The organism is Buchnera aphidicola (Macrosiphum gaurae), assembly GCF_005080965.1.
Lineage (GTDB): Bacteria > Pseudomonadota > Gammaproteobacteria > Enterobacterales > Enterobacteriaceae > Buchnera > Buchnera aphidicola_S.
The window spans coordinates 230,685-288,355 of record NZ_CP034867.1 but is presented as its reverse complement, the minus strand read 5'-3'; the positions used below and the strand labels follow the sequence as shown (position 1 = coordinate 288,355).

Here is a 57,671-nt window from a genome sequence, read left to right as displayed (position 1 = left end):
TGCATAATATATCAGGATTTGGTGTTTTTCCTTTTTTATGTTCAATTAAAAAATCTTTAAAAACATATTCCCAATATTCTGAAGAAAAATTTATTTTATGAAGATATATGTTTAATTTTTTACATACCTGTTCGGCATCAAACAAATCTTGAGTAGAATTACAATATCCTGATTTATCGTCTTCTTCCCAATTCTTCATAAACAAACCTTCTACTTGATATTGTCTTTTTTTTAAAATCCATGCCGAAACTGATGAATCAACACCTCCAGACATAGCAATAATTACTTTTTTATTTTTTTTTATTTTCATGTTAAATCATATTAGTTTTAATATTTTATTTATATATTTTGTAACATATTTAATATTACATTATATATTATAAAAAAGAATAATAAATAAATTATGTTCTTATATTCATAAAACATGTTATGTCTAACTGGTTTTTATTTTAAATAAATTAATTTTATTGAAAAATTTACAAAAACAATAAAAAATATTTTTACTGCATGTTAAAATATATAAAAAATAAACATGGTATTAAAAATGTGAAAAATATAAGAAATTTTTCTATCATAGCTCATATCGATCATGGAAAATCAACCTTGTCTGATCGATTAATACAAATATGTGGTGGGTTATCTGAACGAGAAATGTTTAATCAAGTATTAGATTCAATGGATTTAGAAAGAGAACGTGGAATTACTATTAAAGCTCAAAGTGTGATGATTGATTACAAAAACAAATCAGGTGAAATTTTTAATTTGAATTTTATTGATACTCCAGGTCATGTAGATTTTTCTTATGAGGTATCTCGATCATTAGCTGCATGTGAAGGTGCGTTATTAGTTGTAGATTCTACACAAGGAGTTGAGGCACAAACTTTAGCTAATTGTTACACTGCATTAGACATGAATTTAGAAATTGTTCCAGTATTAAATAAAATAGACCTCCCGAATTCAAACGTAGATAAAGTAGCTAAAGAAATTGAAGATATTATAGGAATATCTGCATTAGATGCAATTAGATGCTCATCTAAAACAGGGGAAGGTATTGAAGATCTTATAGAACGTATCATTTCTGATATTCCTTCTCCTAATGGTTCAATAAATTCTCCACTTCAAGCTTTAATTATAGATTCATGGTTTGATAATTATCTAGGGGTAGTATCCTTAATCAGAATTAAAAATGGAATTGTATGTGAAAAAGATAAAATTCAAGTAATGAGTACAGGAAAAAATTATATTGTTGATCAATTAGGAGTTTTTACTCCAAAAAAAATGAATAAAAAAAAATTAAAATGTGGTGAAGTCGGTTGGATTATTTGTGGTATAAAAAATATTATTGCAGCCCCTGTTGGAGACACATTAACACACGCGAACAATCCAGCAAAAAATACGGTAACAGGATTCAAAAAAATTAAACCTCAAATATATGCTGGTCTATTTCCTCTTACATCAGATCAATACGAAACGTTTAGAGATGCATTAGGTAAACTGAGTTTAAATGATGCTTCTTTGTTTTATGAACCAGAAAATTCTACAGCTCTTGGGTTTGGATTTAGATGTGGATTTTTAGGTTTATTACATATGGAAATTATTCAAGCTCGTTTAGAAAGAGAATATTCTCTTGATTTAATCTCAACAGCACCTACAGTAATTTATGAAATAGAATTAATTAATGGAAAAATAATTTATTTAGATACTCCTTCTAATTTTCCTAATATGAGTAATATAAAAACAATTAAGGAACCGATAGTAGAATGCAATATTCTATTGCCTCCTCAATTTCTGGGTCCAGTAATTAAGTTATGTGTAAAAAAAAGAGGTGTACAAATTAACATGGTTTATCATACACATCAAGTATTATTAAAATATAATATACCCATGAATGAGGTAGTATTAAATTTTTTTGATGAATTAAAGTCGGTTTCCAGTGGATATGCTTCATTGGAATATGATTTTAAATGTTTTCAATCTTCTAAAATGGTACGTATCGATATATTAATCAATTCAGAAAAAGTAGATGCGTTAACAATACTCGCTTATTATAAAAACGCGCAATATCGTTCTCGTGAAATAGTTGATAAAATGAGAATGTTAATACCACGACATCAATTTGATATTTCTATTCAAGCAACGATTAATAATTCCATTGTTGCACGTTCTACCATTAAACAATTAAGAAAAAATGTATTAGCAAAATGCTACGGTGGTGATATTAGCAGAAAAAAGAAATTATTACAGAAACAAAAAGATGGAAAAAAAAGAATGAAAAAGATAGGTAACGTTAATATGCCTAAAACAGTATTTCTTTCAATTTTAAATACCAAAAAAAATTAATAAAAGGAAATAAAAATGGCTAATATATTAACTATTTTTTTATTAATTAGTACGTTAGTGACTGGAATATTTTGGATTTTTTATCGTTTTAAAAATCTTAAGAATTATTTAATTAATAAAAAAATACTTAAAAATAATCACCTATATCAGAAAAATGTAATAAAATTAAAAGATAGAATATATTTTTTTGATTCTCTAGCATCATTTTTCCCAATCTTTTTAATAATATTTATTGTACGTTCATTTATTTATGAGCCTTTTCAAATCCCATCGGGTTCTATGATGCCTACTCTTTTAGTTGGTGATTTTATTTTGGTGGAAAAATTTTCATATGGTATTAAAGAACCAATTACACATAAAATATTAATAAAAACAAGTAAACCTAAACGTGGTGATATCGTGGTTTTTCAACATCCAAAAGATCATAATATAAATTATATTAAACGTATAATAGGATTGCCTGGAGATAAAATTAAATATAATTTTAATAGTAAACACATGCACATATGCGCTAATTATTCAAATAAAAAAAAATGTCAAGAAAAATTGTTAATTAATTATTCTAGACCTAAATCAAGTGATTTTATTCAGAAAATATATTTTTCAAATAAGGAAAATACAACAAAAGAAAAAAAAATATATAATTCATTATACTTTAATATCATCGAAGAAAATCTTAACAATTTTAAACACAATATATTATTGTTAGATGAGATGAAAAACTCAAAAAAAGATTATTTTCAACAAAAAAATATGCCTAAATTAACTTGGATTGTACCTAAAGATCAATATTTTATGATGGGAGATAATCGTGATAATAGTTTAGATAGTCGTTATTGGGGTTTTGTACCTGAAAAAAACTTAGTGGGAAAAGCTATTAAAATATGGATGAGTTTTGAAAAAAACGAAAATGAGTGGCCTACTGGTATACGTATAAATAGAATTGGAAATATATATTAGAAAGAATTAGTATAGTCAAAATATAATTAGTAATATATATTTATATTTGACTAGTGTGTAAATTCGATTTTATCAAATTTTCTGTTTTCTTTTTATATATACAATCAATTAAAATATTATTGAAAATCGGTATAAAATGAATCATATCGTGACAAAAAAAATACAAAAAGTACTAGGATATACTTTTACTCATAAAGATCTTCTAAAACAAGCATTAACACATCGTAGCGCAAGCAGTAAACATAATGAGAGACTGGAGTTTTTAGGTGATTCTATTTTAAGTTTTGTAATTGCTAATGCTTTATATCAGCATTTTCCATATATTGATGAAGGTGATATGAGTCGCATGAGAGCAACTTTAGTCAGAGGGAATACCCTAGCAGAAATTGCATATGAATTTGATTTAGGAGAATATTTGAAATTAGGCCAAGGAGAACTAAAAAGTGGAGGTTTTCGTCGTGAATCTATTTTAGCTAATACTGTAGAAGCTTTAATTGGTAGTATTTATTTAGATAGTAATATCAAAACAGTAGAAGAATTAATATTAAAATGGTATGAAAAACGATTAGAAAAAATTAGTCCAGGAGATACACAAAAAGATCCTAAAACACGATTACAAGAGTACTTACAATCAAGACATTTATCTTTACCTACATATTTTATAGTTGAAGTATATGGTGAAGCTCATAATCAAGTATTTACTATTCATTGTAAAATTAGTATGATTTCAGAATATTTAATTGGAACTGGTTCTAGTAGAAGAAAAGCCGAACAAGACGCAGCACAAAAAGCATTAATTCAATTAGGTGTAGAGTGAAAATACAACAAAAAAATTGTGGATACATTACTATTATCGGAAAAGCGAACGTTGGTAAATCAACATTACTCAATAAAATAGTTGGTAAAAAAATTTCTATTGTATCCAGAAAAAAAAATACCACACAAAATAATATTACTGGCATTAAAACTCAAAATAATCATCAATCTATTTATATAGACACACCTGGTATAATTTTTGATAAAAAAAGTAATCATATTCAACATTTAAAAAATAATTTTCATGAAAAAATAAATATTTCAACACTAATAATGTTGATTATCGATCAAATTTATTGGACTAATTATGATGAGATAATTTTAAATGAAATAAAAAAATATAAAATACCAATTATTATTGTCATTAATAAAATCGATAAAATTATTAATAAAATTGTTTTATTGCCTTTTATTAATTTTCTTAAAAAAAAATTTGATTTTGTAGATATTATCCCTATTTCTGCAAAAAAAACAAAAAATATAATTTTATTAAATAATATAATAAAATCTTATTTACCTCAGAAACCTCATATCTATCCTGAGTTTCATATTACAACAAACTCTCAATTTTTTACAATCTCTGAAATTATTCGAGAACAATTAATATTATTTTCAGGAGATGAATTACCTTCTATAATAAAAGTAGAAATTGAATCTTGTAAAAAAAAGGAGAAAAAGAATCTTTATATAAGAGCTATAATTTGGGTTGAGAATATAAGGCAAAAAGGTATTTTAATTGGTCATAATGGAGAAAGAATAAAGAAGGTCAGCATTATTTCAAGAAATAACATAGAAAAAGAATTTTGTATTAAAACACACCTAGTGTTATGGATCAAATATAAAAAGTTAAAAAATAAAATTACATAGCTAATTTTTTAAAATTAGTTAAAAGTTAAAATATTTAACTAATTTTAAAAAATAATTATCTTTACAAATTAAATAAATTATATTTATAAAAGGTTTACTTTCATAATGGCAATTGTAGGTATAGGAATAGATTTTATAGAAATATTGCGTATTAAAAACATTATTTTAAATCATGGGGATAATTTTGCTAAAAGAATTTTATCTGCAAAAGAGTGGAAAAAATATATTTTTAATCAAAATAATATTAGTTTTCTTGCAAAAAAATTTGCTGCTAAAGAAGCAGCTGCTAAAGCATTAGGAACAGGTATAAATTATGGTATAACATTTAATCAATTAGAATTTTTTCATAATAAATCAGGACAACCAAAATTATGTTTTTTAAAAAACGCTTTACAAAGATCTAAAGAAATAAAATGTAAATCCATACATGTAAGCATATCTGATCAAAAATTATACGCATATGCTTTAGTTGTTTTAGAAACTTAATTGTAAAGTTTTATAAAAATAAAATTTATTTTTTTCTCTTTTTTTGAAAAAAATCTATTAAAATATTAGAACATTCCTGTTGCATAACATTTTTTTTAACATCTAATTTATAATCTTTTTGTGCATTTAGAAAAATATTTTTCAAATAATATTTATTATCTAATTTTTCATAATTTGCACCAAATACTAAACGTTTAATACGACTATGTATGATTGCTCCAGAACACATAACACAAGGTTGCAAAGTGACATATAATGTAGTATTTGGAAATCGATAATTTTTTATTTTGTTTCCTGCATTACGTAAAGCTATAATTTCTGCGTGTGCAGTTGGATCATTTTTAGTAATAGAACTATTCCATCCTGTTCCGATTATACGCTCTTTAAATACTAGTATTGCACCTACAGGAACCTCACCTCTCTCTTTAGCGTAATATGCATATTTTAAGGCAATTTTCATCCAATTTTCATCTATTTTATAGTTCATAAAATATTTTAATATGTTTTTTTTGTTTTTTTGAGTATTTTAAATTTTTCTTTTACCCATTCTTGTTTCTTTGATTTTATTCTTTTATCGTGCATGCTTTTACCCTTTGCTAATCCGAATTCTAACTTACACCAAGATTTTTTCCAAAATAAAGACAATGAAATTATTGTATATCCTATATTTTTTCTCTTAAGAGATAAAAAATCAATTTCATTTCTATTTAATAATAATTTTCTTCTTCTTGTTGGATTGCAAATAATATGATTTGAAGACATATGTAAAGGCTGAATTAAAGAATTACAAAGATATATTTCGTTGTAATAACTTATTATATAACTTTCTGAAATATTTACTCTACCTGATCTAATAGATTTAACTTCCCAACCTTCTAAGACTAGACCAGATTGAAACACTTTTTCTATAAAGTAATTATGATATGCTTTTTTATTTATTACAATTTTAGATGATTGTTTATGAGATTTTTTCTTAGGTAACATAATTAAATTCATTCCAAAAGTAAAATAAGTTAAAATAAAAATAATCTTTGTATAATTTTAATGAAATCAACAATAAAAATTTTCAAAAAAATATGAACATCATTCAAGTAACAGTTGTTTATGCTTTACCAGAAATTCAATATATTAGAGAAGTTAAGATTAAATTAGGATCTACTGTAAAAGACGCTATCTTGGCATCAAATTTATTAAATTTAATAAATAACATATCGTTCTATCATAATAGAATAGGAATATATAATAAAATAGTACATTTAAAATCAAAAATAAAAGACGGCGATAGAATTGAAATTTATAGAAATTTGACGATTGATCCTAGAGAATGGAGAAGGAAAAATATTTTTAGATCGAATAAAAATTTAAAAATATATTAAAATATTAAAAAAATTATTTTTAGATTTAATAATAACAAGTTAAAAACATTATTAAATCTAAAATATATAAAATTTTATGTTTTTTTCTTCGAAACTATAACCATAGCAGGACGTAATAAACGAGATTCGTGCAAAATATAACCTGGTTGCATTACGTTAACTATTTGATTAGATTCTATTTCATCAGTATAATGTACTGACATAGCTTGATGGATAGAGGGATTAAATAATACATTAACATCATTTATTTTTTTAATACCAAATACATTAAAGAATTTTTCGAACATATTACAAATAAATTTTAACTTATTTGAAATTTCTATATAATTTTCTTTGGATTCGCTGATTTCTATTAAATTTAGTGCACGTTCAATACTATCTACGATAGGAAGAAAATCTATGATCAATTTTTCCAAGGAAAACTTTATGGATTTTTCAACTTCTTTGTTTAGTCTATTAAAAACCAACATTATTTCTTTTTCAGTAATATTTTCTAATTCTATTATTTTTTGTTCAGATTCTTTTAATTGAATTTCTAAAAATTGGGTTAAATTTTTTTTTATCAGATAATCATTGTTATTTTCTTCATCATTAATTTTTATATTGTTCTTGTTATCTATTTTTTTTTCTTCTGTATTTACCATAAAAACATCCTTTTTAGTATGTATTTATTTTGAAAATTTTTAATTTTATTTATTTAAAACTATCTAATTAAAAATTTCTTAGGAAAAATAATATTATTTTTTTAAGATGTTTTATTTGATTTTATAGTTCTGAATAATAGGAGGAATGTAAGAAATTGACATATCCCATGGTTGTTCGATCCATATATTTTGGGGGATGTCTATAATGTAATCATCAACTAATAAACGACCCATCGGCTTTGCAAATATAGTTACAAAATATGCTTTTGGATATAGACTTCGTATGATTTTTGCAGTACCACCAGTATCCACTAGATCGTCTATTACAATAATTTGTTCCCCATCACCTTCTGCTTTTTTAATTATTTTTCTATTTTTCTTTAAGCAATCATAATTATAACTCTCAATACACACAGTATCAACACATCGAACGCCTAGCTCTCTTGCTAATAAAGCTGATGGAACAAGACCACCTCGACTTACAGCAATAATACCATTCCAAGAATGTATGTTTTTAAGTAACCTATTAGCTAGTTTTCTAGTATGAATTTGAAGCATATCCCAGGTAACAATGTATTTCTCACTCATAAAAAAAATTCCGAAACTATAAAATAGTATTGATTAAAAAGTGGAAATATTCTGAAATTATTATAGGATTTTTAGTGTATTTAACAAAAATCATTTAAAAAATAGTTAGTGTTTTTGCATTTCTTTTTCAATAATTAATATTAATATATGAATAATTTTAATATGCATTTCCTGTATTCGATCTGAATACCCATAATAAGGAATACAAATCTCTATATCAGATAATTTTTTGATTTTACCTGCATTATTTCCTGTTAAAACAATTACTTTCATTTTTTTTTTCTTTGCTTCTACTATAGCTTTAATTATATTCGGAGAATTTCCAGAAGTAGAAATTGCTAATAATACATCACCTAGACATCCAACACTTTCAATGAAACGTGAAAATACTTGATCATAACCGAAATCATTACCTACCGCAGACATATAGCTGCTATCAGAAATAGAAATAGCGGGATAGCCGGATCTTTTTTTACGGTACACACTAGTTAGTTCTTCTGAAAAATGTACTGCATCACAATGTGATCCTCCATTTCCACATGATATTACTTTTTTGCCGTTTTTAAATGATTGAGCGATTAGGATAGCTGATTTTTGGATGTTTTCTATTTGAATGTCATCTTCTAAAAATTTTTTTAATATGTTTAATGCGACATCGAATTCAGAAAAAATTGTTTTTTTATACATAATTTTGAATATGAATTTTATATTAATAAAAATTAAATATTTTATTTTAAATAATAAATTTTAGATAATATTTTTAAATTTTTTCGGTGCGGACGGGATTCGAACCCGCGACCCCCGGCGTGACAGGCCGGTATTCTAACCAACTGAACTACCACACCTTTTAAGTATTCTTATATTGTACATATTTTAAAAAATCAGTCAATAATCTTTTTTATATTTATTTAAAAATTAACACCACAAACATAGACTGTTATCTTTCATATATTGCAAATATTCTTTATGTAGATCCATTTCTTGTGCTGTAGGATGTAATATCTTTAAAGAAAAATTTTTTTTTTTAATATTTTTTTTTGGTTTTTGAGAACTTTTTTTATGATTTTTAACGTCATAAAAAAACATAGACTCTTGACCACCAGTCATTAAAAGATATAATTTACCTAAAAGATAAGCATCTATTATTGCACTATGTAGAGTTCTGTGAGATTTATTTATTTTATAACGCGTACATAAAGAATCTAACGTGTTTTTTTTTCCAGGAAACAATGTCCGAGCTATTTTTAATGTATCTACAATAGAACAAAACGTATCAATATTTTTCATTTTTTTGTCTAGCATCATTAATTCTTGATTTATAAATCCTAAATCAAATGACGCATTATGAATAACTAATGTAGATTTATTGATGTAATTTAAGAACTGATCAGCAATATCTTTAAAAAAAGGCTTGTCTAATAAAAAATCATTAGTAATTCCATGAACTTTTAATGCGCTAGATTCTATTAATCTACCAGGTTGAATATAAACATGAAAATTATTTCCTGTAAAACGCCGTCCAATAATTTCAACAGCTCCAATTTCTATAATTCTATGATTTATATGAGGAAGACTAGTGTGATTTATACCTGTTGTTTCGGTATCTAATATAATTATTCTTTTTTTGTTCATAATACTTTTAAATTTAAATTATTCAAATATAATTAGATAATTTGGAATAGCTATCATTATGTTAAAAATAGTTAAAATGTTTACAGATGGTTCTTGTTTAGGAAATCCTGGTGCAGGAGGATACAGTACAATATTACGTTACAAAAAACATGAAAAAATCTTAACTTCAGGATTTCATCTAACCACTAATAATCGAATGGAATTAATGGCTGTAATATCAGGATTAGAATCTCTTAATCAATCGTGTTTCGTTGAAATTACAACAGATAGTTTATATGTAAAAAAAGGAATTATAGATTGGATGCCTATATGGAAAAAAAAAAATGGAAAACTGCTAAAAAAAAATCTGTAAAAAACTTAGATCTATGGTTGCGCATTAATACAGCTTTAAAAAAACATTTTGTAACCTGGTTTTGGATTAAAGCTCATATTGGTCATTTAGAAAATGAAAGATGTGATATTATAGCACGTCAATCTGCTAGAAATCCTTCAATAAAAGATATTTACTATGAAAATAGTAAATAGTAAATTATAATTATTTTATAAAAATAAATACAACAATAGAATAAGAAAATATTATGTTTTTAAAAAAAATACCTATATTGTCTGATAACTATGTTTGGATTCTTTACAATATTCAAAGTTTTTGCATAATCATAGATCCTGGTGTATCTGAACCTATAATAAAGGAGCTAGAGAAAAAAAAATGGGAACCTATAGCTATTTTATTAACTCATGATCATATTGATCATACCGGAGGGGTGAAAAAAATTGTTGAAAATTTTCCAAAAATAACTGTTTTTGGTCCTAACGAAACAAAAAGACACGGTGTCAATAAAATTATAAGCGAAGGTGATAAAATTTTTATTTTAAATAAAATTTTTTATGTTTTTTTTACCCCAGGTCACACACCAGGTCATGTTTCTTATTATAGTCATCCATATATTTTTTCTGGAGATAGTCTTTTTTCAGGTGGTTGTGGGCGTGTTTTTAAAAATAAACATTTAGAAATGTATAATTCTATAAAAATGATTGCTTCTCTCCCAAATAATACTATGTTGTGTTGTTCTCATGAATATACTTTATCTAATTTAAAGTTTTCTATGTTTTTTTTACCTGATGATAAATTCATTAAGGTGTACTTTAAAAAAATTAAAGAGCGATTAAATTTGGGTAAATCTAGTTTGCCTTCTTTTATTATTTTTGAAAAAAAAATTAACTTATTTTTAAGGACAGATGAAAGATGTGTAAAAAGATCTCTTGGACTAAAAAATAATTCAACTTCTTTTGAAGTGTTTGTAAAACTAAGATTAAAAAAAGATTTTTGGAGCTAAGCGGGATTGAACCGCTGACCTCCTGCGTGCAAGGCAGGCGCTCTCCCAGCTGAGCTATAGCCCCAGATGATTTTATATGGTAGGCCTGAGTGGAATTGAACCACCGACCTCACCCTTATCAGGGGTGCGCTCTAACCATCTGAGCTACAAGCCTTCTAGTTTTTTATTAGATAATTTGTGTGGGCACTTTCAAAAAAGTATATATTTTTAAGGAGGTGATCCAACCGCAGGTTCCCCTACGGTTACCTTGTTACGACTTCACCCCAGTCATGAATCACAAAGTGGTAGGCGCCTTCCCTTTAAGGGGGTTAGGATACCTGCTTCTTTTGCAACCCACTCCCATGGTGTGACGGGCGGTGTGTACAAGGCCCGGGAACGTATTCACCGTGGCATTCTGATCCACGATTACTAGCGATTCCGACTTCGTGGAGTCGAGTTGCAGACTCCAGTCCGGACTACGATTTACTTTATGAGGTTTGCTTGTCTTTACAGATTTGCTTCTCTTTGTATAAACCATTGTAGCACGTGTGTAGCCCTGGTCGTAAGGGCCATGATGACTTGACGTCGTCCCCACCTTCCTCCGGTTTATAACCGGCAGTCTCCTCTGAGTTCCCGGCCGAACCGCTGGCAACAGGGGATAAGGGTTGCGCTCGTTGCGGGACTTAACCCAACATTTCACAACACGAGCTGACGACAGCCATGCAGCACCTGTCTCATAATTCCCGAAGGCACTTTTTTATTTCTAAAAAATTTTATGGATGTCAAGACCAGGTAAGGTTTTTCGCGTTGCATCGAATTAAACCACATGCTCCACCGCTTGTGCGGGCCCCCGTCAATTCATTTGAGTTTTAGCCTTGCGGCCGTACTCCCCAGGCGGTCGACTTAATGCGTTAGCTTCGGAAGTCACTTCTCTTGGAAACAACCTCCAAGTCGACATCGTTTACGGCATGGACTACCAGGGTATCTAATCCTGTTTGCTCCCCACGCTTTCGCACCTCAGTGTCAGTATTCGTTTAGGAGGCCGCTTTCGCCACAGGTATTCCTCCAGATATCTACGCATTTCACCGCTACACCTAGAATTCTACCTCCCTCTACGAGACTCTAGCTTTTCAGTTTCAAATGCAGTTCCTAGGTTGAGCCTAGGGATTTCACACCTGACTTAAAAAACCACCTACGCGCTCTTTACGCCCAGTAATTCTGATTAACGCTTGCACCCTCCGTATTACCGCGGCTGCTGGCACGGAGTTAGCCGGTGCTTCTTCTGCGGGTAACGTCACAAAATAAAATTATTAGTTTTATTTTTTTCCTCCCCGCTGAAAGTACTTTACAACCCTAAGGCCTTCTTCATACACGCGGCATAGCTGCATCAGGCTTTCGCCCATTGTGCAATATTCCCCACTGCTGCCTCCCGTAGGAGTCTGGACCGTGTCTCAGTTCCAGTGTGGCTGGTTATCCTCTCAGACCAGCTAGAGATCGTCGCCTTGGTAGGCTATTACTCTACCAACAAGCTAATCTCGTCTGGGTTCATCCAAAAGCATGAGGCCAAAAGGTCCCCCACTTTGGTTTTTCAACATTATGCGGTATTAGCTACCATTTCTAGTAGTTATCCCCCTCTTTTGGGCAGATCCCCAGATATTACTCACCCGTTTGCCGCTCGCCGACAAGAGAGCAAGCTCTCTTTTCGCTGCCGCTCGACTTGCATGTGTTAGGCTTGCCGCCAGCGTTCAATCTGAGCCATGATCAAACTCTTCAATTGAAATAAATTTTCTTAAAGAAATAAATCTTTAAGATATTTTTAAATAAAAAAAAAATAAATTTTGTACTTAATTGTCTGTGCCCACACAGATTATCTAATATATTTTTAAAGAGCGTTTTTATATCTAAAACTTTAGATTAAGAGATTACATTTTTTTTATTCCATTGTCAACCTTTTTATAAAAAATTTTTGATTTTTATTTTTAATTTTTAATAAAATGTTTTTTGATGAAACAAATAACTAAAAATTATATTTAATAAATAAATAAAAAAATATAAAATATAATATATTCTGATAATACAATTATTATTTGCTTTTAGGTAAGATATCATAAAATATCGATTTACATTAGTTTTTTAAAAAAATAATTTAAAATTCAATGTAATATAAGAAAAGGTTTTTGTAATGAATCTAAAAAACATAATACAACAAGATATTAAAAATGCTTTAATTAAAATTGATCATAAAGAATACGAACCTATTATTATATTAAATAAAAAAGTACAATTAGGTCATTATCAACTTAATAATTTAATAAAATTATCTAATATGTTAAATCTCAATCCACATGCATTATCTGAGATAATAATATTAAATATTGAAAAAAAATCTAGATATAAAAAAATAACATTTTCTCAACCAGGTTTTATTAACATTTTTATCGATGAAAAATGGATCTCTAAACAATTAGAAAAAATTTTTATTTCGTCTCGTCTTGGTATAAATCGCTCTAAATCACAAAATATTGTGATAGATTATTCTTCTCCAAATATTGCAAAAGAAATGCATATTGGACATTTACGTTCAACAATAATTGGAGATGTTATGGCAAGAATATTAGATTTCTTAGGTCATAATGTGATTAGAGCAAACCACATTGGTGATTGGGGAACACAATTTGGCATGTTAATTGCATATTTAGAAGATAAAAAACTAAAACATGATAACTTATCTCTCGCACAACTAGAAAAATTTTATTGTAAAGCAAAAAAAAAATATGATATTGATAATTTTTTTGCAGAAAAATCTAGAGAATGCGTAGTGAAATTGCAAAATGGAGATAGAAATTGTTTTTCTATTTGGAAAAAAATAGTATCTATTACAATGTTAGAAAATTATAAAATATATAAAAAACTAAACGTGACTTTAAAAGAAAATCATACAATGGGAGAAAGTGTATATAATAAAATGCTTCCTGATATTGTTAACGATCTTAAAAATAAAAAAATAGCAATGGAAATAAACGGGTCCACAGTTGTTTTTTTAAAAGAATTTAAGAATAGATCAGGAGAATCTATGGGTGTAGTTATCCAAAAAAAAGATAAAGGATTTTTATATTCTACTACTGACATTGCTTGTTTTAAATACAGATATCAACAATTACATGCTAATCGTATTATATATTACACTGATTCCCGTCAACATCAACATCTAATGCAAGCATGGACTATAGCTAAAAAAGCCAATTATATATCTCCTAATTTATTATTAGAACATCATATGTTTGGAATGATGTTATCAAAAAATAAACGCCCATTTAAAACTCGTAATGGTGATACTATAAAACTTTCTGCACTTCTTGATGAAGCTGTAGAAAGAGCAATACGTTTAATTAAAAATAAAAAAACTAATTTATCTAAAAGAAAAGTAATTCAATTAGCGAATATAATAGGTATTAGCGCAGTAAAATATGCAGACTTATCTAAAAATAGAAATACTAATTATGTTTTTGATTGGGACAAAATGCTAAGTTTTGAAGGTAATACTGCCCCTTATATTCAGTATGCTTATACAAGAATTATTTCTATTTTAAAAAAATCTGCTATTTCTATAAATAAATTAAAAGAAGAAATTATATTAAAAAAGGAAAGTGAAATTAATTTAGCTATTAAAATATTAGAATTTGAAGAAATTATTCTATTAATTTCTCAGAAAGGAACACCACATATCTTATGCAAATATCTTTATCAACTCGCAACAAGTTTTTCTAATTTTTATGAAAATTGTTCTATACTTTTTTGTAAAAAAATACAAAATCGTAAAAGTAGACTCAAGTTATCTATCTTAACAGCTAAAACGTTAAAAAAAGGACTTAATATACTTGGCATTCAAGTAACAAAAAAAATGTAAAATCTCATTTATATTAATGAACTTTAAAAAATCAGTAAGGTGAGCAAATAATGTAGTACTAAAATGCACTACTTACCGCCACACCAATCTGTATTTAAAATATAGATAAAAAAACTTTCTAATTCTATTTTTATGAAATACCAATAATATTAGTCATTTTTATTTTTTTTGCATCTATAATCTCAAGATGAGATAGAACAGTTAATTCTGGGAAACTTTGTCGCAAAAATTTAGATAAAAAATATCGCAATGGATGACTGACTAATAATACAAGAGGAGCACTTATTAATAATTGTTTTTGAATAGCTTCTTTTGTTTTTACTAATAAACTTGCAGATAAAGTAGGTTCTATGACGTTAGTTCCCGCTTTCAAACTATTTAATAATAATTGCTCTAAGTTTGATTCTAATCCTATTATTTCAATAATACTATTTTGATTAAACAATTTTTGCATAAGAATTTTTCTTAATGCAATACGTACCGTACTAGTCAGTTCATTTGGATCTTTTTGAGTATCTGCACATTCTGATAATGATTCTAAAATAGTTCTCATATCACGTATTGGAACATGCTCTGACAATAAATTTTTAAGAACTTTGTGAAGAACTGTTAAATTAATTATATTCGGTACTAAATCCTCAGTTAATTTTGGCATTTCCACACTGACATGCTCTAATAATTGTTGAGCTTCTTGACGTCCAAATAATTCATCAATATGCTTGGTAATTAAAAAATTTAAATGTGTTGAAAGAACAACACTAGATTCTATAACAGAATAACCCTTTTTTTGAGCGGTATTTTTAAATTCTTCATCGATCCAATAGCCAGATAAACCAAAAGTAGGTTCATATATTTTTTCAAAAGGCAAAGGTTCTGTTTCTCTTCCTGAATTAATAGCCATGAAACGTCCATAAAAACATTTTCCTTGACCTACTTCTACGCCTTTGATAAAAATACGGTAAAGATTGCCTGATAAATTCATGTTATTTTTAATACGTACTAGTGGAGGTAAAAATCCAATTTCTTGAGCAATTTTTTTACGAACTACACGAATTCTATCTAATAAGTCACCTTTTTGATTAATATCTGTCATGGGTGTTAATTTATAACCTATTTCTATTCTAATTGGATCTTCTAGTTCAACATCTTTCCAAGATGCTTCAGAAATCGCATCATGTATTAATTTATATTTTTTATTAGAATTTAAAAAATTATTTTCTAAATCATATTTTTTTTCGTATAACCACCAAGAAAGAACAAATAATAAAACTGTAAATGTTAAAAATATAATATTTGGCATACCTGGAACCAAACCGAGAATTCCTAATACTATTGCGCTTAACAAAATGACTTGAGGATTACAAAACAATTGATCAACCATTTGTTCGCCAACATTTTGATTGCTACTAACGCGTGTCACGATCACACCTGCTGCAGTAGAAATGACTAAAGCTGGGATTTGAGCAACTAAACCGTCTCCAATAGTTAATAATGTATAAACTTCTACAGCTTTATTTAATAACATATGATGTTGCATTAAACCAATAATTAAACCTCCAAAAATATTGATGATCATAATTAAAATTCCAGCAATTGCATCTCCTCTCACAAATTTGCTAGCACCATCCATAGAACCATAAAAATCAGCTTCCTGTGTTATTTTTAAACGGCGTTTTTTAGCCTTTTCTTCACCGATTAAACCTGCATTTAGATCTGCGTCAATTGCCATTTGTTTTCCTGGCATAGCATCTAATATAAATCTTGCACCAACTTCTGCTATTCTACTAGCTCCTTTAGTGATAACGATAAAATTAATAATAACTAAAATTATAAATACAACTATTCCAATAGCAAAATTTCCACCTACTAAAAAATGACCAAATGATTCGATTACTCTTCCTGCCGAATCTGTTCCAGTATGGCCCTTTAAAAAAATAACACGAGTAGATGCTACATTTAACGCTAAACGCAATAATGTAGAAAATAGTAGAATTGTCGGAAAAGCAGTAAATTCTAAAGTATGACGAGTAAACATAGAAACAAGCAAAATTATTATTGATAAAGCAATATTAAAAGTAAAAAAAATATCTAAAACAAAAGGTGCTAATGGTAAGACCATCATTGACAAAATCATTAAAATCAGTATTGGACCTGAAAGTATTTGCCATTGAGTTGTTTTTAAATTTTTTACAATACGAAAAAAAGAAGACAAATTAATCATCAGTTTTATGTTCTCCTGTAAAATTTAATTCGGATGGAACTAATATATTTCTAGGTTTTTCAGGAAAAACGCCGCCTTCTTTTTTCCATTGTCGTACTTTCCAAACCCATGCCAAAACTTCTGCAACAGCTTTATAAAGAGGAGTAGGAATGTATTGTCCTATTTCGGAATAACGATATAATGAACGAGCTAGTGATGGTGCAGAAATAATAGAAATATTGTTTTTAAGAGCTAAACTCTGTATTTTTATAGCCACTTCACCTATGCCTTTAGCTATTACTTTAGGTGCGTTCATTTTAATTTCATCATATTTAAGTGCAACAGAATAATGCATAGGATTAGTTATAATTACATCAGCTTTAGGAATATCTGCAATCATTCTTCTACGCATAGCAGCTTTCATTTCTTGACGTATCCGAATTTTTATATTTGGATTTCCTTCTTTTTCTCTTAATTCATCTTTAACTTCTTGACGAGTCATTTTTAATTTTTTATAGTAATTAAATTGTTGCCAAATAACATCAAAAAAAACAATAGGAACCAACCCTAGTATTACTAAAAAACAACAAACAGAAATTATATTACATCCATCTAATAATGAAGATGTATAATTTTCGTTAATTAAAAATAAAATTTTAGAGAAAGAAATATACAAATAATAGAAAGATATACTACTAACTAAAAATAATTTTAATATAATCTTTAAAAACTCTATTATTATTTGCACAGAAAATATTCTTTTTAAACCCTGAAAAGGATTTAATTTCATAAAATTAAATTTTAATGACTTAAAATTTAATTTAATACCACCAAGCAGTATAGGAGGTATTGTAGTTACAATTAATAAAGATATTAAAAATGGAAAAAAAACATACAATATATCTTTTATAGATATAAATATTTCTAATAAAGTATTATTTTGATTTAAAAAATCATTCTTATCAAAACAAAAACTATTAGACATTATTTTACTAAAATTAAAAACAATTAAATCTCTAGACCACCACAAATTTATAAATCCTGCTAACAAAATTAATAAAGAATTTAATTCTCTAGAATACCTTGTTTTTCCTGTTTTACGAAATTTTCTGATACGATGTTCAGTAGGATTTTCTGTTTTTTCCTCATTTGTATTATGATTCATTATTAATATTTTTAACCATTTTTTTTATATATAAAAAACTCATTAAACCTCTGTATTAAAAAAAAAACAAGCTAATTTTATCAATGTTTTAAACAAACTAAAATCTATTCTATACATGTCGAAATAATATGTATTTATATTCAATTTTTTAAAAAATATATAATATTTATATTAATGCAAAAAAATTATATGTATTTATTTTGTTACATATATTATTTTGAAATAAATTATTTAAAATAAGATTTTATTATATAATAAAATTATGTTCACTATTAAAAAAATTTTATTTTTGAGACCTCAAAACAATGCTTACAAGTCAATATTTGTTATCCACTTTAAAAGATATACCTTATGACGCAAAAATTATCAGCCATCAATTAATGTTAAGAAGTGGCATGATCAGAAAAACATCTTCAGGTTTATATATTTGGCTTCCAACTGGAATAAGAGTACTAAAAAAAATAAAAAAAATTATTAGTAAAGAAATGAAAAAAATAAATGCATTAGAACTATCAATGCCTATTATCCAACCTGAATATTTATGGAAAGAAAGTGGTCGCTTTAGTGCATATGGAGAGGAATTATTAAGATTTTCTGACCGTCGTAATAACAAATTTGTTTTAGGACCTACAAATGAAGAAGTAGTTACTAATTTTATTAGTACTGAAATTCATTCATATAAAGAACTTCCATTAATTATATATCAAATACAAACAAAATTTCGAGATGAAATACGACCTCGTTCTGGAGTAATTAGAGCACGTGAATTCATTATGAAAGACGCTTACTCTTTTCATATTAACCAAACTTGTCTAAAAAATACATATAATAAATTTTATGATAGCTATATAAATATATTTAAAAAAATGCAGTTGAATTTTTGTGTAGTAAATGCTGATTCAGGTTCTATGGGAGGTAATATTTCACATGAATTTCAAGCTTTTTCTAAAAATGGAGAAGATGAAATAGTTTTTTCTACTGATAAATCATATTTATCAAATATTGATATGGCTCAATCTATAGAATCAATAACTTTTTTTACAAAAAAAGACCAATCTAAAATTATTCGAGATAAATTAAAAACTAATAAGTCTATAATAATCTCTGAGAAATTAAATACACCATTACACAATCAAATTAAAACTTTTTTAGTACGAACAAAAATAAAAAACACAACTTCAATAGCTGCATTATTAATAAGAGGAGATCACGAATTAAACTTATTTAAAATAGAAAAAATTGATATTTTAAAAAAACCTTTAATATTCCTTAATGAAAAAGAAACTATGTCATTAATAGGAGTAGAAAAAAAATTCTTAGGACCTTTGGGATTAAATATTCCCATTATTGCCGACGTTTCTATTTATGAAATGAAAAATTTTACTATTGGTTCAAATATTAATAAACATTTTTTTATTAATGTAAACTGGGATATCGATTTACCTATGCCAATCATTAAAGATATTAGAAAAGTAACAAAAAATGATTTCAGTCCCAATGGTGTAGGATTGTTAAATATTAAAAAAAGCATTGAAATTGGTCATATATTTCAACTCGGACAAAAATATTCCAGAAAAATGAAAAAGTCTATTAAGATGCAAAATGGTAGACAAGAAAATTTACATATGGGTTGTTATGGGATAGGAATAACACGAATTGTAGCAGCTGTTATTGAACAAAATCATGATAAAAATGGTATTATTTGGCCAAACTCTATTGCGCCTTTTGAATTAGTTATTTTACCTATAAATATGGAACAATCTAATCAAATTAAAAAAATGGCAAATATGCTATATCAAAATTTCAAAAAAATAGGAATAGATGTTATCTTAGACGATCGTAATAAACAACCAGGAGTTATGTTTAATGAAATGGATTTAATTGGTATTCCTCATCAAATTCTTCTTAGCACACGTTTACTCAAAAACAATAATGTTGAATATCGTGAAAGAAAAAACAAGAAAAATATTTTGATTAATATTAAAGATATAATAAATTTTATCGTAAAGCAACTTAGAAACTAAAATTATTTATATAATTTTATTTGTAAAAATACTTTTCTGAAAAATTATTATATTCATACTCAAAGACATAATTAATCAAATTTTTTTAAAATTTGATTAAATTCTCTATCCTAGAGAATCTATTTATTTTTTATATATATGTTTTTAAAATATTTTATTAAAAAATTCTAATTGTATTTTTTTTGATCCCACTAACAATTTTAATTCGTTTAAAAAATCATCAGTAATTAAAACAGACCATTCTTTGTTTAATTCTAATTTTAAGCATGATTTTTTTTTATAATAAGAAATAAAAACAGGAACGTTTCCTTTAGATTGTTTATCTAAACATTTATATAACTTATTTAAAAAAAATACATCAGTTTTTTCTTCATTTAATATAATAATTAATTTTTTTATATATTTTTTTCTCATCATGCTTAAATCTATGAGATCATAAGCTATCATTTTAATATTTTTACTAATAACACTAACATTTACAACTCCTCTTACGAATAAAAGTGTATTTGCCTTTAAAATAGATTCATGTAAATTTAATAACTCTGTAAAAATTACAACTTCTACACGAACAGTATTATCATCTAATATTAAAATAGCTATGCGATTTTTATTTTTAGTAATTTTTATTTTAATAGAAACAATAATTCCTGCAACTAAAACTTTCTTATTGTTTTTGAAAAATTTTAATTGTGATAATTTTAGACTATTTACATAATATTTCAATTCTTCTTCATATTGATCAATAGGATGTCCCGTAAGATAAAATCCTAATACTTGATATTCATTTTCCAATTTATTTTTTTCAGAATAAGTCAAATTAATAAAATTATGTTTTTTTACTTGTTTTAACTCATGTTTAAAAATGCCGAAAAGACTTTCCTGTTTAAAAAATTGTGTTCTAAGAGATTCTCTTGATGCGTTTATAGCATCATCAATTGATTTAAGTAGATAATTTCTATTTTCATTAAAACAATCACAACTTCCAGACATTATTAATTTTTCTAAAATTCTACGAGTTATTTTATTAGGATCAATTCTCATACAAAGATCAAATAAATCATGGAACAACCCGTTTTCTTCGCGTTCTTGAATAAGATTACGTACTGAGTTTTCTCCTATTCCTTTAATAGCACCTATACCATAAACTATATTACTTTGGTCATTTACATAAAATTCGTATCTACTTAAATTAATATTTGGAGGTATGATTTTTACTCCCATATTTAAAGATTCATTAACTAAAAGAATAATCTTTTCTGTATTATCTATATCAGATGTCATAGCTGAAGCCATAAATTCAGCAGGATAGTGAACTTTTAACCATAAAGTTTGATAAGAAACTAAAGCATAGGCTACAGAATGAGATTTATTAAATCCATATCCTGCAAATTTCTCTAACAAATCAAAAATTTTTATTGATAAATTTTTATCAATACCATTTTTCAAAGCTCCTGCTTCAAAGATTGCACGTTGTTTTGACATATCTTTTAAATTTTTTTTACTCATTGCACGTCTTAAAATATCTGCACTACCTAGTGTATAACCTGCTAAAACCTGTGCTATTTGCATTACCTGTTCCTGATATAATATGATACCGTATGTTGATTCTAATATAGGTTTTAACAATATGTGTTGCCATTTATTATCAGGATATGAAATTTTCTCACGTCCATGTTTTCGATTAATAAAGTTATCGACCATTCCGGATTGAAGAGGACCGGGTCTAAAAAGTGCTACTAAAGCAATTATGTCTTCAAAACAATCAGGTTGTAATCTTGTAATTAAATCTTTCATACCATAAGATTCTAATTGGAACACACCAGTAGTTTCAGATTTTTTTAATAAATCAAAACATTTTACATCATCAAGAGGAATAAAATTAATATTTATCAGATTTTTTTTATAAAGTTTTAATCTCGCATTAATCATTTCTACTGCATAATTAATGATAGTGAGTGTGCGTAAACCAAGAAAATCAAATTTCACTAATCCCACATATTCTACATCATTTTTATCAAATTGAGTTACCGGATTATTTCCTTGTTCATCACAATATAATGGACAAAAATCAGTAATTTTAGTAGGTGAAATAACTACGCCTCCTGCATGTTTACCAACATTTCTATTTGTTCCTTCTAATTTTTTAGCAATATCAATTAAATTCTTAACATCTTCGTTATTTTTATAAAAATTAGATAATTCAGATTCTTTTAAAAAAGCCTCACTCAAAGTTATACCAGGATCTAAAGGCACTAACTTAGATAATTTATTAACAAACCCATATGGATATCCTAAAACTCGACCTACATCTCTAATAACAGCTTTTGCTGTTAATGTTCCAAAAGTAATAATTTGTGCAACTGCATTTCTACCATATATTTCTGAAACATGATCAATGACTTTGTCACGTTTTTCCATACAAAAATCAATATCAAAATCAGGCATAGAAATACGTTCTGGATTTAAAAATCTTTCAAATAAAAGATCAAAAGATAACGGATCTATTTCTGTAATATTCAAAGCATATGCTACAAGAGAACCTGCACCAGAACCTCGTCCTGGACCGACTGGTATATTGTTATCTTTTGCCCATTGTATAAATTCCATAACAATCAAAAAATATCCAGGAAAACCCATTTTATTAATTACATGCAATTCCATATCTAAACGATTTTTATATTTTTGATAAATATGTTTATATTCTTTTTGATTAAAGTTCCAAAAACTTAAACGTTTTTTTATACCTTCATATGATTGTGTAATTAAATAATTTTCTACACTTATTTTTCCTGTCGAGAACTGGGGTAAAAAGTATCTTCCAGAATCTATAAAAACATTACAACGTTTCGCTATTTCCACACTATTTATAAGTGCTTCTGGAATATCGGAAAAAAGATTAGACATTTCTTTTTCACTTTTTAAAAATTGCTGATTACTGTAATTATTTTGAATTTTTGACTCTTGTAACGTTTTACCTTCATTAATAGCAATTCTAATTTTATGAATTTTAAAATCTTCTTCATTCAAAAAACAAACATCATTAGTAGCAACAACAGGAAAATTAGTAGATAAAGATAAATCTACAGCTAAATGTAGATATTCTTCTTCATTATCTCTATTTGTACGAAATAATTCAAAATAGTAAGAGTCAGGAAAATATTTCTGATAAAACGATAAGCAAGTAGATATTAAAGACGATTGCCCGTTAAGTAAAATTTTCCCAAGTTCACCTTGAGAACCTCCAGAAAGTAGTATTAATCCTTTGTTAATTTCTAATAACCATTTTTTTTCAATAGTAACGTCACCATTATTAATATATCCTTTTTGATAGGCATGAGAAATTAACAAAATTAAATTTTTATATCCTTCTTGAGTCGATGCTAATAAAGTCAACTTGGTTAATTCATTATTAATTAAATCAGAAAAAAAATTTACTGTAACACCAATAATAGGTTTTAGACCTAATTTATGGGCCATTTTATAAAATTTAATTGCACCGTATAAATTATTATAATCAGTTAGTGCAATAGCGGGCATGTTCAAATATGCTGCTTTTTTAACTAAGTCTTCAGGTTTTGATAATCCATCAATAATAGAATAATCACTATGAACATGAAGATGAATAAATTTTGGTTTATTCATATATTTTCCGAAATTTATACATAAATATATATTTTAAAATAAATATTTTTTAGCAAATCTAATGTCAGATTTGCAAATAATATTATTATTTACTAAAGCTATATTTTTAAAAACTAAAATATTTTTATTAGATTTCAAAATAGTAACCTCTATAAACATTTGGTCTCCAGGAATCACGATTTTCTTAAAACGAGTATTATCTATACCTACAAAATGATATAATTTATTTATATTTAATTTACCTAAACTTTTATGTATCAGAATACCTGCTGCTTGAGCCATAGCTTCAACAATTAATACTCCAGGAAAAATAGGTTCATTTGGAAAGTGGCCTTGAAAATAAGGTTCATTTACGGTACAGTTTTTTATTGCTTGTAAATATTTAAATTTTTCGAATTTGATAACTTGATCAATTAGCAAAAAAGGATAACGATGAGGTAAAATTTTTAAGATTTTTTTAATATTTAATGTATTGTTTACAATGTTCAAAATATTTACCTCATTTCATAAGTTTATTGACAATCAACATTATATTTTAAAAATATAAATTTAATTTAAACTATTTATTTGATATTAAGAAATTAAATATTTTTATAATGAAGATATACTAAATAATTTTTATCTTAACTTATATTATAATTACCAATTTTTACCAATATTAAATTGAAATGGTTCCAACTGATAATTTTTATTTTTTTGAATAGGAATTGCATAAGAAAAAACTAATGGACCAATCGGAGAAAACCATTGCAATGAAAAACCAACTGATGAATCAATATCGTTTAATATGTTTTGTTCTAAAAATGAAAAAAAATCAATATTTTTAGCATTATCATTTTGTGTATTCCAAATGTTACCAGCATCTAAAAACAAAGAAGCACGAAGAAATTTAGAATATTTTTTATTTATAAAAGGACAAGGCACAATAAGCTCTAAATTAGAAACTAAAGTTAAGTTTCCACCGATTGAATCAATTGATTCACACATATTATTATTTTTATATCCAACACAATCATCTAACTGCTCACGATTATATGTTGTTTTAGGACCGATAGTATTCGTACGGAAACCACGAATATTGTTTTTGCTATCAGCATGAAAGTTTTCATAAAAGGGAAGTTTTTCTTTATTAAAAATGTTACCTATTCCCATATAGACGTGACTTAAAAATATTAAATTTTTTTCTTGATTTAATGGAGTATATTGCTGTCCATCAAACATTATTTTATAGAAGTTATTATCAGATCCGGGAATAGTATTTTTTCCACTAATTTGTATTTGATTACCAGAAGTAGGAAAATAAAAATATTCTAAATTATCGTAAATCCAGGAGTAATTTATAGTAAAATCTTCTACTAGACTATTTTTTAAAAACATTGAATCTAATAATTTTTTTGTTAATAAAGAAGAATCGATTGTATTTTCTTTATTGTTAATACCGTTATGAGTATATCCAAATCCCAAGTTTACTTTATTAGAATCATTAATTAAAAGCCCTAAATTGCCTTCAAAACCATAAGTTTTTTTTATAAGATTTGAAATGCTGCTAAAATTATATTTAAAATCGTTATAAAAAAATCTAGTGTTTAAATCCGCATTATTAGAAAAAAAATACGGATAACTCATTGATATATCAGCATATTTTTGATTGTCATTCTTAATAACACTAGCCTTTAAAGCATTTCCAGAACCAAACATGTTTTCTTGGGAAAAAGAAATATTAAAACTTGTTCCGCTATCTATCCCATATCCCAGTCCAAAATTTATAGAACCAGTAGGTTGTTCTTTTACCTTATAAGTAATATCAACTTGATTCAGTTTATCAGAATTTACTTTTTTAATTACTTCAACATCACTAAAATATTTTGTTTTTTCTAGTAATTTTTTACCTAATTCCACTAATTTTATATTGAAATATTCACCTTCTATTTGTTTGATTTCACGACGTAAAACTTTATCTTGAGTTATTTCATTTCCTTCAAAATGAATATTTTTTACAAAAAAACGTTGTTTAATATCGATATTAAAATCTAATACTATTGTTTTTTTTTCATGATTAATTTTCGGCTCAACTATAATTTGAGCATCAATATATCCATTTTCAGATAAAAATCTTGTTATTCTATGTGTTATAGCATCAATTTTTTCTTTATTATAAAATTCATAACGATTAATTGTAATAAACTTTGCAATTAATTCTTGATATGGAAATAAATTCCCATTGATAAAGAAATTTGAAATCCTATACTTTTTTCCTTCAGAAATATTTATAGTGATATTCACTTCATTTTTATCCTGAAGAAAATCTAATTTCTGATTATCTATATTAAAATAAAAATATCCATGATTTAAATAAAAATACTTTAAATTTTCTAAATCATTTTTTAATTCTTGTGGGGAATAAATACATTTTTCTAAAAAATTCCACCAAGCATGATGATCTTTTAATTTAAATAACGACATGACTTTTTCTTTAGGAAAATCTTGAATACCAAATACTTTTATACTATTAATTTTTATTGGCATACCTTCATTGATTAATATTTTTAAATTCACAGTATTATTTTCAGAAAAATTTTTTAATATTTTTATGTTTGATTTATATCTTCCAATATGATGATAAAAATCTTCTATTGTCTTGATAAAAATTTTAATAAAAAAATCATTAAAAAATCTTCCTTTTTTAATATTTAATTTTTCTAAGTATTTATCTAAAATAGAACAATTCACAATATGGTTACCAGAAATAACAATATTAGAGATAACAGGTTTTTCTTTAATATTGAAAATAATCGTGTTTTTTGAAAACACTACTTTAATATCTTCCAATTTTCCTGTTTTAAATAAAGATTTAATACTGTTTTGCACATCATATTGCGATATTTGATTTCCGATACTAAAAACAATATTTTTTAACGCTTCGTTTTGTGAAAAATTTCTTAATCCTTTAAACTGAATATCTTTAACTAAAAATTTATCCTTTGCACAAACTACAACACTAAAAAACATTAAAAAAGCTATAAGAAAATTTTTAATTAGCATTATTGTTATAATTTTTCCTGCGATAGATTTATTTTTTCGTAGAATTTATTAAAAACACTTACAATTTCAGAGAAATAATAAAGTAAAAATAAAATTTAAAACATAATTAATTATTATTCATATTTTGCATCATATTGTTTAGCAAAAAAATATTTATTTGAATAATGTGAAAAATTTGTTATTTAATATAAATTTAAATTTTATTCATATAAAATACTAACGGTATAAGAACTTATTGTTTCTCATTTTTTTTACATCCTCCAAAACGACGTTCACGAGATATAAAAGCATCTATAGCCTGTTGAAAAACATAATGATTAAAATCAGGCCATAAAACATCAGTAAAATATAATTCAGAGTAAGCTATTTGCCATAATAGAAAATTACTAATTCTTTTTTCTCCTCCTGTTCTAATAACTAAATCTACTGGAAGTAGTTTACTAGTTGATAAGTATTCGGAAAAAGTTTTCTCTTGAATATTATTTATATTTAAGATCCCTTTTTGAACTTTGCAAATAATCTTCTTAATACTTTGAATAATATCCCACCTTCCACCATAATTTGCAGCTATATTTAAAATTAGACCATTATTATTTGAGGTTATTTGTTCTGCATTACGAATACTCTTTTGTAATTTTTTATTAAAATATGTTATATCACCAATAACTTTCAATCTAATATTATATTTTTTCAAATTTTTAATTTCACTCTCTAATGCGTAATAAAATAGCTCCATTAAAGATTTAATTTCAAATAATGGACGATTCCAATTTTCGCTGCTAAAAGCATACAATGTCAATATTTTTAAATCATTTATAATAGAAAATCTTATTGCTTCTTTCACCGCTTTAAAACCTTCTTTATGACCAAAAATACGCATTTTGCCTTTTTTATTAGCCCATCGTCCATTTCCATCCATAATAATTGCTACATGACGAGGATTATATTTATGATTTTTTTCATTATATTCTAATGAGGATTTACGCTCCATAATACGTATACATTTCTCTTAAAAATAGAATTTTTTTAAAATATTCTGAATAAAAAAATTAATACATTAATAATGTATATTTAAAAAACTAACGATGAAACTTTTTTTTGAGCTAATATTCTTGCTTGTCTATCGATTTCTAAAACATCTTGAATAGAATTAGGTTCTAAAAAACAGGAAGACATTAATATTTCAATGTTTATCTCATAAATTTTAGTAAAAGAAATTTTAGAATTAAGAAAAGCTGATACAGCAACTTCATTAACAGCATTTAAAACAATCATAGCAGATTGACCTTGAGAAAAAGAATCAATAGCTAATTTTAAACATGGAAACTGAATAAAATCAGGTTCGAAAAATGATAACTTATTTATTTTAGAAAAATTTAAAAAATTAACTTCTGTACAAATACGATTGGGCCAAGACATTGCATACGAAATAGCAATTCTAATGTCAGGTACTGATAATTGTGCTAATAGAGAACCATCACAATATTGCACCATAGAATGAACTATTGATTCAGGATGAATTAAAATTTTAATTTCTGATCCTGAAGCATTAAATAACCATCTTGCTTCAGCATATTCTAAACCTTTATTCATCATAGTTGCTGAATCTACAGAAATTTTTTTTCCCATAAACCAATTGGGATGTGAACATGCTTGATCTGGAGTTATGCTAGATAAATCAGATGAAGGAAATTTATAAAATGGTCCTCCAGAAGCAGTTAAAATAAGATTTTTAATACTATTTTCTTTTAAACTGGCCACACCTAAATTTGTTTGAATTTCTAAAGGTAAGACTTGAAAAATAGCATTGTGTTCACTATCAATAGGAATAATTTTAGCACCGCTTGAAGCAACTGCTTTCATGAATAAATCACCACATGTAATCAAAGATTCTTTATTAGCTAATAATATTGTTTTTCCAGCATATATTGCAGATAGTGTTGGTAACAAACCTGCTACTCCAACAATTGCAGATATAACTTGGTCTATCTCTTGCAATGAAGCTAATGTACAAATATCTTTTTCTCCAAAAAGAACTTGAGTTTTTATCTTTCTATGTTTTAATTTTTTTCTTAATATATGAGCAGATTTTGCATCTCTCATTGCTACCCAATCAGGAGTAAACAATTCACATTGCTGTAACATAGTAGAAATATTTGTATTAGCAACTAAAGCAACTACTTTAAATAAATTTGGATTTTTTTGAATAATAGATAAGGTGCTAATACCAATAGAACCAGTTGATCCTAAAATAGTAATTTTTTTCATAAATATTCTTAATTACAAAACATTGATAATTTTTTTGCATAAATTTTTTGATGCGTATTTTATTGCATGAAATATGTATTAAAAATAAAAATTTTAAACTTTCATAAGTTCCATTTCTTTTTTAGATAAGATAGAATCTATTTTTCTAATGTATTCATCTGTCATGGTTTGTATTTTAGTCTGAGAAATATATTCATGATCTTCACTAATAGTTTTATTTTTAACAAGTCTCTTGACTTTATCATTTGAATCTCTACGAATATTACGAATTTTAACACGACTGCTTTCAGCATCATTACGAATAATTTTAATTAATTTTTTTCTTCTTTCTTCTGTCAACGGAGGTATTGGTATTATTATATCTTTACCATTCACAATTGGATTTAAATCAAGATTTGAATTTAAAATTGCTTTGCTGATTAAGGATGTAATAGAATTATCAAAAACATTAATTTTAAGAGTATGAGAATCTTCGACTATTATATTAGATACTTGACGCAATGAAGTTTTAGAACCAAAATATTCAATATAAATGTTATGAAGCAAAGTCGGAGCTGCTCGACCAGTTTTAATATTATTAATATTTTTTTGAAACGTTTGAATACATTTCTCCATTCGTTCCTGAGTGTGTACGTTAATCTGATTAATCACATGATTACCTATTTAATATATTCTCAATTTAATAGAATATTATGACATTTTTAAATAATTTATTTAGTAATAAGAGTACCTTCATTATTACCCATTATAATACGATATAAAGATCCAGGTTTGTTTATATTAAAAACTCGGATAGGTAAATGATAATCTCGAGCAAGTGTGAAAGCGGCTAAGTCCATGACTTTTAGTTCTTTTTTAAGGACATCTTTATATGTTAATTTTCTATATAAAATAGCATGCTCATCTTTTTTGGGATCTTGTGAATATACTCCGTCAACCTTAGTACCTTTCAAAATAATATCAGATTCTGTCTCAATACCTCGCAAACAAGCAGCTGAATCAGTTGTAAAAAAAGGATTACCTGTTCCAGCAGCAAAAATAATAATAAAATTATTAGATAATAAATGTATTGCTCGTTCAAAACTGTATATTTCACAAATACCATTTAATGGTACTGCAGACATTAAACAAGTCTTAATAGAAGAAATGGAATTAATTGTATCTTTCATTGCTAAACTATTAATAACTGTTGACAATATGCCAATATGATCGGAGGCTACTCGATTAAGACCTAATTTAGATAATTGTGCACCACGAAATAAATTACCACTTCCAATCACTAAACCTACTTGAATTCCAATTTTTACTACAGATTCAATTTCTTTTGCTATTCGTTTTAAAGAATTTATATCAATTCCAAATTTGTTAACTCCTTGTAATACTTCTCCACTTATTTTCAACAAAATACGTCGATATATAAATTTCTTATTCCTAGACATATTTCTCAACCTAAATATATTTTATATTAATATTTTTTTAAATCTATAATTTATTTAAGGATATTTTCACCTAATTCAAATCTAATAAATGATGTAATATACGAGTGATGTTCCTTTAAAATATCTCCTACTTTTTTTGTCGGATCTATAATAAAATTTTGACCTGTTAAAGATATATTATTAATGAATTTACTCATTCTACCATCGATAATTTTTTTTAATAAATGTGGTGGTTTTTTAAGATTACGTGCTAATTCTGACTGAATTTCATATTCACGTTTAAAGACTGAACTAGATACATTTTCTGGATTTAAATATTCTGGTTTACTTGCAGCTATATGCATTGCAATATTTTTTAATATGATTTTATTTAAAGGACCTGCACTAACTAACACACCAATTCGAATTCCATGAAGATAGGAAAAAATATTTTCACCTTCAATATAACAAAAACGACGTATATTAATATTTTCGCCTACTTTTAAAACTAAATCTGTTCTTTTTGATTCGAACATATATTTTAATTGATTAATATCTTTAATTTTTTTTTCTAATGCTTTTAATATAATATCTTTTCCTAAACAAATAAATGAATGATCTTTAGCAACAAAATCAGTTTCACAGTTTAATTCAAGCATAACGCCGCTATTATTTTGAATTTTTGAAAAAATCGCACCTTGATTAGTAGTATTATTTACTTTTTTTTCAGCAATCAATTGACCTGACTTACGTAAATTATCAATAGCTAACTCGATATTTCCATTTTCTTTTAACAATGCTCGTTTGCATTCTAAAAAACCTGCTCCTGTACGAGATCTCAGTTTTTTAATAAGACAAGCACTAATATTATTGTTTGTCATACTTAATTGCCTTCTTTATTTTATAAAATATTTCTTATTCGATATCTAAATTATTTTTGCAATGAATTAATGTTTTATCTGATAAATTTTGCTTATTTGTTTTAGAAATAATAGATGCTACAGATTGTAAATATAGATTTACTGATCGAATAGCATCATCGTTACCGGGTATAATATAATCTACTCCATCAGGATTGGAATTAGTATCAACAATAGCAAATACGGGAATACCTAAATTATTAGCCTCTTTAATTGCAATATTTTCATGTGCAGCATCAATAACAAATAAACAATCAGGTAATCCGCCCATATTTTTGATGCCACCCAGACTATTCTCTAATTTACACAATTCTCGCGATCTTATTAAAACTTCTTTTTTAGTTAACTTAGAAAATGTGCCATCTTTTGATTCTATTTCTAGATCTTTTAAACGTTTTATAGATTGCCTAACTGTTTTCCAATTTGTCAGCATTCCACCTAACCAACGATGATTTACATAAAATTGTTCACAATTAATAGCCGCTTCTTTTATTGCTTTTCTTGCAGCCCTTTTAGTACCTACAAATAATATTCTTCCTTTTCTTAAAGAAATTTTTTTTAATTCAGAAAGAGCAAAATTAAACATTGGAAGAGTTTTTTCTAAGTTAATAATATGTACTCGATTACGAGTTCCAAAAATAAAGGGTTTCATTTTTGGATTCCAATAACGTGTTTGGTGTCCGAAATGAACTCCTGCTTTTAACATATCGCGCATTGATACCATCTCCATAATCACCCCTAATTTTAAAATATTAAATACTTTATAAATATTATACTAAACAAAAAAGATCAATATATTAATTTTTTATTTTTTTATATATTATTCAACATAATTTATATCATGTTTTTGCATGAAAAAACGAATAATTATTAACATTTTTATTTAATTTTACAATTAAATTTAAAAAAAAAAAGATATTTTACAGTATAATTCAAATATATTTTAAATTTTGAAAATTGATACAAAAAAACGGCTAATATTATGAGTTGTATAATTAAAACAGCATCAGAAATTAAAAAAATGCGAATATCTGGAAAATTAGCAGCTGAAGTATTGGAAACGATAGAAAAATATCTTCAACCAAAAATAAGCACAGAAGATATTAACCAAATTTGTCATGATTATATTGTTCATAAAAAAAAAGCTGTTTCAGCATGTTTAGGGTATCATGGTTTTCCTAAATCGATCTGCATTTCTATTAATGATGTAGTATGTCATGGAATCCCCAATGAAAAACAAGTTTTCAAAGAAGGAGATATAGTTAACATAGATGTTTCAATTATTAAAGATCACTATCATGGTGATACTTCAAAAATGTTTTTTATAGGCAAACCGAGCATTTTATCTAAACGTTTATGTGAAGTAGCTCAAAAAAGCCTGTATTTAGCTTTAAAAATAGTTCAACCAGGCATACCACTATATAAAATCGGTGAGATTATTCAAAATTATGTTGAAAACAATAATTTTTCTGTCGTAAAAGAATATTGTGGTCATGGTATTGGGCGTAATTTTCATGAAGAACCTCACGTATTACATTATAAAAATAAAGAAAATAATATTATTTTAGAAGAAGGAATGATTTTTACTATTGAACCAATGATTAATGCTGGGAATTCTCAAGTAAGATGCATGAAAGATGGGTGGACCATCAAAACTAAAGATCGTTCTTTATCAGCTCAATATGAACATACTATATTAGTAACGAAGTATGGATGTGATATTTTAACATGGCGAAAAGATGAAGATATTCCTTCAAAATTAACTAATATTTAATTTTTTCCAATAAAAAATCTCTTATTCATGAATAATAAATTAGGTTAAATTAAAAGATGCAAGAATTAAAGAAAATAATTGAAGACGCTTATGAAAATAAGAATAAAATTAATATTAATAGTGATATTTGTAAAACTATTTTTTATGTTATTAAATTATTAAATAATGGAGAAATTAGGATTTCGGAAAAAAAAGATGGTAATTGGATTACACATGAATGGTTAAAAAAAGCAATTCTACTATATATTTATATAAAAAAAAGTGACTTTATAAAGGGTAATTTTACTAACTATTATGATAAAATTCCATTAAAATATGAAGAATATGATGAAAAAAGATTTAAACAAGAAAAAATACGCATAGTACCACCAGCAACTATAAGATATGGTGCGTTCATTAATTATAATACAGTAATCATGCCTTCTTATATAAATATAGGAGCATATATTGATCAAGGAACCATGATAGATACTTGGGCTACTATAGGTTCTTGCGCTCAAATTGGTAAAAATGTACATATATCTGGAGGAGTAGGTATAGGCGGTGTTTTAGAGCCACTACAAAATAACCCTACAATTATTGAAGATAACTGTTTTATTGGTGCTCGTTCCGAAATTGTAGAAGGAGTTGTTGTAGAAAAAGGATGTGTCATTTCTATGGGCGTATTTATTGGTCAAAGTACTAAAATTTATGATAGAGAAAACGGAGAAATTTTTTATGGGAGAATACCTGCCCATTCTGTTGTAGTTTCTGGAAGTTTACCGTCTAAAAATAGAAACTACAATCTTTATGCCGCTGTTATTGTAAAAAAAGTAGATTTAAAAACACTCAAAAAAACAGAAATCAATCAATTATTAAGAAATATAACATAAATTAAAAAACCGCCCGTATTTTTTCGGGCGGAACTATGAAACAATTATTCACTTACTAAATATATACTATCGTTTCCTCTTTTTACACTGAAAACTAATATTTTAGGTTTAGTATCTAAGATTTTTTTTAATTCTTCTAAGTTACTTATTAATTGCTGATTAACCCCAATGATAATATCATCTTTTTTAAAACCAATTTTAAAAGCAGGACTGTTTAATTTTACATTCTCTACTTTTACACCTTTTTGTTCGTTAGACATATAATTACTTAAATCTACACCTTCAATGCCTGTATAAATGTTCTCTGAATTTAAATTATTTTTTATAGAGTGTTTTAATTCAACAATGATATTTTGTATTTTTCCTTCTCGAAATATTCCTAATTCCATTTTAGTTGCCACTGGTAAAGAACTTATTTCAGCACGTAATGCTGAAAAACTAGAAACCGGTTTTTTATTTAAAGAAATTATAATATCACCAGCTTTAATCCCTGCTTCAAATGCAGAAGAATTAGGTAAAACTCGACTAACAAAAGTACCTTTTTGTGCATTTATTTTCATAATTTGTGCTAAATCTGAATTTAACTCCATGCCTATTATTCCTAATTCACCTCGTCTTACTTGTCCAAATTGAACCATTTGTGCAGTTAAATTTTTTACCATATTTCCAGGAATTGCAAATCCTATTCCAATATTTCCACCATCTGGTGCTAAAATAGCAGTGTTAATTCCAATTAATTCACCATTTAAATTAACTAATGCTCCACCAGAATTACCTCTATTGATTGCCGCATCAGTTTGAATAAAATTCTCATAATGCTCAATGTTTAAACCACTTCGTCCTAAGGCAGAAATAATACCTGAAGTCACAGTTTCGCCTAGACCATATGGATTTCCAATAGCTACAGTATAATCGCCTACTCGTAAAGAATCGGAATCCGCAATTTTTATAGCACTTAAATTGTTTGCATTTTTTAATTGTATTAAAGCGATATCAGAACGCGCATCTTTTCCAATTATCTGAGCTTCATAACGACGTCCGTCACTTAATTGAACTTGAATTTTATTTGCATGTTCAACAACATGATTATTTGTTACTGCATATCCTTTATCAGCGTTAATAATTACACCAGAACCTAATGCGCGAAATTTTTCATTAGTACTATCAGAATCAGGATTGACTCGGCAAAAAGGAGAATTTCGAAATGGTGAATTACCCTGACAAAAAGGAGAATTATCGCCAAAAAATGGTTGAAATTGATGAGGTAAACGAGAATTATGTACAATAGTACTTCCTTCAATATTAATACTAATTACTGAAGGCATAACTTTCTCTAACATTGGCGCTAAACTAGGATATATTTCTCTCGAAACAGTGCTATTTTTTGTAGTAGGAGCAACATCACTCCAAAACATTCCAAAACTTAGTAATAGCGTCAAAATCAGTATTACTTGGCTTAATGTGATGGCTGATTTTTTCATTATTTCTTTCTCATAATTACAATCTAATCTGCAAATAAAAAAATTATTATAATACATTACCTAATCGAATAAATGTTTATTATACACTCCATCAATATTTAACTCCATTCCTCGTTAATATCTATATTATAAAAATTTATACTAATATCAAGATTAGATAAGAGGATATAAAACAAAAAATATTTGTGCTCAAAAATTTAAAAGAAAAATATTAACAATAATTATTATGAAAAAAAAATATCCAGAATTTTATTTTTACAAAGTAATCAGTAAAATTTATTTCAATTAATTAGGAGAACGACACTATTTATGTTTTTGAATATCATTTACAAAGTTATTATTTTTATAATATTTATGATAGTTTTTTTCGAAAATAAACTTTTACATAAAGAAAGAAAAAACATTACTGTATTAACAGGAAAAACTATGGGAACATATTGGCAAGTTAAAATCCCTAATTTAAAAAATAAAAGATACATAAAAAATTTAATACAAAAATATTTAAATGAAGATGAACAAATGCTTTCATCTTGGAAAAAAAACTCCATAGTCTCTCAATTTAATAAATTAAAAAAAAACCAAAAACAAAAAATTAATAAAAATTTTTTTAATATTATTTCTATTGCTTTGAAAGTTAATAAAAAAACTAATGGAAAATTAGATATTACAATCAGTCCTTTAATTGATATATGGGGATTCGGTACTAAAGAAAAACCAGATAGTTATCCTTCTTTAAAAAAAATAAAGGAAAAAATTCACCTCTCAGGTAGTCAACACTTAAAACTTATTAAAAATTCTTTAGGAATGTTTTTAGAAAAAGATATAGATGGAATAGAAATTAATCTTTCTACTCTTGGTGAAGGTTTTGCTGTAGATCATCTATCATCTATATTGAAAATAAAAAAAATAAAAAATTATACTATCGCAGTAGGCGGAACTGTTCTAGTCAAAACAGAAAAATTTAAAAAGCAAGATAAAATTATTGCTATTCAAAAACCAATTGATCAAAAAAACTCAATACACTTATTAATACATTTAAAAAATAATGCAATTAGTACAGCTGGTAATTATCGTAATTATTACTATCTTAAAGGAAAATATATTTCACACTTAATTGATCCTTCTAACGGACGACCTATAAATCACAATTTAGTTTCAGTAAGTGTTATTTCCTCAACTGCTTTAGAAGCTGATAGCTGGGATACAGGATTGCTAATATTAGGTTTTAAAAAAGCTAAAGAATTAGCATTGAAAGAGAAATTAGCCGTTTGTCTTATTACTAAAGAAAAAAATTTTTTTTCAACATGGACTTCGCCTAAATTTAAAAAATTTTTAGTTAATAAACATTAAATCTAATAATTTTTCATATCAAAAGTAAACCATATAAATTATACTTAATAGTTTCTATTAATTGATAATCTCTGATATATTTGTAATAATAAAAATTAGTATTATATTTCCATTCAGTATTAATTAAAAATCAAACAACTTTTTATTCTATAAAAATTAAACATAACACTTAAAAACAAAAATTTTAAAATATTTTATTTTTGAATTTTTTTATACTAAATAGCGCTAATTTTATCTAGATAAACTACAGGATAAACTGATAGATAGCGAACTAGGAAATTCAACCTAATAAATTAGTGTCCTGGAGGAAAAAATGGAAATGTTATCAGGAGCCGAAATGGTCGTTCGATCATTAATTGATCAGGGAATACAGCATATATTTGGTTATCCTGGTGGTGCTGTACTAGATATTTATGATGCTCTAAAAACTGTTGGTGGAATTGAACATATTTTGGTAAGACACGAACAAGCTGCGACTCATATGGCAGATGGTTATTCCCGTTCTACTGGAAGAATAGGAGTTGTGTTAGTTACTTCTGGACCAGGTGCAACTAATGCTATTACTGGTATTGCTACAGCATACATGGATTCTATTCCTATGGTTGTTATATCTGGTCAAGTTGCCTCTTCATTAATCGGTTATGATGCTTTTCAAGAATGTGACATGATTGGCATTTCTCGACCAGTAGTAAAACATAGTTTTTTAGTTAAAAAAACTGAAGATATACCAGTGATTTTTAAAAAAGCTTTCTGGTTAGCATCCAGTGGACGTCCAGGGCCTGTAGTAATTGATTTGCCAAAAGATATTTTAAAAAAAGAAAGTAAGTTCTCTTATAAATGGCCAGAAAAAATTAATATACGATCATACAACCCAACAACTAAAGGTCATATAGGACAAATTAAAAAAGCACTATATACACTATTAAATTCTCAAAGACCTGTAATTTATGCAGGTGGCGGAATTATTAGCTCTAACAGCAGCGAAGAATTACAGATTTTTGCAGAAAAATTAAACTGTCCTGTTACTACTTCTTTAATGGGATTAGGTGCTTTTCCAGGAACTCATGTTCAAAGTATTTCTATGTTAGGAATGCATGGTACTTATGAAGCTAATATGACAATGCATCATGCTGATGTAATTTTTGCAATCGGAGTCAGGTTTGATGATCGTACAACAAATAATTTAAATAAATACTGTCCCAGTGCTATTATTTTGCACGTTGATATTGATCCAACTTCTATTTCTAAAACTGTTTCAGCTAATATACCTATTGTTGGAGATGCAAAATATGTCTTAAAAAAAATGCTGGAACTATTGAAAAAAGAAAAGAAAATTTTATTTTTACAAGATTGGTGGGATACTATTAAGAAATGGAAAGAAGTTAATAGTCTTAAATATAATCAAACCAGTGATCAAATAAAGCCACAAACAGTAATTGAAACTTTATTCAAACTTACAAAAGGCACATCTTATATTACTTCAGACGTTGGACAACATCAGATGTTTGCTGCATTATATCATCCATTTAACAAACCTAGACATTGGATCAATTCAGGTGGTTTAGGTACGATGGGATTTGGATTGCCTGCCGCATTAGGAGTTAAATTGGCTTTACCTGAAGCAACTGTTATTTGTATTACTGGAGACGGTAGTATTCAAATGAATATCCAGGAATTATCTACAGCACGACAATATAATTTAGCAGTATTAATATTGAATCTTAATAATTCTTCTTTAGGAATGGTAAAGCAATGGCAAGACATGATTTATTCTGGACGACATTCTCATTCTTATATGGATTCACTTCCAGATTTTGTAAAATTAGCAGAATCTTATGGACATTTTGGTATTAAAATCACTAACCCTATAGAATTAGAAGAAAAATTAAAACTAGCATTAAATAAATTATCTGAGGGTTATTTAGTATTTGTAGACGTCGAAATAGATAATTCTGAGCATGTTTATCCTATGCAGATTCAAGGCGGGGGTATGAATGAAATGTGGTTAAGAAAAAAAGAGGCCTCCTAAAATATGCGAAGAATTTTATCTATTCTATTAGAAAATGAATCAGGTGCATTATCACGAGTAATAGGACTCTTTTCACAAAGAGGATATAATATAGAAACTATTACACTAGCACCTACTGAAGATCCTTCTTTATCAAAAATGACTATACAAACTGTAGGAGATGAAAAAGCGATTGAACAAATTGAAAAACAACTCCATAAATTAATCGATGTATTGAGAGTTGTACAAATTGAACAATCTTCTCATATAGAACGTGAAATTATATTATTAAAAGTTCAAATTAACAACTATAAAAAAAATGATGTAAAACATGTTACTGAAGTTTTTCGAGGACAAATTATAGATATAACATCTACAACATATATATTGCAATTATCTGGAACTACAAAAAAAATTGATTCTTTTTTAAAAATAATACGCAATATCTCAGAAGTTATTGAAGTAACCCGTTCCGGCATTGTCGGAATTACTCGGGGATAAATTTTTTAAATGTTTAAAAAAAAACATTAAAAAAATTTTTTAAGAACACATTACATATTGTTTAATCTAACTTAATAATATTTAAATAGTTAAGTTTTTGAATAAATATATTAAACATGGTCATTTTGAAGAAATGACCATGTATTGTATTATGACTTTATATCACATTATTTATATTTCAAAATGAATCGTATACTTAAACATATTCCAGTGATGAAAAAAGAATTAATTGATTCTTTAAAAATAAAAAAAAATGGTATTTATATTGATAGTACATTTGGAACAGGCGGACATTCAAATGAAATTTTACAAAAACTAGGCAAGGATGGAAAACTATATTCTATTGATAAAGATCCCATCGCTTTTTCTATTGGAAATAATATTAAAGATTCACGCTTCCATATAATCAATGAAAATTTCTCAAAATTATTAAATTATGCACAAAATAAAAAAATTATAGGGAAAGTTAATGGAATTATATTTGATTTAGGAGTGTCTTCATTACAAATTGATGATTGTAAAAGAGGTTTTTCATTTAAAAAAGATGGACCTTTAGATATGCGAATGAATCCTAATCATGGAATTTCTGCTTCAGAATGGCTGTTTAAAAGTAGCGTTAATCAAATTGCCTTCGTTTTGAAAAATTTTGGAGAAGAACGCTTTTCAAAAAAAATAGCTTATGCAATCAAATATGCTAGTCAAATAAAAAAAATAACAAGTACTTTAGAATTAGCAAATATTATTAGAAGAGCTATACCGATAAGAAATAAATTTAAACATCCAGCAAAAAGAAGTTTTCAAGCTATTAGAATTTACATCAATCAAGAATTAGAAGAAATTAAAATAGCTCTAGAAAGCACACTAAAAATATTAAGTCCAGGAGGACGCATATCAATTCTTAGTTTTCATTCTTTAGAAGATAGAATAGTAAAAAAATTCATGATCAAAAACAGCATGAAAGCAACAGTTCCATACGGTATGCCTATCACAGAAAAACAATTAAATAATTTAAAAGTATGTAAATTAAAAATTATTAATCGTATATCACCAACTCAAAGTGAAATAAATAATAACCCTAGAGCTCGTAGCTCTATACTTCGTGTGGCAGAAATAAAAAAATAAATATGAAAATTCAACGTTATGATTTACCAACAATAATTAAAAATGATTTGCTTTTATATGGAAAAGCTCACTTAATTTTATTAATATCTATTATATTATCTGCCAGTCTTGTTGTTATCACAGTTTATAAAACTCGTGTATTAATTAGTCAAGAAGAAAATCTTATTCTAAAAAAAAAGAAAAAAACGACGAATGGAGAAATTTAATAATTGAAAAAAATTCTTTATCTATTCATTCTACAGTTCAAGAAAGATAATTTTTATTTAATAAAGAAAATGTAAATTGATGGACATCAATTCAAAAATGTACAATAAAGAAAGATTTAACTTTTTTAAAGAAAAAAAAATAAAAAAAATAAACTATATAAATTGGCGATTTTTTATATTATATAATTTTATTTTTTTATCCTTAATAATTTTGACCCTACGAGTAATTTTTTTACAAATCATCAATCCTAATGCGCTAATAACAGAAGGAGATCGTAGAACATTAAGAATACAATCTTTGCTGAGTACCAGAGGAATTATTAATGATCGATCAGGTTATCCGCTAGCAGTTACTGTATCAGTAAACGCTATTTGCGCAGATCCATCAGTAATTCTAGATACCAAAAATATTCATAATGATAAACGTTGGCAAGCTTTGTCAGAAGCGCTATCTATTCCATTAAAAGAAATAATTTTTCATATAAATTCTTACAAAAAATCAAAATTTATTTATTTAGCACGTCAAATCAATCCTGATATTTCAGAATATATCAAAAATTTACAGTTACCTGGTATTTTTTTGTTAGAAGAATCAAAAAGATATTATCCTTTTGGAAAAATTGCAGCTCAACTTATAGGAATAACTAATATAGATGGAATAGGAATTGAAGGTATAGAAAAAAGTTTCAATGCACTTTTAACAGGAAAACCAGGGAAAAGAAAAATAAGAAAAGATAATAAAGGTCAAATCGTTGAAAATATATCTTTAGTTGATAAAAGTGCATCTAATAACTTGACCCTCAGCATTGATACTAAATTGCAAACTATCGTATATCAAAAAATAGATGAAGCGGTTGAAAAAAATAAAGCTGATTCCGGAACTGCTATTTTAATTGATATTAAAACTGGAGAAGTACTAGCCATGGCAAACAGTCCTGCATTCAACCCTAATAATATGAGACATACGATAAAAAAAAATATACGCAATAGAGCTGTTACAGATATTTTTGAACCGGGATCAACAGTAAAACCAATAGTAATTATGGAAGCATTAAAACTAGGATTAATTCAAGAAAATTCAATCATTAACACAAAACCTTTTTTTATTAAAAAACATCAAATAAAAGATGTTTCCTATCATGAACAACTTACTACAGCCGGAATATTACAAAAATCTAGTAATGTGGGAGTATCAAAAATCGCACTATCTATGCCTATTTTAAAATTAATTGATAGTTATGTTAATTTCGGATTAGGACAACCAACTAAACTAGGACTAATTGGAGAAAAAAGCGGATTTTTGCCAAAAAAAAAAAACTGGTCTGATTTAGATAAAGCTACTTTCTCTTTTGGATATGGACTAATGGTAACACCTCTACAGCTAGCTCGATTGTATGCCACTATTGGAAGTTATGGAATATATCGGCCTCTTTCAATTATAAAAGTGAGCCGTCCAATAGAAGAAAAAAGAATTTTTCCCAAAAAATATGTACAAAAGGTAATTAATATGATGGAGAGTGTTGCTAAACCAGGAGGAGGAGGTGTTCAAGCAGCAGTTAAAGGATATCGTATTGCTATTAAAACAGGAACTGCAAAAAAAGTAGGAATTCATGGATATTATATTAAAAAATATACAGCTTATACCGCTGGTATTGCACCAGCTAGTAATCCAAGATTTTCATTGATAATTGTTATCGATAATCCTAAAGGAAAAAAATATTATGGAGGTGCAGTTTCTGCTCCAGTTTTTAGTAATATAATGACATTAGTATTAAAAAAAATGAATATAAAACCAGACAATTTATTAAATTGAAATACTGATTTGAAAATTGAGTCAAAAGGAAATAAATGAATAGCACTTGCTTAAAATATTTATTATCACCATGGATTAAAAATATTCCAAATAAATATATTTTGAATTTAAATATGGATAGCAGAACTATAAATCAAGGAGATTTATTTATAGCTGTTCCAGGAATAAAAAAAGATGGACGTAATTTTATTTGTGAAGCTATTCAAAAACAATCAGCAGCAATTCTATGTGAAACTAAAAAAAAAGAAAATCATGGAATGTTTAAATACATTGACAATGTTCTGATAATATATTTTTTTAAACTATCTGAAAACATATCAATGTTAGCAAATCGTTTTTATAAAGAACCAGGCAAAAAATTAAAAATAATTGGTGTAACTGGTACTAATGGAAAAACAACTGTAACACAATTAATTAATCAATGGAGCGAAATTTTAGGTAATAAAACAGCAACTATGGGAACTTTAGGAAACGGTTTTTACAATTCCTTAAATCCCACAAAAAACACTACTTCTTCCGCAATTTTTATTCATTTATTCTTATCTATAGCACTAGAAAAAAAAGCTGAATTAGTTACTATGGAAGTTTCTTCACATGGCCTAATACAAAATCGTGTTAAAGAAGTGCCTTTTTATATTGCAATTTTTACAAATCTTACACAAGATCATCTAGATTATCATCAAAACATGAAACAATATGAATCAGCAAAATGGTTATTATTTAGTACACATAAAGTAAAAAAGATCATAGTAAATGCCGATGATAAATATGGAAAAATATGGTTAAAAAAACTGCTTGATTACTACACAATAGCCGTTACAATTCAAAATCCTAAGCAAAAAAAATATTCTACAAAATGGATAAATGCTACTGATATTAAGTATATTAATAGTTCTGTTCTTATTGCATTTGAATCAAGTTGGGGAACAGGTAAAATATTGTCTCATTTAATTGGACGTTTTAATGTAACAAACCTTTTGTTATCATTAGCTTGTCTTTTAGAACTAGGTTATAGTTTATCTGATCTGATTCGCACATCCGCAAAATTAATACCTGTACATGGTCGAATGGAAATATTTACTTTTATTAAAAAACCAACTTTTATTATTGATTATGCTCATACACCGGATGCATTAAAAAAAACACTTGATGCCATTCGATTACATTACTCAAGTTACATATGGTGTATATTTGGATGTGGAGGAGATAGGGATAAGAAAAAGCGTTCTATTATGGGAGCGATTGCAGAAAAAATGTCAGATAAAGTCATTATTACTAATGATAATCCAAGAAATGAAAAAGAAAAAAAAATCATCAAAGACATTTTAAATGGTTGTAAAAATAAAAAAAGAATACTCATTATTAAAAATAGAAAAAAAGCAATATCTTATGCTTATTATAAAGCAAAATATAACCATATAATCTTGATAGCTGGAAAAGGACATGAAGAAAAACAAGTAATTCGAAATAGATATATCAATTATTCAGATAAAAAAATAGTCTTAAACTTATTGGAAAAAAAGATATGATTTCTTTATCATTAAAAAAAATTGCTTTAATTACTAATGGAAAACTACATGGAACAGATTTTTTAATAGATCAGATTGTAATTGATTCTAAAAAAATTGTTCCAGGTTGTCTTTTTGTTGCTTTAATAGGAAAAAAATTTGATGCACATATTTTTATAAACGATGCCATCAAAAAAGGTTGTTCTGCTTTTATCACACAAAACAACATAAATTCTTATGTCTCATATATCATAGTAAAAAATACATCTATTGCTTTAGGTCAAATTTCTAGCTGGATTCGTAAAAAAACTAACGTAAAAGTCTTAGCTATCACTGGTTCTTGTGGAAAAACATCAGTAAAAGAAATGACAGCATCTATACTAAGAAAAAATGGAAATACGATATCTACTATTGATAATTCAAACAACAATATTGGCGTACCTATGACGTTATTACAGTTAACAAAAAAACATAAATATGCTGTAATTGAATTAGGAGCAAATAAACCAGGTGAAATTGCTTATACTAGTAGTATTAGTCAACCAGAGATTATATTGATTAATAATATTCATTTTGCTCACTTAAAAGGATTCAAATCGTTATTAGGAGTATCTCAAGCAAAATCAGAAATACTGACTGGATTAAAACCTAAGGGAATAGTTGTTATTAATTTAGATAGTCATCATCTTTCACAATGGAAGAAAGATATAAAAAAAAATAAAATTATATTTTTTTCCATTAAAAAAAAAAATATAGCGATTTTTTTTGTAGTAATATTAAAATTTATGTATATGGCACATCTTTTACAATGCATACACCATGCGGAAAAATAAATATTTCCTTACCATTTTTAGGTTATCAAAATATATCTAATGCATTAGCAGCCAGTGCTCTTTCTTTCGCACTTAAAATACCATTAAAACAAATAAAAATAGGACTATTAGAAACTCCTCTTGTTTCAAGAAGATTAGAATCAATTATATTAGAACCTAATAAAATTTTAATTGATGATACTTACAACTCTAACGTTTCATCTATGATTTCAGCAATAAAAGTATTAGAAAAAATGCCAGGATACAAAATATTAGTTACCGGAGACATGGCTGAATTAGGAGAAAATAGCATTTTGTATCATAAAATGATAGGAAACACTGCTAATTTATCTAAAATTAACAAAATTTTTAGTATCGGAAACATAAGCAATCAAATTACTACGGTTTTTAATAACGGCAAACATTTTTATACTAAAAAAAAATTATGCGAATCTTTAAAATATTTTTTTTTAAAGAAAGAAAAAATAACAATATTAATCAAAGGATCTCGTAGTGCAAAAATGGAAGAAGTAGTAGAAGAGCTTATCAAGGAGAGTAAAAAAAATGTTAGTTTTATTTAATGAGTACTTCAATTTTCATTTAAACATTTTTTATTATGTTCCATATCGTGCAATATTTAGTTTATTAAGTTCTTTTTTTATTAATTTATATCTTGGACCACATTTCATATATCACTTTAAAAAATTAAAAAAATATCAAATAATACGAGAAAACGGACCGAAAACACACCGATTAAAAAATGAAACACCTACTATGGGTGGAATTTTTATAATTTCTTCTATATTATTTTCGACGATATTATATTGTAATTTATCTAATATCTATATTTGGTATGTTATTATTATATTAATAGGATATGGTATCATAGGTTTAATAGATGATTATAAAAAAATAAAATACAAAAATTCTAAAGGATTAACATTAAAATGGAAATATTTTTTTTTATCTATTTTTGCTTTTATATTTATTTCTATAATGAATGCTAATAATCAAAGTATTATTCCTACTCAATTAATGATTCCTTTTTATATAAAAAATTCTTTTGAAATGAATTATTTATATATATTTCTTTGTTATTTCGTAATAGTTGGAACTAGCAATGCCGTTAACATTACAGATGGATTAGATGGTTTAGCTATTATGCCTGTAGTTTTTTTAGCTTGTGCTTTTGCATTAATATCTTTATTTAGTGAAAATATAAACAATTCTAATTTTTTGCATATTCATTATGTAAAAAATTCAGAGGAATTAGCTATATTATGTATGGCAATTATTGGATCAGGATTAGGTTTTTTATGGTTTAATAGCTATCCAGCCAAGGTATTTATGGGAGATGTCGGATCCTTATCATTAGGTGGTTCTTTAGGAACTATAGCAATATTATTGCATCAAGAATTGCTGCTAATTATCATGGGTGGGGTTTTTGTTTTTGAAACAATATCTGTTATTATGCAAATAATGTCATTTAAAATTAGAAGAAAAAGAATTTTTAAAATGGCCCCAATTCACCACCACTATGAAATTAAGGGAATATTAGAACCTTTGATTGTTGTAAGATTCTGGATTATTTCATTAATATTACTATTAATAGGTCTTATTTCTTTAAAGGTGTGTTGATGTCATATAATTATTTTGGTAAAAAAATATTAATTTTAGGTATGGGATTAACAGGAATATCATCTCTTAATTTTTTTTTACGAAGAGGCATAAAACCTAGAATTATTGATGAATCTGAACATCCTATAAATTTAAAAAAAATTCCTCAAAAAATTGAATATAGTTTAGGAAGTTTAAAAAAAAAATGGATTTTAGAATCAGATTTAATCATTATAAGCCCAGGAATTTCTTCATTTAAACCTATTTTAATTAAAGCGCGTTTATTAGGAATTGAAATTCTCAGTGATATTGAATTATTTGCTAGAGAAGTGACTGTTCCGATCATTTCCATTACAGGAACTAATGGAAAAAGCACAGTATCTACAATGATTGCAAAAATTGCGGAAAACGCAGGTTGCAAAGCTTCTTTAGGTGGAAATATTGGTTTTCCTGTTCTAAAAATGCTTGATAAAAAAGTAGATTTATACATAATAGAACTATCTAGTTTCCAACTAGAAAATACATTTACTTTAAAATCAAAAATAGCAGTTATTCTTAATATCACTGAAGATCATATAAATAGGTATCCCCAAGGATTTCAACAATACAAAAATACTAAAATATCTATTTATAAACAAGCAGAAATTTGTATCGTTAATTCTAACGATAAATTAAATAATCTTGTTGACAACAAAACAAAAACTTGGGTTAGTTTTGGAACAAGTCAAAGTGATTATTACATCTCTTATAAACATAATGATGCTATTTTATTTTTTAAAAATAAAAAAATATTGAATACTAATGAAATATTATTATCTGGTGATCACAATTATAATAATGTATTAGTCTCTATTGCTATTTCAGATGCAATGAAATTTCCTAGAAGTTCTGCAATAAATACACTTAAAAATTTCTCAAACTTACCACATCGGTGTCAAATAATTAAATATGAAAAAGGTATAAGTTGGATAAATGATTCTAAATCTACAAATGTGAATAGTACTATAGTTGCTTTAAAATCTATAAAAACATCTGGAAAAATACGATTATTATTAGGTGGAGACAGCAAGTTTGCAAATTTTAACGCACTAAAAATATATTTTAAAAAATTAAAAATAAAAATTTACTGTTTTGGAAAAGATGGTATTAAACTATCAAAAATATACAAGAAAAAATCTATTTATGTTGAAACTTTAGAAAAAGCAATAATATTAATTTTAAAACAAGTTAAATCAGGTGACACAGTGCTTTTATCTCCTGGATGCAGTAGTTTAGATCAATTTTCTAATTTTGAAGAGAGAGGTAATTTTTTTATAAAATTAATAAAGGAAATAACTTGATGTACTTACAAGAAAAAAATTTAAAAAATGAAAAAAATATTGCAGAACATCATGATAAAAAAGATTATATTTTTATACTATATGACCGTCTATTGTTATGGCTGACTTTAAGTTTGTTTTCTATTGGATTAATTATGGTTATGTCCACGTCGATTTCTATAAGTCAAAATATATATCATAATCCTTTTTTTTTCATAAAAAGAGAAATATTTTATTTTTTTTTAATATTTTTATTATCTTTTATTTTTTTGCGCACACCAATTATTTTCTGGAACGAAAATAGTAATATTATATTAATAATTTCAATTTTATTACTAATTTTTGTATTACTAGCAGGTCATTCAATACATGGATCTTTTCGATGGATAAGTATAGGTTTCTTACATATACAACCCTCTGAAATATGTAAAATTTCTTCTTTCTGTTATATATCTAGTTATTTGTCACGAAAATCTAATGAAGTACGTAATAATTTCTGGGGATTTTTAAAACCCATGAGTATTATTACAATACAATCTATTCTTCTATTAGCAGAACCTGATTTAGGCACTGTTATTGTACTTTTTTTTACTACTTTATCTCTTTTGTTTATTTCTGGTGCTAAAATAGGACAATTTTCTATAATTATCACAATGAGTTTATTAATAGTAATTTCATTAATATTGCTAGAACCGTATCGTGCTAAAAGAGTTTTATCTTTTTGGAATCCTTGGAAAGATCCATTTGGAAATGGATATCAACTAATACAATCATTAATAGCATTAGGTCGTGGTAATTTTTTAGGACAAGGTTTGGGTAATTCAATACAAAAACTAAATTATTTACCTGATGCACACAGTGATTTTATATTTTCTATTATAGGTGAAGAATTGGGTTATATTGGTTGTTTTTTAATATTGTTAATAATTTTTACTATTGCTTTTCGTGCCATGTATATTGGACAACAAGCTTTAAAGAAAAATCAAATTTTTTCAGGTTTTTTGGCATGTTCTATTGGTGTTTGGTTTAGTTTTCAAACATTCATTAATGTTGGTGCTGTTACTGGCATTTTACCAACTAAAGGTTTAACCCTACCATTTATTAGTTATGGTGGATCTAGTTTAATTATAAATGCAATAGCCATTTTTTTTCTTTTAAGAATAGATTTTGAAATGAGATTAAGAACATCACAAGCATTTCCTAGAGGACCTAAATGATTACTAAAAAAATAATAATTATGGCAGGTGGAAGTGGTGGTCATGTTTTTCCGGGGCTAACTATAGCACGTTATTTGATTAAAAAAGGATGGTGTGTTAAATGGATAGGAACAAGAAATAGTATAGAATCTAAAATTATACCTCAATATGGTATTAAACTTCATTATATTAAAATTAAGGGATTGCGTAATACTACCTTAAAAAACTTAATTTTTTCACCAATGTATATACTACGTGCCTATTATGATGTTAAAAAAATAATAAAAAATTGGTCTCCAGATATCATATTAGGAATGGGGGGGTATGTATCTGGTCCAGGGGGAATTGCTGCTTGGAATTGCAAAATCCCATTTCTTTTACATGAACAAAATAAAATCGCAGGAATTACAAATCGATGGCTTTCTAAAATATCCACAAAGAATATGCAGGCATATCCTGGGGTTTTAAAAAATGCAGAAGTAGTCGGCAATCCAGTTCGTGAAAGCATTATAAATATTAGTCCTCCTATCAATCGTTTTAAAAACAGAAAAGGTCTTTTACGGGTATTAGTTATTGGTGGTAGTCAAGGATCATCAATTTTAAATTACATATTACCTGAAGTATTATTTTTATTAAAGAAAAAAATTATTATTTGGCATCAAACAGGGAATTATGAATTAGAAAAAACTAAAAAAAAATATCAAAAATTGCAATTAAATCAATTTATAATTACCTGTTTTATAAAAAATATAGCTTCTGCATACGAATGGGCTGATATAATTATTTGTCGTTCTGGAGCATTAACTGTAAGTGAAATATCTATAGTGGGAATTGCTGCTATTTTTATACCTTATCCACATAAAGATAAACAACAACATCGAAATGCAGAAAATTTAGAATCTATTGGTGCTGCAAAAATAATTGATCAATCAAATTTTAATACTACGTTAATAGTTAATATACTTAATTCGCTCAATAGAGATAAACTATTGATTATGGCAGAAAAAGCTTTTTCTCTCGGTATTCGTGATTCCATGTTGAATATTTTCAATATCATTAATAATGTTGTTAAAAAAACATAAATCTTACATATTTAAACATATTAAAATTAAAAAGATCAAAGTATGAATGTAAAAGATATAAAAAAAATTAACTTTTTTATTTCTGAAAAAAAAAATAAAAAAATTCATTTTATTGGCATTGGTGGTACAGGAATGGTCGGTATTGCTTTAATTTTATTAAAGTTAGGATATAAAATTAGCGGTTCTGATTTATTTAAAAATTTGATTACAGAAAAGTTAATTAGTCTAGGTGCAACTATATATTTTAAACATTCCAAAGAAAATATTCAAAACATTGATTTTATTATTAAATCTAGTGCTATCTCATCAAAAAATAAAGAAATTATTGCTGCTAAAAAAAATAATATTCCTATATTATTAAGAGCAGAAATGCTTGAAATATTAATGAATTTTAAATACGGAATAGCGATTTCTGGCACGCATGGAAAAACTACTACAACGTCAATGATTTCTGATATTTTTATTGAAAGTGGTCTACGTCCTACCGTCATTAATGGTGGTTTAATAAAATCAATTAATTCTCATGCGCAATTAGGTTCTTCTCATTATTTTATTGTAGAAGCAGATGAAAGTGATGCTTCTCTTTTATATTTAAATCCAAAAATAGTGATTATAACTAATATTGAAATTGATCATATAGATCATTATGACAATAGTTTTGAAAAATTAAAGCACACTTTTCTAATTTTTTTAAAAAAAATTCCATTATATGGAACTGCTATAGTGTGTATAGATAACAGCGCTATTTGCGATATTTTGCCTAATATAAAATGCAAAGTAATTACATATGGTTTCAATAAAAATGCAGATGTACGCATTTCATGCTATAAACAAAATGATTTTCTTGGTAATTTTCAAATTGTTTTCAAAAATAAACAAAAATTAAATTTAACATTAAATATACCTGGTAGACATAATGCATTAAATGCAGCAGCTGCTATTGCTCTCGCAATACATGAGGGAGTAAAAAGTCATAATATAATTGCATCATTAAAAAAATTTCAAGGTACTTGTAGAAGATTTGAATTCCTAGGATTTCTTTCAATTCAAAAAGATATTAGCAATAATACTAATTGCATGTTAATAGATGATTATGGACATCATCCAACAGAATTATCTGAAACTATTAAAACAATAAGAATGAGTTGGCCGAATAAAAACTTGATAATGATATTTCAACCCCATCGCTATACAAGAACATATAATTTATATCATGATTTTGTTCAAATTTTATCTCAAGTTGATATTCTTTTAATATTAAATGTATATTCTGCAAATGAAGAATTTATTATTGGAGCAGATAGTCTTTCACTGTTTAATGATATAAAAAAGTCGGGTAAAAATCATGTAATTTTTATTTCTGATCATAATCTAATATTAGATGCTCTTGTTTCTAAATTAAATGGAAATGATATTATTTTAATACAAGGTGCCGGAAACATAGATACAATAATGCATAAAATATTAATTAAAAAAATAAGAAAGTGATAAAATGAACAGAAAAATAGCAGTTTTATTGGGTGGAACATCTTCTGAAAGAAAAATTTCAATTAAATCAGGATATGCTGTTCTTAATAGTTTATTGAAATCTAAATTAAACGCATATCCTATTGATACACGTGATTATTTTATAACGCAATTAAAACAAGAAGGTTTTGATAAAGTATATATTTCATTACATGGAAAAGGTGGCGAAGATGGCAGTATTCAAGGAGTGCTAGAATATTTGAAAATTCCTTATACAGGAAGTGGAATTATGGCATCTTCAATCTCTATAGATAAATTTAGAACTAAATTACTATGGAAATCTCGGGGTCTTTTAACAGCACCTGATATTTATATTTCAAAAAAAAAAATTTTGAAATGTTTTACAAAATCATAATAAAAAAAATATTAAAATTAGGATTTCCTGTCTTAATCAAGCCAAATAATCAAGGATCGAGTGTAGGCATAACACTAGTATCTCATCTTAAGCAACTCAGTAATGCTATAAATATAGCTTTTGATTATGATGATAATATTCTTATTGAAAAATTTATAACAGGAAAAGAATATACAGTATCTATTTTAGGTGGAAAAGCACTACCTTCTATTCATATTTCTACTAATAATGATTTTTATGATTATAGTGCTAAATATATATCTTCCTCTACCAAATACTCATGTCCAAGTGGATTAAACATAACCCAAGAAATGGAATTAAAGAAGATAGCAATCTTAGCATGGAATACATTAGGATGCAGTGGATGTGGAAGAATTGATGTTATATTAGATAATGAAAACAAATTTTGGTTGCTAGAAGTTAATACTATACCTGGAATGACAAATAGAAGTTTAGTTCCAATTTCTGCAAAAGAAATGGGAATATCATTTGATGAACTAGTATTATTAATTTTAAACATGAAAAATTAATATTTATTTAAATATAAAATTAATTAAAATAGTTTATTTTTAAAAGTACGACTATTGATTTTGATATTTTACATAGATATAAAAAAAGAAATTAATTTACCAAAAAAGTAATAAACAAAGAAATATAGTACAGGCTAAAAAATAAATGATCATATCAAAAGATAGAAAATTAGTAGTCGGATTAGAAATTGGTACTACTAAAGTTGTCACTTTGGTAGGAGAAGTATTAATAGATGATACGATTAAAATAATTGGATTAGGAACTTGTTTTTCTAAAGGAATAGATAAAGGAAGAATTAATAATTTAGATTCAATAGTTTCATGTATACAGGAATCTATTAACAAAGCTGAAATTATGGCAGATTGTCAAATTACTTCCGTATATCTGTCTTTATCTAATAAATATATTAATTCTCAAAATGAAATAGGTATGATTCCAATTTCTGAAGATGAAGTAACAAAAGAAGACTTAGAGAATGCAATACACATTGCAAAATCTGTTAAAATTCCTAACGAACATCAAATATTACATGTAATACCTCAAGAATACTCTATTGATCAACAATCTGGAATAAAAAACCCTATAGGTTTGTCTGGAGTACGCATGCAAGTAAAAGTGCATTTAATTACTTGCCATAAAAATATGATAAAAAATATTATTAAAGCTGTAGAAAAATGTGATGTAAAAGTTGATCAAGTCATCTTTTCAGGTCTTGCTTCAAGTAAAGCTGTTTTAACTGAAGATGAATGTAATCTTGGCGTATGTATGATCGATATAGGTGGAGGAACAATAGACTTTACTATTTATATTAATGGATCTATACAATATAGCCAAGTTATACCATATGCTGGGAATATTGTAACTAGCGATATCTCATATGCTTTTAGTACTTCTTACTATGAATCAGAAAATATGAAAATTCAATACGGATCTACAAAAAAACCTTTTTTGGGGACGTCAAAAAACATTGATTTTTCTGATATAAATAGTAATTTTCAAAAAACTTTACAACACGATCTATTAATAGAAGTAATCGAATCAAGATATATTGAATTGTTATCTCTAGTACAAGATAAAATTGTTTATATACAAAAAAAACTTTATAAAATAGGAGAAAAATATGAGTTATTAAGCGGTATAGTACTTACTGGAGGTGGGTCAAATATTTCACATTTAACTGACTGCGCAGAAAAAGTTTTTCATAAAAAAATTCGTATCGCTAAACCTTTTAATGTTTCTGGATCGATAGAAGAAATAACTTCATCACATTACTCCACAGTAATTGGTTTATTACATTATGGAAAAGAATCTTATATAAATATCGATAAGAAAAAAAAAGAAGATTCTTTTCTTGAAAAAATTTTTAAACAAATTAACAATTGGTTTAAAAAAGAGTTTTAAAAATATATTATACTTAAAACTTTATAAAAAATAGATATATAATGGAAACCAATCATGTTTGAACCTGCAGAATTAAGTAATAACGCAATAATTAAAGTAATTGGTGTCGGAGGCGGAGGTGGAAATGCAGTAGAACACATGGTTAGAGAACGTATTGAAGGAGTAGAATTTTTTGCAGTTAATACTGACGCGCAAGCATTAAGAAAAATAGAAGTAGGACAAACTATACAAATAGGGAATAATATAACAAAAGGATTAGGTGCTGGAGCTAATCCAGAAATTGGACGTACCTCAGCAGAAGAAGATAAAGAATTATTAAAATCTGCATTAGATGGTTCTGATATGGTTTTTATAGCAGCTGGTATGGGAGGTGGAACTGGAACTGGAGCTGCTCCTGTAGTAGCAGAAATTGCAAAAGAATTAGGTGTACTTACTGTTGCTGTAGTCACAAAACCCTTCAATTTTGAAGGTAAAAAAAGAATGATTGTAGCAGAACAAGGTATAATCGAACTATCAAAATATGTAGATTCCTTAATTACAATTCCTAATGATAAATTATTAAAAGTTCTCAGTCGAGGGATCTCTTTATTAGACGCTTTCAGTGCAGCTAATAATGTTTTAAAAGGCGCCGTACAAGGTATTGCGGAATTAATTACAAGACCTGGATTAATGAATGTAGATTTTGCTGATGTACGTACTGTAATGGTAGAAATGGGATATGCAATGATGGGGACGGGAATATCTTCTGGAGAAAATCGTGCAGAAGAAGCAGCAGAAATAGCTATATCTAGCCCCTTACTAGAAGATATAGATTTGTCTGGTGCACGTGGTGTATTAGTCAATATTACTGCTGGATTTGATTTAAAATTAGATGAATTTGAAACTGTCGGAAATACTATTAGATCTTTTTCTTCAGATAATGCAACAGTTGTTATAGGCACTTCTTTAGATCCTGATATGAACGATTCTCTTCGTGTAACAGTTGTCGCTACTGGAATTGGAATGGAAAAAAATTTAGATATTAATAAAATAAAAAATAAATCTTCTCGAGAAGTTTTGATGGATTATCGTTATCAATATTTAAATGTATCTTCAACAAAAAACGATAAGAAAATTATCAAAAAAGAAATAAAGAATTCAGAAGAAAAAAACAATAAAGAACCAGAATATTTAGACATCCCATCTTTTCTTCGTAAAAAAGCAGATTAATTTTTTTAAAATTATTTAAAAAAAATCTTTAAAAACATTGAATTAATTCGTAATAAATAATATTATTATTTCTGATAACCTGCGCCAATAATGACTAAATTCTCTATCGGCGCACGGATATATTGTGAATTCAAAATGGATATAAATAAAATTTTTAAAAAATTTTTATTTATGATAAAATTATAATAGAATATTTATGTCAAATAGATTTATTTAAAAAAATTTGAGAACAAAATAAAAATGAAAAAATCTTTTAAAGATTATCTCACATTCACTGAAAAAGCAATTAAAAAAATAAAAAATCTCATTAAAATCCAAAAAAATATTAATTTAAAATTAAGAATTTATATAAATGGTGGTGGATGCAGCGGTTTTCAATATCAGTTTGTTTTTGATACATCAATGAACGAAGATGATATTATCATTACTCAATCAGATGTCTCATTAATTATTGATCCTATTAGTTTACAGTATTTATACGGTGGCCAAATAGATTACTTAGAAAATCTAGAAGGTTCTAAGTTTATAGTTTCTAATCCGAATGCAAAAAATACATGTGGATGCGGTTCATCATTCAGTATTTAAACACTAGAAGATAGATCAAATAATCTTATTTAACTTTAAATTATTAAATATATATAATATTAAAATGAAAATTGGAATAATAGGTGCTATCAGTCAAGAGACTGAAATACTCAAGAAAATAATACATCCATATGCAGAGAGAATGGTTAGAAATTACAAAATTTATATAAAAACATTCAAAAAAAATGATATTTTTTTAATAAAATCAGGTGTAGGTAAAGTTTCTGCTAGCATTGCAACTATGATTCTTATTAATTTTTTTAAAATAGATATAATTATTAATAGTGGTTCCGCTGGAAGTTTAAATTCACAACTAAAAATTGGTGATATTATTATACCTCAAAAAACATGTTATTATGATGTAGACTTAACAAATTTTGGATATTTTCAAGGACAAATACCTAAATATCCCAAAAAATTTACAATTAATAAAAAAATATATAATTTTTTTGAAAAAAAATCTTATAAACATGAATTAAAATTCACGAAAGGACTTATTATTAGTGGAGATTCATTTATCAGAGAAAATTCACGTATGAAATTTTTAAAAAAAATATTTCCCTCTGCAATAGCTGTTGAAATGGAATCTGCGGCAATAGCTCAAGTTTGTTACAAATTTAATATTCCTCTTATTGTTATAAAATCTATATCTGATGCATCTGATAATAATGCTACTCTAAATTTTAAAAAAAATGTTTCATTTGCATCATGTCAACTTGTTAAGTTTGTAAAAATAATTCTAGAAAATTTAATTAATATATAAATATCATGTAATCCACTTAATAAACAATAGCATTCTTATATTATTTTTGATAACCTCTATTAAGATAATTTTTTCATAACTTTCACTTTCTTAAAAATTTTATAAAAATTTATATAAGTGATTAAGTTATTTTTAAAAAGGAATTTATATGTGTAAGAATTATTATCCTTCTTTTTAAAATTCCGAAAATAAAATCTACTATTTCACAATACTCGTAATTTTTTATTAATCCCAAACAATCTATAACATTACATTTTATAGGATATACAAATATAACCATGGATCAAAAAAACACATGGCATGAAAAACTTTATTGTCATCTTGGACAATATTTTTTAATTGAAAAATTGTTATATAAAAAAAATACTGCTCATCACAAAGTGATGATTTTTGAAAATGCTGTGTTTGGAAAAGTTATGGCAATAGACAATATTGTTCAAACAACTGAACGTGATGAATTTATATATCATGAAATGCTCACTCATGTTCCTATATTTTCTCATGGTTCAATAAAGAACGTATTAATAATAGGTGGAGGTGATGGAGGTATACTTCGCGAAGTATGTAGACATAAAACTATTGAAAATATTACTATGGTGGAAATTGATGTAAATATTATTGATTTATGTAAAAAATATTTCCCTAACCATAGTAATAATGCTTATCAAGATTCTCGTTTAAAATTAATTATTGACGATGGTTTAAATTTCACGAAAAACACGAAAGATAAATTTGATTTAATCATATCAGATTCTACAGATCCTGTTGGTTGTGGAAAAAATTTATTTCTATCAGAATTTTATTTTAATTGTAAGAATTGTCTTGAAAAAAATGGTATTTTTGTATCACAAAATGGCGTTTTTTTTCTTCAAAAAGATGAAACTATTCTTACTTATAAAAATTTAAATCAATATTTTCATTATACAAAATTTTATCAAGCAAATATCCCTACTTATTATGGTGGAATAATGATGTTTGCATGGGGTACTAATAATATAGAGTCACATGAAAATAATTTAAAAGAAATACAA

Annotated in this window: 48 protein-coding genes, 3 tRNA genes, 1 rRNA gene and 3 pseudogenes (2 of these 55 cut by a window edge); 32 read left to right on the top strand and 23 right to left on the bottom strand. The window is 26.4% G+C overall.

From position 1 onward, the window contains the following. On the bottom strand, positions 1 to 310 hold the 5' portion of the coding sequence (mnmA, locus tag D9V72_RS01325; RefSeq protein WP_158354807.1) for a tRNA 2-thiouridine(34) synthase MnmA. It extends 797 nt beyond the left edge of the window; the window shows 310 of its 1,107 coding nt (coding positions 1-310); its start codon is at positions 308 to 310; the stop codon falls past the left edge of the window. Positions 311 to 546: 236 nt separating this feature from the next. On the opposite strand from mnmA, the gene lepA reads away from it, so the two are divergent. The 5 genes from lepA to acpS all read left to right on the top strand — a co-directional run bounded on the left by lepA (position 547) and on the right by acpS (position 5,469). Continuing rightward, complete coding sequence (gene lepA, locus D9V72_RS01320) at positions 547 to 2,340, top strand: translation elongation factor 4 (RefSeq protein ID WP_187308305.1); 1,794 nt, start codon at positions 547 to 549, stop codon at positions 2,338 to 2,340. 15 nt (positions 2,341 to 2,355) lie between these two features. Beyond that, positions 2,356 to 3,300, top strand: coding sequence for a signal peptidase I (gene lepB / locus D9V72_RS01315; RefSeq protein ID WP_158354804.1), 945 nt, complete (start codon positions 2,356 to 2,358; stop codon positions 3,298 to 3,300). A 136-nt stretch (positions 3,301 to 3,436) separates the two neighbouring features. After that, a complete protein-coding gene (gene rnc, locus D9V72_RS01310) occupies positions 3,437 to 4,117 on the top strand; it encodes a ribonuclease III (protein WP_158354802.1) in 681 nt (226 codons plus the stop codon). Beyond that, a complete protein-coding gene (gene era / locus D9V72_RS01305; protein WP_158354800.1) occupies positions 4,114 to 4,983 on the top strand; it encodes a GTPase Era in 870 nt (289 codons plus the stop codon). The genes rnc and era overlap by 4 nt, the downstream gene beginning before the upstream one ends. A gap of 105 nt (positions 4,984 to 5,088) precedes the next feature. Then, positions 5,089 to 5,469 carry a holo-ACP synthase gene (gene acpS, locus D9V72_RS01300; RefSeq protein ID WP_158354798.1) on the top strand — a complete coding sequence of 127 codons (381 nt, stop codon included), beginning with the start codon at positions 5,089 to 5,091 and terminating at the stop codon, positions 5,467 to 5,469. A 25-nt stretch (positions 5,470 to 5,494) separates the two neighbouring features. Here the strand turns inward: acpS and tadA are convergent, their stop codons facing one another. Then, complete coding sequence (gene tadA / locus D9V72_RS01295) at positions 5,495 to 5,956, bottom strand: tRNA adenosine(34) deaminase TadA (protein ID WP_158354796.1); 462 nt, start codon at positions 5,954 to 5,956, stop codon at positions 5,495 to 5,497. An 8-nt stretch (positions 5,957 to 5,964) separates the two neighbouring features. After that, positions 5,965 to 6,453 carry an SsrA-binding protein SmpB gene (smpB, locus tag D9V72_RS01290; protein ID WP_158354794.1) on the bottom strand — a complete coding sequence of 163 codons (489 nt, stop codon included), beginning with the start codon at positions 6,451 to 6,453 and terminating at the stop codon, positions 5,965 to 5,967. Positions 6,454 to 6,545: 92 nt separating this feature from the next. Here smpB and D9V72_RS01285 point away from each other — a divergent pair, with 92 nt between their 5' ends. Then, entirely contained in the window at positions 6,546 to 6,845 is a 300-nt protein-coding gene (locus D9V72_RS01285) for an RnfH family protein (protein WP_158354792.1), read from the top strand. Between the two features lie 74 nt (positions 6,846 to 6,919). Here the strand turns inward: D9V72_RS01285 and D9V72_RS01280 are convergent, their stop codons facing one another. The 5 genes from D9V72_RS01280 to dnaQ form a co-directional block, all read right to left on the bottom strand. After that, entirely contained in the window at positions 6,920 to 7,489 is a 570-nt protein-coding gene (locus tag D9V72_RS01280) for a nucleotide exchange factor GrpE (RefSeq protein ID WP_158354790.1), read from the bottom strand. A gap of 111 nt (positions 7,490 to 7,600) precedes the next feature. After that, on the bottom strand, positions 7,601 to 8,077 hold the full coding sequence (gene gpt / locus D9V72_RS01275; RefSeq protein WP_158354788.1) for a xanthine phosphoribosyltransferase: 477 nt from the start codon (positions 8,075 to 8,077) through the stop codon (positions 7,601 to 7,603). A 105-nt stretch (positions 8,078 to 8,182) separates the two neighbouring features. Beyond that, positions 8,183 to 8,764 (bottom strand): D-sedoheptulose 7-phosphate isomerase, encoded by a 582-nt coding sequence (gene lpcA, locus D9V72_RS01270; RefSeq protein ID WP_158354786.1) that lies wholly within the window; start codon positions 8,762 to 8,764, stop codon positions 8,183 to 8,185. Positions 8,765 to 8,848: 84 nt separating this feature from the next. Next, positions 8,849 to 8,922: transfer RNA gene (locus tag D9V72_RS01265), tRNA-Asp, on the bottom strand. Between the two features lie 70 nt (positions 8,923 to 8,992). Then, on the bottom strand, positions 8,993 to 9,709 hold the full coding sequence (gene dnaQ / locus D9V72_RS01260; protein ID WP_158354784.1) for a DNA polymerase III subunit epsilon: 717 nt from the start codon (positions 9,707 to 9,709) through the stop codon (positions 8,993 to 8,995). Between the two features lie 58 nt (positions 9,710 to 9,767). Here dnaQ and rnhA point away from each other — a divergent pair. Then, positions 9,768 to 10,234 (top strand): annotated as a pseudogene (rnhA, locus tag D9V72_RS03150) (ribonuclease HI). 53 nt (positions 10,235 to 10,287) lie between these two features. After that, positions 10,288 to 11,043 carry a hydroxyacylglutathione hydrolase gene (gene gloB / locus D9V72_RS01245; protein ID WP_158354778.1) on the top strand — a complete coding sequence of 252 codons (756 nt, stop codon included), beginning with the start codon at positions 10,288 to 10,290 and terminating at the stop codon, positions 11,041 to 11,043. On the opposite strand, the gene D9V72_RS01240 is transcribed toward gloB, so the two are convergent. The 3 genes from D9V72_RS01240 to D9V72_RS01230 all read right to left on the bottom strand — a co-directional run bounded on the left by D9V72_RS01240 (position 11,035) and on the right by D9V72_RS01230 (position 12,799). Then, positions 11,035 to 11,107, bottom strand: a tRNA-Ala gene (locus D9V72_RS01240). The two genes, gloB and D9V72_RS01240, sit on opposite strands and share 9 nt — an antisense overlap. A gap of 13 nt (positions 11,108 to 11,120) precedes the next feature. Further along, positions 11,121 to 11,197: transfer RNA gene (locus D9V72_RS01235), tRNA-Ile, on the bottom strand. 54 nt (positions 11,198 to 11,251) lie between these two features. Beyond that, positions 11,252 to 12,799, bottom strand: a 16S ribosomal RNA gene (locus tag D9V72_RS01230). A 405-nt stretch (positions 12,800 to 13,204) separates the two neighbouring features. Here D9V72_RS01230 and argS point away from each other — a divergent pair. After that, positions 13,205 to 14,929: an arginine--tRNA ligase gene (gene argS / locus D9V72_RS01225; RefSeq protein WP_158354776.1), complete on the top strand. Its 1,725-nt coding sequence runs from the start codon at positions 13,205 to 13,207 to the stop codon at positions 14,927 to 14,929. Positions 14,930 to 15,059: 130 nt separating this feature from the next. Here argS and flhA read toward each other — a convergent pair whose 3' ends face one another. Next, positions 15,060 to 17,150, bottom strand: coding sequence for a flagellar biosynthesis protein FlhA (gene flhA / locus D9V72_RS01220; protein ID WP_158354774.1), 2,091 nt, complete (start codon positions 17,148 to 17,150; stop codon positions 15,060 to 15,062). Next, a complete protein-coding gene (gene flhB, locus D9V72_RS01215; protein WP_158354773.1) occupies positions 17,143 to 18,294 on the bottom strand; it encodes a flagellar biosynthesis protein FlhB in 1,152 nt (383 codons plus the stop codon). The genes flhA and flhB overlap by 8 nt, the downstream gene beginning before the upstream one ends. Before the next feature lie 305 nt (positions 18,295 to 18,599). Here flhB and D9V72_RS01210 point away from each other — a divergent pair, with 305 nt between their 5' ends. Beyond that, entirely contained in the window at positions 18,600 to 20,318 is a 1,719-nt protein-coding gene (locus D9V72_RS01210) for a proline--tRNA ligase (protein ID WP_158354771.1), read from the top strand. A gap of 144 nt (positions 20,319 to 20,462) precedes the next feature. Here D9V72_RS01210 and dnaE read toward each other — a convergent pair whose 3' ends face one another. The 9 genes from dnaE to rpsB form a co-directional block, all read right to left on the bottom strand. After that, on the bottom strand, positions 20,463 to 23,960 hold the full coding sequence (gene dnaE, locus D9V72_RS01205) for a DNA polymerase III subunit alpha (RefSeq protein WP_158354769.1): 3,498 nt from the start codon (positions 23,958 to 23,960) through the stop codon (positions 20,463 to 20,465). A gap of 33 nt (positions 23,961 to 23,993) precedes the next feature. After that, complete coding sequence (fabZ, locus tag D9V72_RS01200) at positions 23,994 to 24,449, bottom strand: 3-hydroxyacyl-ACP dehydratase FabZ (RefSeq protein ID WP_158354767.1); 456 nt, start codon at positions 24,447 to 24,449, stop codon at positions 23,994 to 23,996. 150 nt (positions 24,450 to 24,599) lie between these two features. After that, positions 24,600 to 27,002, bottom strand: coding sequence for an outer membrane protein assembly factor BamA (gene bamA / locus D9V72_RS01195; RefSeq protein WP_158354765.1), 2,403 nt, complete (start codon positions 27,000 to 27,002; stop codon positions 24,600 to 24,602). Positions 27,003 to 27,234: 232 nt separating this feature from the next. Continuing rightward, positions 27,235 to 27,993, bottom strand: a complete 759-nt coding sequence (gene uppS, locus D9V72_RS01190; protein WP_158354763.1) for a polyprenyl diphosphate synthase — start codon at positions 27,991 to 27,993, stop codon at positions 27,235 to 27,237. A gap of 80 nt (positions 27,994 to 28,073) precedes the next feature. After that, complete coding sequence (gene ispC / locus D9V72_RS01185; protein ID WP_158354761.1) at positions 28,074 to 29,270, bottom strand: 1-deoxy-D-xylulose-5-phosphate reductoisomerase; 1,197 nt, start codon at positions 29,268 to 29,270, stop codon at positions 28,074 to 28,076. 93 nt (positions 29,271 to 29,363) lie between these two features. Continuing rightward, entirely contained in the window at positions 29,364 to 29,921 is a 558-nt protein-coding gene (gene frr / locus D9V72_RS01180; RefSeq protein ID WP_158354759.1) for a ribosome recycling factor, read from the bottom strand. A gap of 59 nt (positions 29,922 to 29,980) precedes the next feature. Next, positions 29,981 to 30,709 (bottom strand): UMP kinase, encoded by a 729-nt coding sequence (pyrH, locus tag D9V72_RS01175; protein ID WP_158354757.1) that lies wholly within the window; start codon positions 30,707 to 30,709, stop codon positions 29,981 to 29,983. 50 nt (positions 30,710 to 30,759) lie between these two features. Beyond that, the gene (gene tsf / locus D9V72_RS01170) at positions 30,760 to 31,569 is read right to left on the bottom strand and encodes a translation elongation factor Ts (RefSeq protein ID WP_158354755.1); all 810 of its coding nucleotides are present in this window, start codon (positions 31,567 to 31,569) and stop codon (positions 30,760 to 30,762) included. 34 nt (positions 31,570 to 31,603) lie between these two features. Further along, on the bottom strand, positions 31,604 to 32,338 hold the full coding sequence (rpsB, locus tag D9V72_RS01165; RefSeq protein ID WP_158354753.1) for a 30S ribosomal protein S2: 735 nt from the start codon (positions 32,336 to 32,338) through the stop codon (positions 31,604 to 31,606). A gap of 252 nt (positions 32,339 to 32,590) precedes the next feature. On the opposite strand from rpsB, the gene map reads away from it, so the two are divergent. Both map and dapD read left to right on the top strand, forming a co-directional pair. After that, positions 32,591 to 33,382 carry a type I methionyl aminopeptidase gene (gene map, locus D9V72_RS01160; RefSeq protein WP_158354751.1) on the top strand — a complete coding sequence of 264 codons (792 nt, stop codon included), beginning with the start codon at positions 32,591 to 32,593 and terminating at the stop codon, positions 33,380 to 33,382. A 56-nt stretch (positions 33,383 to 33,438) separates the two neighbouring features. Further along, the gene (gene dapD / locus D9V72_RS01155) at positions 33,439 to 34,254 is read left to right on the top strand and encodes a 2,3,4,5-tetrahydropyridine-2,6-dicarboxylate N-succinyltransferase (protein WP_158354749.1); all 816 of its coding nucleotides are present in this window, start codon (positions 33,439 to 33,441) and stop codon (positions 34,252 to 34,254) included. A 44-nt stretch (positions 34,255 to 34,298) separates the two neighbouring features. On the opposite strand, the gene degP is transcribed toward dapD, so the two are convergent. Continuing rightward, complete coding sequence (degP, locus tag D9V72_RS01150; protein ID WP_158354747.1) at positions 34,299 to 35,735, bottom strand: serine endoprotease DegP; 1,437 nt, start codon at positions 35,733 to 35,735, stop codon at positions 34,299 to 34,301. 309 nt (positions 35,736 to 36,044) lie between these two features. Here degP and D9V72_RS01145 point away from each other — a divergent pair, with 309 nt between their 5' ends. The 20 genes and pseudogenes from D9V72_RS01145 to speE all read left to right on the top strand — a co-directional run. Continuing rightward, entirely contained in the window at positions 36,045 to 37,085 is a 1,041-nt protein-coding gene (locus tag D9V72_RS01145) for an FAD:protein FMN transferase (RefSeq protein ID WP_158354745.1), read from the top strand. Positions 37,086 to 37,398: 313 nt separating this feature from the next. Further along, a complete protein-coding gene (ilvI, locus tag D9V72_RS01140) occupies positions 37,399 to 39,114 on the top strand; it encodes an acetolactate synthase 3 large subunit (RefSeq protein ID WP_158354743.1) in 1,716 nt (571 codons plus the stop codon). A gap of 3 nt (positions 39,115 to 39,117) precedes the next feature. Then, on the top strand, positions 39,118 to 39,594 hold the full coding sequence (ilvN, locus tag D9V72_RS01135; protein ID WP_158354741.1) for an acetolactate synthase small subunit: 477 nt from the start codon (positions 39,118 to 39,120) through the stop codon (positions 39,592 to 39,594). A gap of 183 nt (positions 39,595 to 39,777) precedes the next feature. After that, complete coding sequence (gene rsmH / locus D9V72_RS01130) at positions 39,778 to 40,716, top strand: 16S rRNA (cytosine(1402)-N(4))-methyltransferase RsmH (RefSeq protein WP_158354739.1); 939 nt, start codon at positions 39,778 to 39,780, stop codon at positions 40,714 to 40,716. 2 nt (positions 40,717 to 40,718) lie between these two features. After that, positions 40,719 to 40,972 (top strand): annotated as a pseudogene (locus tag D9V72_RS01125) (cell division protein FtsL). A 47-nt stretch (positions 40,973 to 41,019) separates the two neighbouring features. Then, positions 41,020 to 42,735, top strand: a complete 1,716-nt coding sequence (gene ftsI, locus D9V72_RS01120) for a peptidoglycan glycosyltransferase FtsI (protein WP_158355420.1) — start codon at positions 41,020 to 41,022, stop codon at positions 42,733 to 42,735. Positions 42,736 to 42,770: 35 nt separating this feature from the next. Continuing rightward, the gene (gene murE, locus D9V72_RS01115) at positions 42,771 to 44,264 is read left to right on the top strand and encodes a UDP-N-acetylmuramoyl-L-alanyl-D-glutamate--2,6-diaminopimelate ligase (RefSeq protein ID WP_158354738.1); all 1,494 of its coding nucleotides are present in this window, start codon (positions 42,771 to 42,773) and stop codon (positions 44,262 to 44,264) included. Continuing rightward, on the top strand, positions 44,261 to 45,076 hold the full coding sequence (locus D9V72_RS03180; RefSeq protein WP_261979228.1) for a Mur ligase family protein: 816 nt from the start codon (positions 44,261 to 44,263) through the stop codon (positions 45,074 to 45,076). The genes murE and D9V72_RS03180 overlap by 4 nt, the downstream gene beginning before the upstream one ends. Further along, the gene (locus D9V72_RS03175) at positions 45,052 to 45,636 is read left to right on the top strand and encodes a glutamate ligase domain-containing protein (protein ID WP_261979227.1); all 585 of its coding nucleotides are present in this window, start codon (positions 45,052 to 45,054) and stop codon (positions 45,634 to 45,636) included. Before D9V72_RS03180 ends, D9V72_RS03175 begins: the two co-directional genes overlap by 25 nt. Further along, positions 45,620 to 46,693, top strand: coding sequence for a phospho-N-acetylmuramoyl-pentapeptide-transferase (mraY, locus tag D9V72_RS01105; protein ID WP_158354736.1), 1,074 nt, complete (start codon positions 45,620 to 45,622; stop codon positions 46,691 to 46,693). Before D9V72_RS03175 ends, mraY begins: the two co-directional genes overlap by 17 nt. Further along, the gene (gene murD / locus D9V72_RS01100; RefSeq protein ID WP_158354734.1) at positions 46,693 to 48,012 is read left to right on the top strand and encodes a UDP-N-acetylmuramoyl-L-alanine--D-glutamate ligase; all 1,320 of its coding nucleotides are present in this window, start codon (positions 46,693 to 46,695) and stop codon (positions 48,010 to 48,012) included. The genes mraY and murD overlap by 1 nt, the downstream gene beginning before the upstream one ends. Next, positions 48,009 to 49,208 (top strand): cell division protein FtsW, encoded by a 1,200-nt coding sequence (ftsW, locus tag D9V72_RS01095; protein ID WP_158354732.1) that lies wholly within the window; start codon positions 48,009 to 48,011, stop codon positions 49,206 to 49,208. The genes murD and ftsW overlap by 4 nt, the downstream gene beginning before the upstream one ends. Next, the gene (gene murG, locus D9V72_RS01090) at positions 49,205 to 50,269 is read left to right on the top strand and encodes an undecaprenyldiphospho-muramoylpentapeptide beta-N-acetylglucosaminyltransferase (protein ID WP_158354730.1); all 1,065 of its coding nucleotides are present in this window, start codon (positions 49,205 to 49,207) and stop codon (positions 50,267 to 50,269) included. The genes ftsW and murG overlap by 4 nt, the downstream gene beginning before the upstream one ends. A 42-nt stretch (positions 50,270 to 50,311) precedes the next feature. After that, positions 50,312 to 51,757: a UDP-N-acetylmuramate--L-alanine ligase gene (murC, locus tag D9V72_RS01085; protein ID WP_158354728.1), complete on the top strand. Its 1,446-nt coding sequence runs from the start codon at positions 50,312 to 50,314 to the stop codon at positions 51,755 to 51,757. A 4-nt stretch (positions 51,758 to 51,761) separates the two neighbouring features. After that, positions 51,762 to 52,681 (top strand): annotated as a pseudogene (locus D9V72_RS01080) (D-alanine--D-alanine ligase). 145 nt (positions 52,682 to 52,826) lie between these two features. Further along, complete coding sequence (gene ftsA, locus D9V72_RS01075) at positions 52,827 to 54,083, top strand: cell division protein FtsA (protein ID WP_158354726.1); 1,257 nt, start codon at positions 52,827 to 52,829, stop codon at positions 54,081 to 54,083. A gap of 54 nt (positions 54,084 to 54,137) precedes the next feature. Beyond that, a complete protein-coding gene (ftsZ, locus tag D9V72_RS01070) occupies positions 54,138 to 55,292 on the top strand; it encodes a cell division protein FtsZ (protein ID WP_158354724.1) in 1,155 nt (384 codons plus the stop codon). 240 nt (positions 55,293 to 55,532) lie between these two features. Next, a complete protein-coding gene (gene erpA / locus D9V72_RS01065) occupies positions 55,533 to 55,877 on the top strand; it encodes an iron-sulfur cluster insertion protein ErpA (RefSeq protein ID WP_158354722.1) in 345 nt (114 codons plus the stop codon). Between the two features lie 64 nt (positions 55,878 to 55,941). Next, positions 55,942 to 56,640, top strand: coding sequence for a 5'-methylthioadenosine/adenosylhomocysteine nucleosidase (locus tag D9V72_RS01060; protein WP_158354720.1), 699 nt, complete (start codon positions 55,942 to 55,944; stop codon positions 56,638 to 56,640). A 278-nt stretch (positions 56,641 to 56,918) separates the two neighbouring features. Next, a protein-coding gene (gene speE, locus D9V72_RS01055) for a polyamine aminopropyltransferase (RefSeq protein ID WP_158354718.1) crosses the window boundary here: on the top strand, positions 56,919 to 57,671 show its 5' portion. The gene runs 108 nt beyond the window's last position; only the first 753 of its 861 coding nucleotides appear in the window; the start codon lies at positions 56,919 to 56,921; its stop codon lies off the right edge, out of view.

What these genes read in the sequence shown, in the direction of transcription:
- murC (WP_158354728.1), top strand. Translation starts at nt 50,312, where the DNA reads ATGAATGTAAAAGATATAAAAAAAATTAACTTTTTTATTTCTGAAAAA.
- tsf (WP_158354755.1), bottom strand. Translation starts at nt 31,569, where the DNA reads ATGACAAACAATAATATTAGTGCTTGTCTTATTAAAAAACTGAGATCT.
- ftsA (WP_158354726.1), top strand. Translation starts at nt 52,827, where the DNA reads ATGATCATATCAAAAGATAGAAAATTAGTAGTCGGATTAGAAATTGGT.
- murE (WP_158354738.1), top strand. Translation starts at nt 42,771, where the DNA reads ATGAATAGCACTTGCTTAAAATATTTATTATCACCATGGATTAAAAAT.
- D9V72_RS01280 (WP_158354790.1), bottom strand. Translation starts at nt 7,489, where the DNA reads ATGGTAAATACAGAAGAAAAAAAAATAGATAACAAGAACAATATAAAA.
- bamA (WP_158354765.1), bottom strand. Translation starts at nt 27,002, where the DNA reads ATGCTAATTAAAAATTTTCTTATAGCTTTTTTAATGTTTTTTAGTGTT.
- erpA (WP_158354722.1), top strand. Translation starts at nt 55,533, where the DNA reads ATGAAAAAATCTTTTAAAGATTATCTCACATTCACTGAAAAAGCAATT.
- dnaQ (WP_158354784.1), bottom strand. Translation starts at nt 9,709, where the DNA reads ATGAACAAAAAAAGAATAATTATATTAGATACCGAAACAACAGGTATA.
- uppS (WP_158354763.1), bottom strand. Translation starts at nt 27,993, where the DNA reads ATGGAGCGTAAATCCTCATTAGAATATAATGAAAAAAATCATAAATAT.
- gpt (WP_158354788.1), bottom strand. Translation starts at nt 8,077, where the DNA reads ATGAGTGAGAAATACATTGTTACCTGGGATATGCTTCAAATTCATACT.
- rsmH (WP_158354739.1), top strand. Translation starts at nt 39,778, where the DNA reads ATGAATCGTATACTTAAACATATTCCAGTGATGAAAAAAGAATTAATT.
- map (WP_158354751.1), top strand. Translation starts at nt 32,591, where the DNA reads ATGAGTTGTATAATTAAAACAGCATCAGAAATTAAAAAAATGCGAATA.
- ilvN (WP_158354741.1), top strand. Translation starts at nt 39,118, where the DNA reads ATGCGAAGAATTTTATCTATTCTATTAGAAAATGAATCAGGTGCATTA.
- D9V72_RS03175 (WP_261979227.1), top strand. Translation starts at nt 45,052, where the DNA reads ATGCATACACCATGCGGAAAAATAAATATTTCCTTACCATTTTTAGGT.
- D9V72_RS01285 (WP_158354792.1), top strand. Translation starts at nt 6,546, where the DNA reads ATGAACATCATTCAAGTAACAGTTGTTTATGCTTTACCAGAAATTCAA.
- flhB (WP_158354773.1), bottom strand. Translation starts at nt 18,294, where the DNA reads ATGAATCATAATACAAATGAGGAAAAAACAGAAAATCCTACTGAACAT.
- ftsZ (WP_158354724.1), top strand. Translation starts at nt 54,138, where the DNA reads ATGTTTGAACCTGCAGAATTAAGTAATAACGCAATAATTAAAGTAATT.
- dapD (WP_158354749.1), top strand. Translation starts at nt 33,439, where the DNA reads ATGCAAGAATTAAAGAAAATAATTGAAGACGCTTATGAAAATAAGAAT.
- mraY (WP_158354736.1), top strand. Translation starts at nt 45,620, where the DNA reads ATGTTAGTTTTATTTAATGAGTACTTCAATTTTCATTTAAACATTTTT.
- ilvI (WP_158354743.1), top strand. Translation starts at nt 37,399, where the DNA reads ATGGAAATGTTATCAGGAGCCGAAATGGTCGTTCGATCATTAATTGAT.
- rpsB (WP_158354753.1), bottom strand. Translation starts at nt 32,338, where the DNA reads ATGGAGATGGTATCAATGCGCGATATGTTAAAAGCAGGAGTTCATTTC.
- rnc (WP_158354802.1), top strand. Translation starts at nt 3,437, where the DNA reads ATGAATCATATCGTGACAAAAAAAATACAAAAAGTACTAGGATATACT.
- tadA (WP_158354796.1), bottom strand. Translation starts at nt 5,956, where the DNA reads ATGAACTATAAAATAGATGAAAATTGGATGAAAATTGCCTTAAAATAT.
- degP (WP_158354747.1), bottom strand. Translation starts at nt 35,735, where the DNA reads ATGAAAAAATCAGCCATCACATTAAGCCAAGTAATACTGATTTTGACG.
- pyrH (WP_158354757.1), bottom strand. Translation starts at nt 30,709, where the DNA reads ATGTCTAGGAATAAGAAATTTATATATCGACGTATTTTGTTGAAAATA.
- ispC (WP_158354761.1), bottom strand. Translation starts at nt 29,270, where the DNA reads ATGAAAAAAATTACTATTTTAGGATCAACTGGTTCTATTGGTATTAGC.
- argS (WP_158354776.1), top strand. Translation starts at nt 13,205, where the DNA reads ATGAATCTAAAAAACATAATACAACAAGATATTAAAAATGCTTTAATT.
- smpB (WP_158354794.1), bottom strand. Translation starts at nt 6,453, where the DNA reads ATGTTACCTAAGAAAAAATCTCATAAACAATCATCTAAAATTGTAATA.
- lepB (WP_158354804.1), top strand. Translation starts at nt 2,356, where the DNA reads ATGGCTAATATATTAACTATTTTTTTATTAATTAGTACGTTAGTGACT.
- ftsI (WP_158355420.1), top strand. Translation starts at nt 41,020, where the DNA reads ATGTACAATAAAGAAAGATTTAACTTTTTTAAAGAAAAAAAAATAAAA.
- flhA (WP_158354774.1), bottom strand. Translation starts at nt 17,150, where the DNA reads ATGATTAATTTGTCTTCTTTTTTTCGTATTGTAAAAAATTTAAAAACA.
- acpS (WP_158354798.1), top strand. Translation starts at nt 5,089, where the DNA reads ATGGCAATTGTAGGTATAGGAATAGATTTTATAGAAATATTGCGTATT.
- D9V72_RS03180 (WP_261979228.1), top strand. Translation starts at nt 44,261, where the DNA reads ATGATTTCTTTATCATTAAAAAAAATTGCTTTAATTACTAATGGAAAA.
- murG (WP_158354730.1), top strand. Translation starts at nt 49,205, where the DNA reads ATGATTACTAAAAAAATAATAATTATGGCAGGTGGAAGTGGTGGTCAT.
- murD (WP_158354734.1), top strand. Translation starts at nt 46,693, where the DNA reads ATGTCATATAATTATTTTGGTAAAAAAATATTAATTTTAGGTATGGGA.
- dnaE (WP_158354769.1), bottom strand. Translation starts at nt 23,960, where the DNA reads ATGAATAAACCAAAATTTATTCATCTTCATGTTCATAGTGATTATTCT.
- lpcA (WP_158354786.1), bottom strand. Translation starts at nt 8,764, where the DNA reads ATGTATAAAAAAACAATTTTTTCTGAATTCGATGTCGCATTAAACATA.
- gloB (WP_158354778.1), top strand. Translation starts at nt 10,288, where the DNA reads ATGTTTTTAAAAAAAATACCTATATTGTCTGATAACTATGTTTGGATT.
- D9V72_RS01210 (WP_158354771.1), top strand. Translation starts at nt 18,600, where the DNA reads ATGCTTACAAGTCAATATTTGTTATCCACTTTAAAAGATATACCTTAT.
- D9V72_RS01060 (WP_158354720.1), top strand. Translation starts at nt 55,942, where the DNA reads ATGAAAATTGGAATAATAGGTGCTATCAGTCAAGAGACTGAAATACTC.
- D9V72_RS01145 (WP_158354745.1), top strand. Translation starts at nt 36,045, where the DNA reads ATGTTTTTGAATATCATTTACAAAGTTATTATTTTTATAATATTTATG.